The organism is Streptomyces sp. NPDC102278 (genome assembly GCF_044766345.1).
In the GTDB taxonomy this organism is placed as follows: Bacteria; Actinomycetota; Actinomycetes; order Streptomycetales; family Streptomycetaceae; genus Streptomyces.
Map to the genome: position 1 here is coordinate 229,107 of NZ_JBIWLV010000008.1, position 57,671 is coordinate 286,777.

45 protein-coding genes, 2 tRNA genes and 1 riboswitch (2 of these 48 cut by a window edge) are annotated in these 57,671 nt (G+C 72.2%); of the genes, 27 read left to right on the forward strand and 20 right to left on the reverse strand.

Going from position 1 to position 57,671, the window contains the following annotated elements; translation table 11 throughout:
* The 5 genes from pth to ACIRO3_RS21140 all read right to left on the reverse strand — a co-directional run.
* On the reverse strand, positions 1–258 hold the 5' portion of the coding sequence (gene pth, locus ACIRO3_RS21120) for an aminoacyl-tRNA hydrolase (protein ID WP_366000089.1). Its footprint begins 333 nt before the window's first position; the window shows 258 of its 591 coding nt (coding positions 1–258); it begins with the start codon at positions 256–258; its stop codon lies beyond the left edge, outside the window.
* A gap of 91 nt (positions 259–349) precedes the next feature.
* A complete protein-coding gene (locus tag ACIRO3_RS21125) occupies positions 350–931 on the reverse strand; it encodes a 50S ribosomal protein L25/general stress protein Ctc (protein WP_404138904.1) in 582 nt (193 codons plus the stop codon).
* Between the two features lie 192 nt (positions 932–1,123).
* Complete coding sequence (locus ACIRO3_RS21130; RefSeq protein ID WP_053679484.1) at positions 1,124–2,101, reverse strand: ribose-phosphate diphosphokinase; 978 nt, start codon at positions 2,099–2,101, stop codon at positions 1,124–1,126.
* Between the two features lie 134 nt (positions 2,102–2,235).
* Positions 2,236–3,681 carry a bifunctional UDP-N-acetylglucosamine diphosphorylase/glucosamine-1-phosphate N-acetyltransferase GlmU gene (glmU, locus tag ACIRO3_RS21135; RefSeq protein WP_366000088.1) on the reverse strand — a complete coding sequence of 482 codons (1,446 nt, stop codon included), beginning with the start codon at positions 3,679–3,681 and terminating at the stop codon, positions 2,236–2,238.
* A gap of 108 nt (positions 3,682–3,789) precedes the next feature.
* Positions 3,790–3,861, reverse strand: a tRNA-Gln gene (locus tag ACIRO3_RS21140).
* Positions 3,862–4,066: 205 nt separating this feature from the next.
* On the opposite strand from ACIRO3_RS21140, the gene ACIRO3_RS21145 reads away from it, so the two are divergent.
* A complete protein-coding gene (locus ACIRO3_RS21145; protein ID WP_366149146.1) occupies positions 4,067–5,326 on the forward strand; it encodes a histidine kinase in 1,260 nt (419 codons plus the stop codon).
* 70 nt (positions 5,327–5,396) lie between these two features.
* On the opposite strand, the gene ACIRO3_RS21150 is transcribed toward ACIRO3_RS21145, so the two are convergent.
* Together ACIRO3_RS21150 and ACIRO3_RS21155 are read right to left on the reverse strand one after the other, a co-directional pair.
* Positions 5,397–5,915 carry an SUKH-3 domain-containing protein gene (locus tag ACIRO3_RS21150; protein ID WP_361782853.1) on the reverse strand — a complete coding sequence of 173 codons (519 nt, stop codon included), beginning with the start codon at positions 5,913–5,915 and terminating at the stop codon, positions 5,397–5,399.
* Positions 5,916–5,920: 5 nt separating this feature from the next.
* Positions 5,921–6,451 (reverse strand): YwqJ-related putative deaminase, encoded by a 531-nt coding sequence (locus tag ACIRO3_RS21155; RefSeq protein WP_404138908.1) that lies wholly within the window; start codon positions 6,449–6,451, stop codon positions 5,921–5,923.
* A gap of 241 nt (positions 6,452–6,692) precedes the next feature.
* On the opposite strand from ACIRO3_RS21155, the gene ACIRO3_RS21160 reads away from it, so the two are divergent.
* The 3 genes from ACIRO3_RS21160 to ACIRO3_RS21170 all read left to right on the forward strand — a co-directional run bounded on the left by ACIRO3_RS21160 (position 6,693) and on the right by ACIRO3_RS21170 (position 11,299).
* Positions 6,693–7,688, forward strand: coding sequence for an SMI1/KNR4 family protein (locus ACIRO3_RS21160; RefSeq protein WP_267826079.1), 996 nt, complete (start codon positions 6,693–6,695; stop codon positions 7,686–7,688).
* 7 nt (positions 7,689–7,695) lie between these two features.
* Entirely contained in the window at positions 7,696–10,278 is a 2,583-nt protein-coding gene (locus ACIRO3_RS21165) for an SUKH-4 family immunity protein (protein WP_404138911.1), read from the forward strand.
* Between the two features lie 136 nt (positions 10,279–10,414).
* The gene (locus ACIRO3_RS21170) at positions 10,415–11,299 is read left to right on the forward strand and encodes a cellulose-binding protein (RefSeq protein WP_404138914.1); all 885 of its coding nucleotides are present in this window, start codon (positions 10,415–10,417) and stop codon (positions 11,297–11,299) included.
* Positions 11,300–11,910: 611 nt separating this feature from the next.
* On the opposite strand, the gene ACIRO3_RS21175 is transcribed toward ACIRO3_RS21170, so the two are convergent.
* The gene (locus ACIRO3_RS21175; protein ID WP_404138917.1) at positions 11,911–12,771 is read right to left on the reverse strand and encodes an alpha/beta fold hydrolase; all 861 of its coding nucleotides are present in this window, start codon (positions 12,769–12,771) and stop codon (positions 11,911–11,913) included.
* Positions 12,772–12,852: 81 nt separating this feature from the next.
* On the opposite strand from ACIRO3_RS21175, the gene ACIRO3_RS21180 reads away from it, so the two are divergent.
* Positions 12,853–13,410: an ABATE domain-containing protein gene (locus ACIRO3_RS21180; RefSeq protein ID WP_404138919.1), complete on the forward strand. Its 558-nt coding sequence runs from the start codon at positions 12,853–12,855 to the stop codon at positions 13,408–13,410.
* Here the strand turns inward: ACIRO3_RS21180 and ACIRO3_RS21185 are convergent.
* Together ACIRO3_RS21185 and ACIRO3_RS21190 are read right to left on the reverse strand one after the other, a co-directional pair.
* Entirely contained in the window at positions 13,389–14,246 is an 858-nt protein-coding gene (locus tag ACIRO3_RS21185) for a hypothetical protein (protein WP_404138921.1), read from the reverse strand. The genes ACIRO3_RS21180 and ACIRO3_RS21185 overlap by 22 nt on opposite strands.
* A gap of 71 nt (positions 14,247–14,317) precedes the next feature.
* Positions 14,318–15,934, reverse strand: coding sequence for an MFS transporter (locus ACIRO3_RS21190; RefSeq protein ID WP_404138923.1), 1,617 nt, complete (start codon positions 15,932–15,934; stop codon positions 14,318–14,320).
* Between the two features lie 473 nt (positions 15,935–16,407).
* On the opposite strand from ACIRO3_RS21190, the gene ACIRO3_RS21195 reads away from it, so the two are divergent.
* The 5 genes from ACIRO3_RS21195 to ACIRO3_RS21215 all read left to right on the forward strand — a co-directional run bounded on the left by ACIRO3_RS21195 (position 16,408) and on the right by ACIRO3_RS21215 (position 25,995).
* On the forward strand, positions 16,408–17,184 hold the full coding sequence (locus ACIRO3_RS21195; RefSeq protein WP_404138925.1) for an ABC transporter ATP-binding protein: 777 nt from the start codon (positions 16,408–16,410) through the stop codon (positions 17,182–17,184).
* Positions 17,181–19,757: an ABC transporter permease gene (locus ACIRO3_RS21200; RefSeq protein ID WP_404138928.1), complete on the forward strand. Its 2,577-nt coding sequence runs from the start codon at positions 17,181–17,183 to the stop codon at positions 19,755–19,757. The genes ACIRO3_RS21195 and ACIRO3_RS21200 overlap by 4 nt, the downstream gene beginning before the upstream one ends.
* Positions 19,758–19,998: 241 nt before the next feature.
* A complete protein-coding gene (mfd, locus tag ACIRO3_RS21205; RefSeq protein ID WP_366148994.1) occupies positions 19,999–23,532 on the forward strand; it encodes a transcription-repair coupling factor in 3,534 nt (1,177 codons plus the stop codon).
* A gap of 310 nt (positions 23,533–23,842) precedes the next feature.
* On the forward strand, positions 23,843–24,499 hold the full coding sequence (locus tag ACIRO3_RS21210) for a hypothetical protein (protein ID WP_404138931.1): 657 nt from the start codon (positions 23,843–23,845) through the stop codon (positions 24,497–24,499).
* The gene (locus ACIRO3_RS21215) at positions 24,496–25,995 is read left to right on the forward strand and encodes a protein kinase (RefSeq protein ID WP_404138934.1); all 1,500 of its coding nucleotides are present in this window, start codon (positions 24,496–24,498) and stop codon (positions 25,993–25,995) included. The genes ACIRO3_RS21210 and ACIRO3_RS21215 overlap by 4 nt, the downstream gene beginning before the upstream one ends.
* A 20-nt stretch (positions 25,996–26,015) precedes the next feature.
* Here ACIRO3_RS21215 and ACIRO3_RS21220 read toward each other — a convergent pair whose 3' ends face one another.
* Positions 26,016–28,469, reverse strand: a complete 2,454-nt coding sequence (locus tag ACIRO3_RS21220) for a YfhO family protein (RefSeq protein WP_404138937.1) — start codon at positions 28,467–28,469, stop codon at positions 26,016–26,018.
* 192 nt (positions 28,470–28,661) lie between these two features.
* Between ACIRO3_RS21220 and ACIRO3_RS21225 the strand changes: the two genes are divergently transcribed.
* Both ACIRO3_RS21225 and ACIRO3_RS21230 read left to right on the forward strand, forming a co-directional pair.
* Positions 28,662–29,291, forward strand: a complete 630-nt coding sequence (locus tag ACIRO3_RS21225) for a SurA N-terminal domain-containing protein (RefSeq protein WP_361780010.1) — start codon at positions 28,662–28,664, stop codon at positions 29,289–29,291.
* A 28-nt stretch (positions 29,292–29,319) separates the two neighbouring features.
* Positions 29,320–30,306 (forward strand): nucleoside triphosphate pyrophosphohydrolase, encoded by a 987-nt coding sequence (locus tag ACIRO3_RS21230; RefSeq protein ID WP_404138940.1) that lies wholly within the window; start codon positions 29,320–29,322, stop codon positions 30,304–30,306.
* Positions 30,307–30,319: 13 nt separating this feature from the next.
* Here the strand turns inward: ACIRO3_RS21230 and ACIRO3_RS21235 are convergent, their stop codons facing one another.
* Positions 30,320–31,516: a globin domain-containing protein gene (locus tag ACIRO3_RS21235; protein ID WP_404138942.1), complete on the reverse strand. Its 1,197-nt coding sequence runs from the start codon at positions 31,514–31,516 to the stop codon at positions 30,320–30,322.
* 121 nt (positions 31,517–31,637) lie between these two features.
* On the opposite strand from ACIRO3_RS21235, the gene ACIRO3_RS21240 reads away from it, so the two are divergent.
* The 9 genes from ACIRO3_RS21240 (at position 31,638) to ACIRO3_RS21280 (ending at position 42,371) form a co-directional block, all read left to right on the forward strand.
* Positions 31,638–32,915, forward strand: a complete 1,278-nt coding sequence (locus ACIRO3_RS21240) for a cytochrome P450 (protein ID WP_361780001.1) — start codon at positions 31,638–31,640, stop codon at positions 32,913–32,915.
* Positions 32,916–33,029: 114 nt separating this feature from the next.
* Positions 33,030–34,040 (forward strand): transglycosylase family protein, encoded by a 1,011-nt coding sequence (locus tag ACIRO3_RS21245; RefSeq protein WP_404138945.1) that lies wholly within the window; start codon positions 33,030–33,032, stop codon positions 34,038–34,040.
* Positions 34,041–34,317: 277 nt separating this feature from the next.
* A riboswitch (cyclic di-AMP (ydaO/yuaA leader) is annotated at positions 34,318–34,488 on the forward strand.
* A 3-nt stretch (positions 34,489–34,491) separates the two neighbouring features.
* Positions 34,492–35,211, forward strand: coding sequence for a transglycosylase family protein (locus ACIRO3_RS21250; protein ID WP_366149000.1), 720 nt, complete (start codon positions 34,492–34,494; stop codon positions 35,209–35,211).
* A gap of 274 nt (positions 35,212–35,485) precedes the next feature.
* The gene (gene eno, locus ACIRO3_RS21255) at positions 35,486–36,781 is read left to right on the forward strand and encodes a phosphopyruvate hydratase (RefSeq protein ID WP_361779993.1); all 1,296 of its coding nucleotides are present in this window, start codon (positions 35,486–35,488) and stop codon (positions 36,779–36,781) included.
* Between the two features lie 104 nt (positions 36,782–36,885).
* Complete coding sequence (locus ACIRO3_RS21260) at positions 36,886–37,374, forward strand: septum formation initiator family protein (protein WP_404138947.1); 489 nt, start codon at positions 36,886–36,888, stop codon at positions 37,372–37,374.
* A 57-nt stretch (positions 37,375–37,431) separates the two neighbouring features.
* Positions 37,432–37,971 carry a DUF501 domain-containing protein gene (locus tag ACIRO3_RS21265; protein WP_361779990.1) on the forward strand — a complete coding sequence of 180 codons (540 nt, stop codon included), beginning with the start codon at positions 37,432–37,434 and terminating at the stop codon, positions 37,969–37,971.
* Entirely contained in the window at positions 37,968–38,945 is a 978-nt protein-coding gene (locus ACIRO3_RS21270; RefSeq protein ID WP_404138949.1) for an exopolyphosphatase, read from the forward strand. Before ACIRO3_RS21265 ends, ACIRO3_RS21270 begins: the two co-directional genes overlap by 4 nt.
* Before the next feature lie 494 nt (positions 38,946–39,439).
* A complete protein-coding gene (locus ACIRO3_RS21275; protein WP_361779984.1) occupies positions 39,440–40,825 on the forward strand; it encodes an NAD(P)/FAD-dependent oxidoreductase in 1,386 nt (461 codons plus the stop codon).
* Positions 40,826–40,982: 157 nt separating this feature from the next.
* Positions 40,983–42,371 (forward strand): class I SAM-dependent methyltransferase, encoded by a 1,389-nt coding sequence (locus tag ACIRO3_RS21280; protein WP_404138952.1) that lies wholly within the window; start codon positions 40,983–40,985, stop codon positions 42,369–42,371.
* 90 nt (positions 42,372–42,461) lie between these two features.
* On the opposite strand, the gene ACIRO3_RS21285 is transcribed toward ACIRO3_RS21280, so the two are convergent.
* The gene (locus tag ACIRO3_RS21285; RefSeq protein ID WP_361779978.1) at positions 42,462–45,014 is read right to left on the reverse strand and encodes an FtsX-like permease family protein; all 2,553 of its coding nucleotides are present in this window, start codon (positions 45,012–45,014) and stop codon (positions 42,462–42,464) included.
* Positions 45,015–45,069: 55 nt separating this feature from the next.
* Positions 45,070–45,843, reverse strand: coding sequence for an ABC transporter ATP-binding protein (locus ACIRO3_RS21290; protein WP_361779976.1), 774 nt, complete (start codon positions 45,841–45,843; stop codon positions 45,070–45,072).
* A gap of 457 nt (positions 45,844–46,300) precedes the next feature.
* On the opposite strand from ACIRO3_RS21290, the gene ACIRO3_RS21295 reads away from it, so the two are divergent.
* Positions 46,301–46,382: transfer RNA gene (locus tag ACIRO3_RS21295), tRNA-Leu, on the forward strand.
* Positions 46,383–47,069: 687 nt separating this feature from the next.
* Complete coding sequence (locus ACIRO3_RS21300; protein ID WP_404138957.1) at positions 47,070–47,924, forward strand: Bax inhibitor-1/YccA family protein; 855 nt, start codon at positions 47,070–47,072, stop codon at positions 47,922–47,924.
* A gap of 149 nt (positions 47,925–48,073) precedes the next feature.
* On the opposite strand, the gene ACIRO3_RS21305 is transcribed toward ACIRO3_RS21300, so the two are convergent.
* Complete coding sequence (locus tag ACIRO3_RS21305) at positions 48,074–48,304, reverse strand: DUF4287 domain-containing protein (RefSeq protein ID WP_361779970.1); 231 nt, start codon at positions 48,302–48,304, stop codon at positions 48,074–48,076.
* A 98-nt stretch (positions 48,305–48,402) separates the two neighbouring features.
* Here ACIRO3_RS21305 and ACIRO3_RS21310 point away from each other — a divergent pair, with 98 nt between their 5' ends.
* Positions 48,403–48,774: a hypothetical protein gene (locus tag ACIRO3_RS21310; protein WP_404138960.1), complete on the forward strand. Its 372-nt coding sequence runs from the start codon at positions 48,403–48,405 to the stop codon at positions 48,772–48,774.
* Here the strand turns inward: ACIRO3_RS21310 and ACIRO3_RS21315 are convergent.
* The 3 genes from ACIRO3_RS21315 to ACIRO3_RS21325 all read right to left on the reverse strand — a co-directional run bounded on the left by ACIRO3_RS21315 (position 48,758) and on the right by ACIRO3_RS21325 (position 52,766).
* Positions 48,758–49,564 (reverse strand): hypothetical protein, encoded by an 807-nt coding sequence (locus tag ACIRO3_RS21315; RefSeq protein ID WP_361780061.1) that lies wholly within the window; start codon positions 49,562–49,564, stop codon positions 48,758–48,760. The genes ACIRO3_RS21310 and ACIRO3_RS21315 overlap by 17 nt on opposite strands.
* Before the next feature lie 754 nt (positions 49,565–50,318).
* Positions 50,319–51,539: an acetyl-CoA C-acetyltransferase gene (locus ACIRO3_RS21320; protein WP_404138963.1), complete on the reverse strand. Its 1,221-nt coding sequence runs from the start codon at positions 51,537–51,539 to the stop codon at positions 50,319–50,321.
* A gap of 177 nt (positions 51,540–51,716) precedes the next feature.
* Positions 51,717–52,766 carry an SGNH/GDSL hydrolase family protein gene (locus ACIRO3_RS21325; RefSeq protein ID WP_404138965.1) on the reverse strand — a complete coding sequence of 350 codons (1,050 nt, stop codon included), beginning with the start codon at positions 52,764–52,766 and terminating at the stop codon, positions 51,717–51,719.
* Positions 52,767–52,900: 134 nt separating this feature from the next.
* On the opposite strand from ACIRO3_RS21325, the gene ACIRO3_RS21330 reads away from it, so the two are divergent.
* Complete coding sequence (locus ACIRO3_RS21330; RefSeq protein WP_361780058.1) at positions 52,901–54,283, forward strand: cystathionine beta-synthase; 1,383 nt, start codon at positions 52,901–52,903, stop codon at positions 54,281–54,283.
* A 391-nt stretch (positions 54,284–54,674) separates the two neighbouring features.
* On the opposite strand, the gene ACIRO3_RS21335 is transcribed toward ACIRO3_RS21330, so the two are convergent.
* Positions 54,675–55,046 carry a hypothetical protein gene (locus ACIRO3_RS21335; RefSeq protein ID WP_404138967.1) on the reverse strand — a complete coding sequence of 124 codons (372 nt, stop codon included), beginning with the start codon at positions 55,044–55,046 and terminating at the stop codon, positions 54,675–54,677.
* Between the two features lie 145 nt (positions 55,047–55,191).
* Here ACIRO3_RS21335 and ACIRO3_RS21340 point away from each other — a divergent pair, with 145 nt between their 5' ends.
* Complete coding sequence (locus tag ACIRO3_RS21340; protein ID WP_361779956.1) at positions 55,192–56,037, forward strand: MurR/RpiR family transcriptional regulator; 846 nt, start codon at positions 55,192–55,194, stop codon at positions 56,035–56,037.
* Positions 56,038–56,069: 32 nt separating this feature from the next.
* Here the strand turns inward: ACIRO3_RS21340 and ACIRO3_RS21345 are convergent, their stop codons facing one another.
* The gene (locus ACIRO3_RS21345) at positions 56,070–57,224 is read right to left on the reverse strand and encodes an FAD-dependent oxidoreductase (protein ID WP_404138970.1); all 1,155 of its coding nucleotides are present in this window, start codon (positions 57,222–57,224) and stop codon (positions 56,070–56,072) included.
* Between the two features lie 107 nt (positions 57,225–57,331).
* On the opposite strand from ACIRO3_RS21345, the gene ACIRO3_RS21350 reads away from it, so the two are divergent.
* On the forward strand, positions 57,332–57,671 hold the 5' portion of the coding sequence (locus tag ACIRO3_RS21350; protein WP_404138973.1) for a TetR family transcriptional regulator. Its footprint extends 233 nt past the window's final position; the window shows 340 of its 573 coding nt (coding positions 1–340); its start codon is at positions 57,332–57,334; the stop codon falls past the right edge of the window.

Sequence of the window (57,671 nt, forward strand, 5' to 3'; positions counted from 1 at the left end):
CAGCGCCGTCACCGGCCCGCCCGACAGGTTCATGAACGACATCGGCTTGGCCAGCACCACCCGACGGTTCGCCGGGCCGGGCGGGCCGATCCGGCCCTCGACCACCTGCGCCCGCGCCTTGTGTGCCTTGAACTTGCCGCGCATCCGCTCGGCCAACAGGTCCACGACCATGAACCCGATGTTGTGACGGTTGCCCGCGTACTCCGCCCCGGGGTTCCCGAGACCGACGATCAGCCAGGGCGCCGCGTCGTCCGACATCAAAAAGCTCCTTAACGAAGACGACCGCCGTCCCGCTCCAGTGGAGCCGGACGGCGGTCGTTCAGCAAGTGCCGAGAGGGGAGGGCGAGGCTCAGGCCTCGGTGCCCTCGGCATCGGCGGCCGGCTCCTCGGCCTGCGGGGCGACGACCTGGAGGACGGCGATGTCGCCGTCGACGGCCAGGGTGGTGCCCTTCGGGAGGACCAGGTCCTTGGCGTGGATGGTGGCGCCGGCCTCGAGGCCCGCGATCGAGACGGTGACCTCGGTCGGGATGTGGGTGGCCTCGGCCTCGACGGAGATGGTGTTCTGGAGGGTCTCCAGCATGTTGCCGCCGGCGGCCAGCTCGCCCTCGGTGACGATCGCGACGTCGACGGTGACCTTCTCGCCCTTCTTGACGATCAGGAAGTCGACGTGGGAGATCGAGCGCTTCAGGGGGTGCTTCTGCACGGCCTTCGGGATGACCAGCTCGGTGCCGGCGTCGCCGAGGTCCAGGGACAGCAGGACGTTCGGGGTACGCAGCGCCAGCTGAAGGGCGTGGGCGTCGACGTTGACGTGCTTCGGGGCGGTGCCGTGACCGTAGATGACGGCGGGGGTCAGGGCGTCGCGACGGGCCTGACGGGCAGAGCCCTTGCCGAAGGTGTCACGGAGCTGGGCGGAAAGCTTGACCTCGGACATGCTCACTCCTCGTGGGGTGACGGAAATGGACGACAGTCACCCGGCCGGAACGGCCTGCTACGAAGAGCGCGTCGATAACGGAGCGCCGACACCCGTGTGAACAGGTACGGCCTCCCTCGCCGAGCAACTCGTGGAGTCTACCCGGCCGGGAGGCCGTACCCAAAAGGATCTACCGCGCAGCGGCGGGAGCGCCTACTGCTGCTCCTCGAACAGGCTGGTGACCGAGCCGTCCTCGAAGACCTCGCGCACCGCGCGCGCGATCATCGGGGCGATCGACAGCACCGTGATCTTGTCGAGCTCCAGGTCCGACGGGTCGGGCAGGGTGTTCGTGAACACGAACTCGCTGACCTTGGAGTTCTTCAGACGGTCGGCCGCGGGGCCGGACAGGATGCCGTGCGTGGCCGTCACGATGACGTCCTCCGCGCCGTGCGCGAACAGCGCGTCGGCCGCGGCGCAGATGGTGCCACCCGTGTCGATCATGTCGTCGACCAGGACGCAGACGCGGCCCTTGACCTCACCGACGACCTCGTGGACGGTCACCTGGTTGGCGACGTCCTTGTCGCGGCGCTTGTGCACGATGGCCAGCGGCGCGTCCAGACGGTCGCACCAGCGGTCGGCCACGCGCACGCGACCGGCGTCCGGGGAGACGATCGTCAGCTTGGTGCGGTCCACCTTGGCGCCGACGTAGTCCGCGAGGACGGTGAGGGCGGAGAGGTGGTCGACCGGGCCGTCGAAGAAGCCCTGGATCTGGTCGGTGTGCAGGTCGACGGTCAGGATGCGGTCGGCACCCGCCGTCTTCAGCAGGTCCGCGACCAGGCGCGCCGAGATCGGCTCGCGACCCTTGTGCTTCTTGTCCTGGCGGGCGTACCCGTAGGACGGGACGATCACGGTGATGGAGCGAGCGGACGCGCGCTTCAGCGCGTCGATCATGATCAGCTGCTCCATGATCCACTTGTTGATCGGAGCCGTGTGGCTCTGGATCAGGAAGCAGTCCGCGCCACGAGCCGACTCCTGGAAGCGGACGTAGATCTCACCGTTCGCGAAGTCGAAAGCCTTGGTCGGCACGAGGCCGACACCCAACTGGTGTGCGACCTCCTCGGCCAGCTCGGGGTGGGCGCGGCCGGAGAAGAGCATCAGCTTCTTCTCGCCGGTCGTCTTGATCCCGGTCACAGCACTGTCTCCTCAGACGTGTGGAAAGCTGCTCGCCCCCGTGCGCGTCCGTCCCGCACACGGTGAGCCAGCCGAATTGCGTGCACCTATCACGGTACGCCGTCCAGGGCGCACCTGTTTCCGGTCAGTTCACCTCAACGGCTGTCGGAGTCCTCCGGGGCCGCCGACTGGGCCGCCGTCGCCGACGCGCTCCCCGGACGCTTGCGGGCCACCCAACCCTCGATATTCCGCTGCTGGCCACGGGCCACGGCCAGCGCGCCGGCCGGGACGTCCTTCGTGATCACCGAACCGGCCGCCGTGTAGGCGCCGTCCCCGATGGTGATGGGCGCCACAAACATGTTGTCCGAGCCCGTCTTGCAGTGTGAACCGATGGTCGTGTGGTGCTTGTTCTCGCCGTCGTAGTTCACGAACACGCTGGCCGCGCCGATGTTCGTGTACTCGCCGATGGTCGCGTCGCCCACGTAGGAGAGGTGCGGCACCTTGGTGCCCTCGCCGATGGTCGCGTTCTTCATCTCGACGTAGGTGCCGGCCTTGGCCTTCAGGCCGAGGTTCGTCCCCGGACGCAGGTACGCGAACGGGCCGACGGACGCCGACTCGCCGATCACGGCCGTGTCCGCCACCGTGTTGTCGACGCGTGCCCGGGGGCCGACGCGGGTGTCCTTCAGGCGGGTGTTGGGGCCGACCTCGGCGCCCTCCGCGACGTGCGTGTTCCCCAGGAGCTGCGTACCCGGGTGGATCACCGCGTCCTGCCCGAAGGTGACGGTCACGTCCACCAGGGTGCTCGCCGGGTCGACCACGGTCACGCCGGCCAGCATCGCGTTCTCCAGCAGCCGGGCGTTCAGCAGGGCGCGCGCCTGGGCGAGTTGCACCCGGTTGTTGATCCCGAGGATCTGACGGTGGTCGGCGCCGACCGCGGCGCCGACGCGGTGGCCGGCCTCGCGCAGGATGCCGAGCACGTCGGTGAGGTACTCCTCGCCCTGGCTGTTGTCCGTGCGGACCTTGCCCAGCGCGTCGCTCAGCAGGGCCCCGTCGAAGGCGAAGACACCCGAGTTGATCTCGCGGATCGCGCGCTGCGCGGCGGTGGCGTCCTTGTGCTCGACGATCGCCGTGACGGCGCCGTCGGCGCCGCGGATGATGCGGCCGTATCCGGTCGAGTCGGGCACCTCGGCGGTCAGCACGGTGACGGCGTTGCCGTCGGCCTCGTGCGTGGCGGTGAGTTCGGCGAGGGTCTCGCCGGTCAGCAGCGGGGTGTCGCCGCAGACGACGACCACGGTGCCGGTCGGTTCGCCGCCGAGTTCTTCGAGGGCCATCCGGACGGCGTGGCCGGTGCCGTTCTGCTCGTACTGGACGGCCGTGCGGACATCGGCGTCGATGTCGGCGAGGTGCGCGGTGACCTGCTCGCGCGCGTGGCCGACGACGACCACGAGGTGCGCGGGGTCGAGCTCGCGCGAGGCGGCGACGACGTGACCGACGAGCGAACGCCCGCTGATCTCGTGCAGAACCTTCGGTGTGGCCGACTTCATGCGGGTGCCTTCACCCGCTGCGAGTACGACGACGGCTGCCGGGCGGGTTGCGCTCACGGGGGTGCCCTTCGGCTTCGGGGGTGGACCCGTGAAGGATAGCCGGGGGCCGGGGGGCGAAAACGAAGCCGGGTCCCGACCGGAGGTCAGGACCCGCATGTGTGAAAGCTCCCCCGCCAGGACTCGAACCCGGACATAAGGCACCAAAAGCCTCAGTGCTGCCAATTACACCACAGGGGATTGAGCGTGACGGGACCGGACATTACTCCCTGGTGGTCGCGTCGACGGGATCTACTATGCCGCACCACCACCCCTCATCGCGACGGAATGGAACGGCGCCTTGCTGTACGCGCGTCGCGCGGCGCGCGAGAGGGGTCGTCACCCGCCTCCGGCCGCGGGAATTTCGCTCGCTTGCCCACCGGGGCCCCTGCGTAGGCTGGACGGCATGACCAGTACGGGGGAAGAGCGGGACGGGATGGGGCGCGACGGCCCCTGGTGGTGGGAGAGACGGCGGAGCGCCGCGCTGGACGTGGGACTCGGTGTGGTGTCCGCCGCCGAGTGCGCCGTCGAAGGGGTGCCCTTCGCCCGCGAGGCCGGCGTGCCCGTCGTCCTCGGGGTGCTGTTGGGGATCGTGGTGGGGGCCACGCTGGTGCTGCGGCGCAGATGGCCCATCGCCGTGGTGCTCGTCGCGATCGCCGTGACGCCCGCCGCGATGGGGTTCCTCCTCGCGGTGGTGGGCCTGTACACGCTGGCCTCCTCCGACGTGCCCCGGCGGATCACCGCCACGCTCGCGTCGATGTCGCTGGCCGGGACGTTCGTCGTGATGTACATGCGCACGCGCGGCGACGTGGAGGCCGACGGGACGCTCGTGATCGTGCTGTCCGTGTTCGTGGCGGTGGCGCTGACCGTGCCGCCGGTGCTGCTCGGGCTGTACATCGGGGCGCGCCGCCGGCTGATGGAGAGCCTCCACGAGCGCGCGGACTCGCTGGAGCGGGAACTGTCGCTGCTGGCGGACCGGGCGGAGGAGCGGGCCGAGTGGGCCCGTACGGAGGAGCGGACGCGGATCGCGCGGGAGATGCACGACGTGGTCGCCCACCGGGTGTCGCTGATGGTGGTGCACGCGGCGGCCCTGCAGGCGGTCGCCGCGAAGGACCCGGTGAAGGCCGCGAGGAACGCGGCTCTGGTGGGTGACATGGGGCGGCAGGCGCTGACGGAACTGCGCGAGATGCTGGGCGTGCTGCGGGCCGAGTCACCGAAGCCGGCCAGCGCCTCCCTGGTGCCGGTGGCGCTGGTGGGGATCTTCGAGGACGGGCCGTCGATCGGCGAGCTGGAGGCGTTGGTCGGGCAGTCCCGCACGGCGGGGATGGTCGTCGAGCTGGACGTGCGGGGCGAGTGTCCCGGCTATCCGGCGGAGGTCGAACAGACCGCGTACCGGGTGGTGCAGGAGGCGTTGACCAACTGCCACAAGCACGCGCCGGGCGCGAAGGTCGTCGTACGGCTGGCGCACCGGGACGGTGAGCTGGCCATGCAGGTGGAGAACGGCGCCTGTGACGGCAAGTCCGCCGAACCGGGGTTGCCGAGCGGCGGCAACGGGCTGGTGGGGATGCGGGAGCGGGTGCTCGGACTGGGCGGGGTGTTCGTCTCGGGACCCACGGACGACGGCGGCTTCAAGGTGTCGGCGGTGCTGCCGCGGGAGCGGCGGTAGCAGACGGCCCTCCCCACACGCGGCCACCCGGAGGCCGGGGGAGCGCGCGGCCCCCGGCCCCCGACCGGGGTCAGCCCGTGGTGAGACGCGCCGGCTGGAGGCCGGTGAGGAGCAGGGCCAGGGCTTCGTCGAGGCTCGCGCCGAGGAACCAGTCGCCCGTGTGGTCGATGCCGTACACGCGGCCCTCGCGGTCGATCGCGAGGTGCGAGCCGCCGTCGGCCTCGGCGCCGAGCGGGCTGAGCTCGGTGGACAGGGCGCGGCCGAGGTCGGAGAAGGTGCGGGCCAGGTGGAGGCCGGTGAGCGGATCCAGGCGGACGCGGGCGGGAGCTATCTGACGGCCGGGCCCGGGGCCGGCCACGGTCAGGCCGCCGAACTCGGCCCAGGCCTCGACGGCGGCCGGGAAGACGGTGTGCCGGTGCCCCGCGGGAGTGGTGTGGTCGCGCAGGGCGTCGGCCCAGTACTCGGCCTGCTTGATGTCCCAGCGGCCGGGCTCCCAACCGGCGGTGCGCAGCGCCGAGTCCACCGGCCCGGGGAACCGGGTGGCCGAGGAGCGGTCGTAGGAGGCGGACGAGGGGGACGAGGTGCTCATGGCGGCTACTCGGAGTGGGTGAGGTCGACGGAACGTACGCCGAAGTGGGCGAGGAGGGCGTCGCAGGAGCGGCACGGCGGCGCGTAGCTGCCGTGCAGCGGGTCGCCGTCCTCGCGGATGCGGCGGGCGGTGATCCTGGCGTGTTTGAGGGAGCGGCGCGCCTCGCCGGCCGTCAGCGGTTTGCGGGAGGCGCGTTTGCTGCGGGCCCCTTCGACGCCGGCGAGGTGACGGGAGAGCAGCATCGCTTCCGGACATCGGCCGGTGAACCGTTCCCGCTGTCCGCTGGTGAGGGTGTCGAGGAAGTCCTGGACGAGCGGGTGCAGCGCGGGTGGCTGGTCGGCCTTCCCGGCGGTGCCGGTGAGGGTTTCACCGCGTACGGAGAGGGCGGCGGCGACGGTGGGGAGGATGCCGTCGCGCCGGAAGCGGAGCACGGGGACGGTGGGGCCGTCGGTGCTGCTCCAGCGCAGGCGGGGGTCGCCGGCGGGGCCGGCGTCCGTCGGTTCCGTCCGGTCTGCGCGTGTTGCCGTGTTCTGCATGCTGCGTGTTCCCTCCCGTGGCGGCGGTGCGGGCCGCTGTCGCGCACGCCCCCGTGCTGCGGGGACAGCCTGTCAAATGTCCCCTGTGGTGGGGAAGCGGGGTCGAATATTCGTATCAATTCGGCTCTTCCCGCCCCACGTGAGGGGGCGTTGCCGGCATGCTGCTTCGGCTGCGGGTGAGCCCCTTGCCGGAGCACATAGGCTGTGGTGAACCAGCCAGATCCAGCAGGGGGCTACCGCCATGACGACAGGTCGGCTCGGGCAGCAGGCCGCGCCACCCAACGCCGCTTACTCGGGGCAGGTCGTGCATTTCCCGGACCCGGTCCGGGCCGCTCGGCATCCCCACGGAGTACGGATCAGCGGGGACGGGCATCCCGATTTCTCGCCCTACGCGCGCGCCGCGGTGGAGATCGCAGAGCCGCCGGAGGGCTTCGGCGTCGACGAGCTGCGCCTGACGGACTACGTGTCCGCCAACGCGGCGATGCGGGAGGCGGGCCACGAGCTGTGGGACACCGTCGGCCCGGTGGCGACCCCGCACGGCTGGACCTGGCACCACGTGGCCGGATCGCGCCGCATGGAACTGGTCCCGGTCGAGGTGAAGGCGCTGCTGCGGCACCACGCGGGCCTGGCGACGGCGCCCGTGGACCACGAGAAGCGCGGCACGCGCCCCCTGCAGGAAGTGCGCCCGGCGCACCTGGGGCTGCCGAAGACGGTGGTGTCGGTGTCCGAACAGCAGGTGCAGGGAGTCGAGGAGGACCTCGGCTACCGCCTGCCGGAGGCGTACCGGTCGTTCCTGAAGGCCGCGGGCGGCTGCGCGCCGGTGGGCGCGGGCCTGGACGTGGACCTCGGGGTCCTGGTCGACCAGCCGTTCTTCACGGTCCGCGAGGAGGCGGCGGTCAACGACCTCGTCTACGTCAACAAGTGCCTGCGGGACCACCTGACGAAGGACTACCTGTGCGTGGCCTTCGCGCAGGGCGGTCTGCTCGCGGTGAAGGTGAAGGGCGAGGGGATCGGCTCCGTGTGGTTCTCCCCGTACGACGACGCGCGCGACCGGGACGGCTGGTCGGTGCAGGAGCGCGTGGAGCGGCTGTTGCTGCCGTGCGGTGCCGATTTCGACGCCTTTCTCGAACGCTTGGCGGGGAACCCGCCGGAGCTGGAGACGGTGGCCGGTCTGATGGTGGACGGCGGATTCGCGCGTTCGGTTCCGGTGGCGGGTTCCGCGCCGGTGGAGGGGTGACGGCGCGATGGTGACCTTCGCACAGGCGCAGGAGCGCGCCGAGGAGTGGATCAACGGGGACGTGCCCGCGTACCAGCACCGTGAGGTGCGGGTGCGGGAGTTCGGGCTGGGCTTCGTGGTGTGGGCCGAGGACCGGGCGGCCGGCCCGGTGTCCGGTGGCGGCCGGCAGCGGCTGGTCATCGCGCGGGACAGCGGTGAGGTGACGCTGTGGCCGGGGCTGCCGGTGGGTGAGGTGATCCGGCGCTACGAGGAGGAGTACGGGGCCGCGGCCGCGCCGGCGGGGTCGGAGGCTTCGGTTCCGCCGCCGCGGATCGACTCGGAGCAGACCTCGTTCATGCTGAGTCCGCCCGAGTGGCTGCAGGAGGCGGCGGACCGGGCGGGGATCCCGGGAGGTGCGCGGGACTCGGCGTCGGCGTCGGCCTCGGCCTCGGCCTCGGCGTCTGCGTCGTCTGCGTCGTCCGCGGCGTTGTCCGGTGCGGGCTCGGGGGCGGGTTCGGGGGCGGGTTCGGGTGCGGCTTTCGATTCCGGTTCGGGTTCCGGTTCGGGTTCCGGTTCGGGCGTCGGGCCGGTGGAACCCGTGGCTCCGGTCGGGGGTCCTTCCGCTCCCGCTACCCCGGTGCCCGGCCCGGCCGATGCCCCGGGCGACGCCGTGCCGCTGCGGCGCGGCGGCGAGATCCCGTACGAGCCGACCGCCAACGACGGGGTCCCGGTCGGGGCCACGCCGTGGGCCGGGACCGATGTGAACTCCGGCGCGGACGAGGGCTCCGTACCCCTGCCGGCGACGGTGTTCGCGCCGCCACTGTCCGGTTCGGACCTGGAGGACGCGCCGTCCGCGGCCGCCCCGGATGCGCAGACGCAGCTCATGGCCGGCGGCAGCCGACTGCCGCGGACCGCGGTCGTGCCCGCGCTGGGGAACGGCCCGGACGCGGGCGACATCGCCGACGCGCCGACGAGCAAGGCCCAGCTCCCCCGGCCGGCGTCGGGCGCGGCCGTGAGCCCGCCCGGGCCGCCCGGCGCGCCCGGGGCCTCCGCCGCGGGTCAGCCGCCCGTACCGCCGCGACCGCCGGGTGTGCCCGGTGGCGGGGTCGACCACGCCGCGACGATGCTCGCGGGGCCGTCGGTCGTGCAGCCGCCCCGGCCGCCGGGTGCGCCCGGTGCGCCGCAGCCGCCCGGTCCGCCCGGTCCGCCCGGAGCCCCCGGTGTGCCGGGTGTTCCGGGGAGTGGCCTCGACCATGCCGCGACGATGCTCGCGGGCCCGGGTGTGGGGCAGGGTGCGCCCGGCGCGCCGCAGCCGCCCGGTCCGCCCGGGGCTCCGGGTGCGCCCGGTGGTGCCGGTGCCTCCGGTTCCCCCGGTGCTTCCGGTTCTTCCGGCGGTGCCGGTGCTTCCGGTGGCGGGATCGATCACGCCGCGACGATGTTGGCGGGGCCGTCGGTCGTGCAGCCGCCCCGGCCGCCCGGCGCGCCCGGGGCTCCCGGTACGCCCGGGGGCGGGACGCCGCACCACGCCGCGACGATGCTCGCCGGCCCTGGCGTACCCCAGCCGCCCGGCCCTCCCGGCGCTCCGGCCGCGCCGGCGCCGCACGCCGTGCCGCCGGCGCCGGCCGCGTCCGGCGTGCCCACCGTCGGCCCCGGCTACCAGGCCGTGCTGCGCTACCGCGCGCCCGACGGCTCCGAGCAGCAGCTGATCCGCCGCTCGGCTCCCGGCACCCCGCACCCCGAGTGGCAGATCCTGCACGAACTGCGCGCGATGAACGTGCCGCCGCAGCAGGTGCTGGAACTGCACACGGAGTTGGGGTCCTGCGAGCTGCCCGGCGGCTACTGCGCGCGGATGATCCGCGAGACCTGGCCGCAGGTCCGGATCACGAGCGTGGCCCCGTACGGGACGGATCACGCGAGCCGTCAGCAGGGCATGCGGCACCTGATCACCCACCAGAGCGAACTCCACCAGGTCGCGGACGGTCCGGCGCGCCCCGCGCCGGTACGGGCGCCGCTGCCGCAGGTCCCGCTCCAGCCTGCGATCCCGTTGGACGCGATCGCGCAGGAGTTGGCCGGGGCGTTCGGCCCGCAGGGCGTGTTCCGCTTCGACCAGCGGGCCGTGTCCCGGCAGGGCGTGCCGGAGATCGTGGCGCAGACCCTGATGTGGTCGGGCCTGCCGGTGGACTTCGGTCCGTTCTTCTGGGCGCAGGCCGTGCCCGGCCAACCCGTGCCGACGCTGGCCGAGTTGGCGGCGCAACGCCAGGTGCAGCCGGCGTCGGACGCGGGTTCGTACCTCGTCGTCGGCAGCGACTTCGGCAAGGCGCTCTGCGTGCAGTACGGGACGGCCCACATCGTGGCGGTCCCGGTGGAGGCCGGGCCGGGCGGTGCGCCGGTACCGCCGCAGTTCGTCAACTCCAGCCTGCCGCAGTTCGCGCGGTCGCTGGCGATGCTGGGGCACATGTGGCGGTTGCGGCAGCACCTGACGCCGGAGCAGGCGGGCCGCTGGACGGTCGATTTCCAGACGAACCTGGCGGGCCTCGACAGCGCGGCGCTGGCGTCGCCGGAGAGCTGGTGGTCGGTGCTGTTGGAACAGATGTGGGACGGACTCCTCTGACCCGATGGTCGGTGTGAATGGCCGGGCCGGAACCCTCGAACGGGGTTCCGGCCCGGCCATTCCGGCTTCTGCCCGCAAATGACGCATCCTTGACAGGAATCCCCGCGAGAGAGGCGCTTCCAGGATGAGTGCACCCATGTCACCTCACGGTCCCCAGGGTTTGGCGACCGTGCGCGGCCGCGGTTACCGGCCGGAAGAGGTGGACCGGTACCTCGTACGCCTCTCGGGCAGCCGGGACGAGGCCTGGGAGCGAGTGGCGCGGTTGACCGTCCTGGCGAAGCAGATGGAGGCGGAGGCGGAGCGGCTGCGCGAGGCGGTCGCCTCGCTGGCCCCGCAGACCTACGACGAGCTGGGCGAGCGGGCCCGGCGGATCCTGCTGCTCGCGCAGGAGGAGGCGGACTGCGTACGCGCGGACGCGCGCGCCGACGTCTTCACCACCCAGGGCGCCGCCGAGGCACACGCGGACCGGGTGACCGAGCTGGCGCGGCAGGACGCGGAAGCGGTACGGGAGCAGACGGAGGTCCGGGCCCGACAAGGGCTGCTGCGGGCGCGCCGCGAGGCGGACGACGCCCGGGCCGAGGCCCGCGACGACGCGGCGGCCTGGCGGTCGGACGCGCACGCCTCCCTCGTCGAGACGCGCCGCCGGGCCGACGAACTGCTGGCGGAACGCGAACAGGAACAGGCCGACCGACGGGACGCGGCGGAACGCGAACTCGCGGCGCGCGAGGCCGAGCTGGAAGCCCGGCACGCCGAGCTGGAACGGCACGCCGAAGGACGGTTGGCGCAGGCGCGGCGGGCGTTCGCCGAAGCGGAGGGATCGGCGCGGCACGGGCAGGAGGACGCCGAGGCCCGGGCGTCGGAGGTGCTGGCGCAGGCGCGGGCACGGGAGGAACGGGCCGGGCGGGAGACGGAACGGATCCTGCGGGAGCACGGGGAGGCGCAGGACGAGATGCGGGCGCACATGAACCATGTGCGGGCGAGCCTGGCGGCGCTTACGGGGAGGGCGCCGGCGGGGCCGTAGCCCTGGCCGGGCGGTTGTTGTTGGTTGCTGCGGGTCCCGCCGGGTGGTTGCGGTGGGTTGCTGCGGGTCCCGCCGGGTGGTTGCGGTGGGTTGCTGCGGGTCCCGCCGGGTGGTTGCGGTTGGTTGCTGCGGGTCCCGGCTGCGCCGGGCGCCTCAAGTGCCGGCGGGGCTGGGTGGTGGGGGTGGGGCGGGGGGGGGGGGGGGGGGGCCGGGGGGGGGGGGGGGGGGGGGGGGGGGGGGGGGGGGGGCGGGTTGTTTTGTGGGGCGGGGGTCGCGCGCCACAAATCCCACTTCTACGTCCCGGCCGACACCCCACCCCGTCCCCGCCCCCGACCAGACCATCCACCCCCGGTGAGATCAGCCCCTCGGCCCATCCGGCCTCGCCGGCCGGTCCGGCCCAATCCAGCCTTGCCGGCCGGGCCGGCCAATCCCAGCCTCGCCGGCGTTTGAGGCGCGGGGTACGGGGCGGAGCCCCGAAAGCCCGACGGAGTCGGGGCCGCTTCGCGCGACGGCGCGGATCCGTACATCCAGCCTCGCCGGCGTTTGAGGCGCGGGGCGGAGCCCCGAAAGCCCGACGGAGTCGGGGGCGCTTCGCGCGACGGCGCGCCTCGTCAGAGGGTGGGGAGGAACGCTGCGATCAGGGGGGCGATGGTGGGGAGGTGGGTTTCGAGGGCGAAGTGGCCCGCGCCTTCGAGGACGTGGATCTGCGCGTGCGGCGCGTCCCGCAGGTACGCCTTGGCTCCCGCCGGGGTGAAGAAGGGGTCGCCCGCGCCCCAGACGATCAGGACCGGCAGTCGCGCCGATCGGAGCCACGCCTGCCAGTCGGGGTAGTGGGTGAAGTTGGACGCGTAGTCGAAGGCGAGGTCGGCCTGGGCGTCCGCGCGGCCGGGTTGGCCGAGGTGGTGGAGGTCCAGGGTCCAGGAGTCCGGGGAGATCAGCGAGGTGTCGGCGACCCCGGTCTCGTACTGGAAGCGGGTGCCCGCCTCGGTGAAGAGGCCGCGGACCTTCTCCTCGTCGCCGGGGACCTCGCGGCGCAGGCCGGCGAACTCCCGGGCGGCGTCCGAGAGTCCTTCCTCGTACGCGTTGCCGTTCTGCACGATGAGGCCCGTCACCCGCTCGGGTCGCCGCGTGGCGAGCCGCAGGCCGACCGGGGCGCCGAAGTCGAAGACGTACAGCGCGAAGCGGTCCAGGGCGAGGGCGTCGGTGAAGCCCTCGACGATGTCGGCGAGTCGGTCGAAGGAGTACGTGAACCCGCTCGGGGTCTCGGTCCGGCCGAAGCCGGGGTAGTCGGGGGCGATGAGCCGGTACGGGGTTCCGGCCAGGGCGTCCATGAGGCGGGTGAACTGGTGGGAGGAGGTCGGGAAGCCGTGCAGGAGCAGCAGGACGGGGGCGTCGGCCGGGCCGCTCTCGCGGTAGGCGACGGTGACGCCGTCCACGTCGACGGTGCGGTGCTGGATCCGGGCCACGGTCATCACATGCCTCCTGGGGTGCTGGTTCCATTAGTCTCGGGGAGCAGGGCTAATGGGTCAAGGGGATTGGGTAGCATTAGACGGGTGACTGTGAACTTTCCGCTCATCGGCGAGCACCTCGCGCTCGACCTGCTGAACACCCGCCCCGCCGACGGCGACCTGATCGCCGAACCCGAGGGCTTGGCCGGGTGGTTGGCCGAGGAGGTCGGGCGGCTGGGGCCGGTCGGCGGCGGGGTCGGGGAGGCCGAGGTGGTCGCGGTGGTCGCGGTGCGGGAGGCGGCGCGGGCCGCGTTGGCGGCCGTACGGGGCGGTGGGCGGCCGCCCGTCGGCGCGCTGCGGGTGCTGAACTCCGCCCTGGCGGGCGCCCCCGCCCACCGGGAGCTGACCTGGTCCGCCGGATCCGGGCTGGCGGCCGATCGTCGGCGGCCGGCCGCCGACCCGGCGGCGCGCCTCGCGGCGGAGCTCGCCGAGGCGGTGACGGACCTCCTCACCGGTCCCCGGGTGGGGGAGGTGCGCGAGTGCGAGGGGGCGGAGTGCGTGCTGCTGTTCCTGCCGGCGCACCCGCGCCGGCGGTGGTGCGTGGCGGGTGCGTGCGGGAACCGGGCCCGGGTGGCCCGTTACTACGCGCGGCGCCGGGCCTGATCGGGGCTTTCGGGTGCGGTCGCGGCGGGGCGCGGGTAGCGGTACGGGTCGCTCCTGAGGCCGTGTGAGGTCACCACCACCGTGAAGGTCGCGGCGGTCCCGTCCGGGAGGGGGGCCGTCAGGGTGGACGTCGTGGGGTCCAGGGTCGAGGGGACGGCCGTGTCGTCCACGCCCACCCGGGCCTCCTCGAAGCCGCCGCCCGACACGGTGAGGACGCCGTCGGCGAGGGCGACGTCGGTGATCACCGGGTTGGCCCGGGTGGCCATCTTGTTCACCAGGTAGGCGCCCGCCGGGGCGCCGGTCAGGGCCCAGATCTCCGTGGGGAGGCGGGGGAGCCCGCCGCCGACGTCCGAGAGGAAGAACAGGACGACGTAGAGCATCGTGACCGCGCTGAGGGCGACGTACTGGAGGTCCATCAGGTCGGTCCGCCCGCTGTCGTTCGCGATGAGGTCGCGCAGGGGCCGGCGGCCGCCGGGGGTCGGCTTCGGGGCGGGTTTGGCCAGGCTGCCGTTCTCCACGCGCACCCCGACGATGGTCTTCGCCGCGATGAGGGCCACGTACGGGCCGCCGAGCAGCGGCAGGTACACCGTGGTCAGCGAGGACAGCGGGCCGTGCTCGCCCTGGAACCAGTCGACGCCGCCGCCGGCCGTCAGCCCGTACGCGAGGATCGTGAGGAGCAGCCAGAGCAGGATCACCGTCCAGGCCAGGGCCAGGGTGGTGGAGGTGGAGAGCCGGCCGTCGCGCCCGGTGACGAAGCCGGGGTTGCGGCGCAGCCGCAGGGCGACGGGGCAGGTCAGGGCCGTCAGTAAGAGCAGGGCGAAGAGTGCGGAAGTCATGGTGTTCCCCCGGGTGGTGTCCGTGGGTAGACAGATAGCCCATTCGTTCGGGCCATGACAACCCGGGGGGTCTACTGCTGGTCGGGCAGGACCGGGAACCTGCGCGGCGCCACCAGGAGCAGTACCGCCAGCGCCGCGACGGCCGCGGCCGTCGCGCCGAGGAAGACGTGGTCCACCGCGGCGTCCACGGCCTCCCGCAGGTGGTCGGCGGCGGCCGGCGACAGGTGCTCCGGCCGGTCGAGGGCCTTCGACACGTCGTCCAGGTGGTCGGGCAGCCCCGGTACGGGGTCGTCCGCGAGCCGGGCGGCCAGGGTCGCGTTGGCGACGGCGCCCGTCAGGGCCGCCCCCACGCTCTGGCCGAGCTGCCGGGAGAACAACACGGAAGCCGTCGTGGTGCCCCGCTCCGCCCACCCGACGGTGGACTGCACCCCTACGATCAGCGGCAATTGGAACAGGCCGAGGGCGCCGCCCAGCAACAGCATGATCAGCGCGGGCTGCCACACCGAGCCGGGGTACGGGAGCAGTGTGAAGCCGAACAGGGCCACGGCGGCCATCCCCACGCCGAGGACGGCGCTGTCACGGAAGCCGACGCGCCGGTAGACGTGTTGGGAGAGGGCGGCGGTGAGCGGCCAGGTCAGGGTCATCGCCGAGGTGAGCAGCCCCGCGCCGACGGCTCCGAGGCCGAGCACGCTCTGGGCGTAGATCGGCAGGAACACCTGCGGGGCGACGATCAGCAGGCCGAGGGCGCCCATGGCGAGGTTGACGGCCGCGATGGTGCGGCGGCGCCAGACCCAGCCGGGCAGGATCGGTTCGGCGGCCCGGCGTTCCACCCGTACCACCACGGCGGCCAGGAGCGCGCTCGCGCCGAACAACCCCAGAGAGGGCGCCGACAGCCAGGGCCAGGCGACGCCGCCCTGCACCAGGGCGTAGAGCAGCAGTCCGCCGCAGGCGAAGACACCGAGGGCGCCCGCCCAGTCGACCGGGCCCCGGCGGCCGGGTGGTCGGACGGGTTCGACGAGGTGGCGGGCGATGAACCACAGGGCCACGGCGGCCGGCGGCACGTTGACCAGGAAGATCCACCGCCAGTCGGCGTAGGTGGCGATCAGCCCGCCGACGGCCGGTCCGGCCAGCGCGGACACGGCCCACACCGCGGACATCCGGGCCTGGATGCGGGGGCGTTCCCGGCCGGGGTAGAGGTCGGCGGCGAGGGTCTGGACGGTGCCCTGGAGGGCGCCGCCGCCCAGGCCCTGGATGATCCGGAAGGCGATGAGGGCCGGCATGTTCCAGGCGAGGGCGCAGAGCACGGAGCCCACGAGGAACAGGGCCGTCCCGAAGATCAGCACGGGCTTGCGGCCGTGGGTGTCGGAGAGCTTGCCGTAGACGGGGAGCGAGACGGTGGTGGCGAGGACGTAACCGGCGAAGATCCACGAGAAGACGGCGAAGCCGCCGAGGTCGCCGACGATCTGGGGGACGGCGGTGGACACGACGGCGGCGTCGAGGGCGACGAGGCTCATGGTCAGCATCAGCGAGACGACGACCACGGTCTTCGGTCGCCCGGGGGCGGGGGCCCCGGCCGCCGGGTCCTCGGTGGCGGAAACGATTCCCCCCGAGGGTCCGGCCGGCGGGACGCCCGCGCCGGCCGGCCCGGACGGCTCCTCCCCGAGGGGCGGTTCCGCTTTCTCCCCCATGCCCATCGAACTCCCTTCACCGTGCACGCATCCGCGGGGAACACCTTCTCACCGCGGGTGTTTCCGGCGGTATCCCTCACTTCGGGTCCATCGAAGGGTGCAGAACCCCTAGGGGTTCCTCAGCACAAGGACCCAGGGGCCTTTCGTCCCGCCGGAGGAGGTGGGCGGCCCCGGCGCGTCTTTAACTGGTTCACATGAGGCGGGGCCGTCGGGGGGTGGGGACAACCCCCGGACGGCTACGGCGACGGGCACCAGTGCGCCCGACGGCCCCCGCGCCGGAGACTTCACGACGGCGGCACACGGAGCACCGCGAGCCGACGCCGACGCCGACGCACACGCCGACGCCGACGCCGACGCCGACGCGGACGCGGACGCACACGCCGAAGCCGAAGCCGAGCGGACGCACGCACCGACGCACCGAAGCACGCACGCACGCCAACGAACGAACGAGGGGAAACACCGTGACAACGGCTATGACCGAAACCAGGCACGGGGGTACTGGAGGGCATGAAGCCGTCGCGGCCCGGGCACGCAAGGTCGTCAAGGCCTACGGCTCGGGAGAGACCCGTGTCGTCGCCCTCGACGCGGTGGACGTGGACATCCGTCGCGGGCAGTTCACCGCGATCATGGGCCCGTCCGGCTCCGGCAAGTCCACGCTGATGCACTGCCTCGCGGGCCTGGACACGGTGACGAGCGGTGAGATCTTCCTCGACGACACCGAGATCACCGGCCTCAAGGACAAGAAGCTCACCCAGCTCCGCCGGGACCGGATCGGCTTCATCTTCCAGGCGTTCAACCTGCTGCCGACGCTGAACGCCCTGGAGAACATCACGCTCCCGATGGACATCGCGGGCCGCAAGCCCGACGCGCAGTGGCTCGACCGGGTCGTCGAGACGGTGGGCCTCGCGGGTCGCCTCAAGCACCGCCCCACCGAACTCTCCGGCGGCCAGCAGCAGCGCGTGGCCGTCGCCCGCGCCCTCGCCGCCCGCCCGCAGATCATCTTCGGCGACGAACCCACCGGAAACCTGGACTCCCGGGCCGGCGCCGAAGTCCTCGGCTTCCTCCGCCAGTCGGTGGACCAGCTCGGCCAGACCATCGTGATGGTCACCCACGACCCGGTCGCCGCCTCCTACGCGGACCGCGTCATCTTCCTCGCCGACGGCCGGATCGTGGACGAGATGCTCAACCCGTCCGCCGACCAGGTCCTCGACCGGATGAAGGACTTCGACGCACGCGGGCGGACCTCGTGACCGTCATGAAGACCGCGCGACGCAACTTCGTCGCGCACAAGGGAAGAATGGCGCTCTCCGCCATCGCCGTCCTGTTGTCCGTGGCCTTCGTCTGCGGCACGCTGGTGTTCACCGACACCATGAACACCACCTTCGACAAGCTGTTCGCGGTCACCAACTCCGATGTCACGGTCAGCCCCAAGGAGGCCGCCGACGGCGAGGAGAACCCCGGCAGCGGCAAGCCGCAGACGCTGAACGGCTCCGTCGTCGACCGCGTCGAGAAGGCCCGGGGCGTGAAGTCCGCCGAGGGCGGCGTCCTGTCGATGTCCGTCACCGTCGTCGACACCGCCAACAAGAACCTGGGTTCGACCACCGGCGCCCCGACCATCGCGGGCAACTGGAGCGACAACGAACTCAAGTCGATGAAGATCACCTCCGGCAACGCCCCGCGCGGACCGACCGAGTTGATGATCGACGCCGACACCGCCGAGAAGCACCACCTGAAGCTCGGTGACGAGATCCGCACCATCGCCGTCACCGGCGACAACCGGGCGAAGATCAGCGGTATCGCCGCCTTCACCGTCACCAACCCGGGCGCGACCCTCGTGTACTTCGACACGGCCACCGCCCAGACGTTCCTGCTCGGCTCGGCTGACGCCTACACCCACGTCAACGTCACCGCGAAGGACGGGGTGAGCGACGAGCAGCTCAAGCAGAACGTCGCCGCCGCCGTCGGCGCCGACACGTACAAGCTCCAGACCGCCAAGGAAGCCGCGGACGCCAACCGCAAGGACGTGGGCTCCTTCCTCGACGTCATGAAGTACGTGATGCTCGGCTTCGCCGGGATCGCCTTCCTCGTCGGCATCTTCCTCATCTTCAACACCTTCTCCATGCTGGTCGCCCAGCGCACCCGCGAGATCGGCCTGATGCGCGCCATCGGCGCCGACCGCAGGCAGATCAACCGGTCCGTCCTCGTCGAGGCCTTCCTGCTCGGCGTCGTCGGGTCCGTACTCGGCGTCGCCGCCGGAGTGGGCCTGGCCGTCGGCCTCATGAAGCTCATGGGTCAGATGGGCATGGACCTGTCCACCGACGACCTGACGATCGCCTGGACCACCCCGGTCCTCGGACTGGTCCTCGGCGTCGCCGTCACCGTCGTCGCCGCCTACATCCCGGGCCGTCGCGCCGGGAAGGTCTCCCCGATGGCCGCCCTGCGCGACGCGGGCACCCCGGGCGACAAGAAGGCCGGCCGGATCCGGGCCGCCCTCGGCCTGGTCCTCACCGGGGTCGGCGGCGCGGCCCTCTACCTCGCCGGCGTCGCCGAGGAGGCCGCACCGGGCTCGTTGTGGCTGGGTCTGGGCGTGGTCCTCACCCTCATCGGCTTCATCGTGATCGGCCCGCTCCTCGCGGGTGTCGTGGTCAGGGCGCTGTCCGCCCCGGTGCTGCGGCCCTTCGGATCGGTCGGCCGGCTCGCCGAGCGCAACGCGCTGCGCAACCCGCGCCGCACCGGCGCCACCGCCGCCGCGCTGATGATCGGCCTGGCCCTGGTGGCCTGCCTGTCGGTGGTCGGGTCCTCGATGGTGGCCTCGGCCACCGACGAGCTCGACAAGTCGGTCGGCGCGGACTACATCGTCAACTCCATGACCGGCCAGCCGGTCATGCCGCAGGCCGAGCAGGCGATGCGCGCCAACAAGAACCTCGACCACGTCACCGCCTACCGCGAGGTGCCCGCCAAGATCACGGCCCCCGACGGTTCCACGGTCACCGAGGGCCTGGGCGCCACCGACCCGTCGTACGCCGAGGACATCCGCCGCAAGATGCGGGCCGGGGAGCACGCCGACGCGTACGGTCCGAACGCGATGGCGGTCGGTTCGCTCTACGCCGACGAGCACGGGATCAGGCTCGGTGACACGCTGACGGTCGCCTTCACCGGCGGCAAGACCGTCAAGCTGAAGGTCGCCGCGATCACCAGCGACGAGGGCAACCTCGACAAGGGCATGATGTACGTCTCCACCGCCGTCGCCAAGGCCAACGTCCCGGCCGACCGGATGCCGCGCCCCTTCATGCTGCTGGCCACCGCCAAGGCCGGTCAGGCCGACACCGCGTACGCCGAGGTCAAGGCGGGGCTCGCCGAGTACCCGCAGTACAAGGTGCTCAACCAGGCCGACTACAAGCAGGCGCTCAAGGACCAGGTCGGCCAACTGCTGAACATGGTCTACGGGCTCCTCGCCCTCGCGATCATCGTCGCGGTCCTGGGAGTCGTGAACACCCTGGCCCTGTCGGTGGTCGAGCGGACCCGCGAGATCGGCCTGATGCGCGCCATCGGCCTCTCCCGCCGCCAGCTGCGCCGCATGATCCGCCTGGAGTCGGTGGTCATCGCCCTCTTCGGCGCCCTCCTGGGCCTCGGCCTGGGCATGGGCTGGGGCGCGACCGCGCAGCAACTCCTCGCCCTCCAGGGCCTGAAGGTCCTGGAGATCCCCTGGCCGACCATCCTCGGGGTGTTCGCCGCATCGGCCCTGGTGGGCCTGTTCGCCGCACTGGTACCGGCCTTCCGGGCGGGGCGGATGAACGTACTGAACGCGATCGCCACCGACTAGGCCCCCAGGGTCCGGCTCATCAGGCGGTTGCCACGGGGGTACGCCGGCCCTGGTCGTCCAGTCGGACGACCAGGGCCGGCGTCGTGCCGCGGGCGGCCCACCCGGGCGCCGGCCGTCACCCTCCGTGACGACGGCAATCCCCCGCGCGGTCGGGGGAGACCCGTCGTAGGGTGGGAACCCCCGGCCCGTTCACGTGTCGGGCCCTTCGCGTTGCCCCTCCACCGGACGGAAAGCCCTGCTCATGAGTCTGTACGGACTGCTCGACGCCGTCACCCGGGACCCCGCCCTCGCCGAGGCGGTCGCGGCGGCCGGGGACGGCAACCGGATGCACGTGGACCTGGTCGGCCCGGCGGCCGCCCGGCCCTTCACGATCGCCGCGCTGGCCCGGCGGACCGGGCGGACCGTGCTGGCGGTGACCGCCACCGGGCGGGAGGCCGAGGACCTGGCCGCCACGCTGCGTTCCCTGCTCCCGCCGGACGAGGTGGCCGAGTACCCGTCCTGGGAGACGCTGCCCCACGAGCGGCTCTCCCCCCGCAGCGACACCGTGGGCCGTCGGCTCGCGGTGCTGCGCCGACTGACGCACCCGAGCAAGGACGACCCGGCCACCGGCCCCGTGTCCGTGGTGGTCGCGCCGATCCGCTCCGTGCTCCAGCCGCAGGTCAAGGGGCTGGGGGAGCTGGTTCCGGTCAGTCTGCGGCAGGGGCAGGCCGTCGATCTGGGCGAGGTCACGCAGGCGCTGGCCGCCGCCGCGTACGCGCGGGTCGAGCTGGTGGAGAAGCGCGGCGAGTTCGCCGTGCGCGGGGGCATCCTCGACGTGTTCCCGCCCACCGAGGAACACCCGCTGCGCGTGGAGTTCTGGGGCGACGACGTCGAGGAGATCCGCTACTTCAAGGTCGCCGACCAGCGTTCCCTGGAGATCGCCGACCACGGGCTGTGGGCCCCGCCCTGCCGTGAACTGCTGCTGACCGACGAGGTGCGGGAGCGGGCCGCCGCGCTGGCCCGGGAGCACCCGGAGCTCGGGGAACTGCTGAACAAGATCGCCGAGGGGATCGCGGTCGAGGGCATGGAGTCCCTCGCCCCGGTCCTGGTCGACGACATGGAACTGCTGATCGACGTCCTGCCGGCCGGGTCGATGGCCGTCGTGTGCGACCCGGAGCGGGTGCGGACCCGGGCCGCCGACCTCGTCGCCACCAGCCAGGAGTTCCTGATGGCCTCCTGGGCGGCCACCGCCGGCGGCGGTCAGGCCCCGATCGACGTCGGCGCGGCCTCGCTGCGGGGCATCGCGGACGTCCGCGAGCACGCCCGGGCACTCGACATGATGTGGTGGTCGGTCTCCCCGTTCGCCGCCGACGAGAGCGCCGACGGGGCCGACACCCTCAAGCTCGGGATGCACGGCCCGGAGGCGTACCGGGGCGACACCGCCCGCGCGCTCGCCGACACGAAGGCGTGGATCGCCGACGGCTGGCACACCGTGTTCCTCACCGAGGGACACGGCCCGGCGGCCCGCACCGTCGAGGTGCTCGGCGGCGAGGGCATCGCGGCCCGCCTGGAGGCGGACCTCGCCACCCTGGAGCCGGGCATCGTGCACGTGACGTGCGGCTCCCTCGACAACGGCTTCGTCGACCCGGCGCTCAGGCTGGCCGTGCTCACCGAGACCGACCTGACCGGGCAGCGCACCGCCAGCAAGGACCTGGGTCGGATGCCGACCCGGCGCCGCAAGTCGATCGACCCCCTCACCCTGGAGGTCGGCGACTACATCGTGCACGAGCAGCACGGCGTGGGCCGCTACATCGAGATGGTGCAGCGCACGGTGCAGGGCGCCACCCGCGAGTACCTGCTGGTCGAGTACGCGCCCGCCAAGCGCGGCCAGCCCGGCGACCGGCTCTACATCCCCACGGACCAGCTGGAGCAGGTCACCAAGTACGTCGGTGGCGAGGCCCCGACCCTGCACCGGCTCGGCGGCGCCGACTGGACCAAGACCAAGGCGCGCGCGAAGAAGGCGGTCAAGGAGATCGCCGCCGACCTGATCAGGCTCTACAGCGCGCGGATGGCGGCCCCCGGCCACACCTTCGGCCCGGACACCCCCTGGCAGCGGGAACTGGAGGACGCCTTCCCGTACGCGGAGACGCCCGACCAGCTCACCACCATCGCCGAGGTCAAGGAGGACATGGAGAAGTCCGTCCCCATGGACCGGCTGATCTGCGGCGACGTCGGCTACGGCAAGACGGAGATCGCCGTGCGGGCGGCCTTCAAGGCGGTACAGGACGGCAAGCAGGTCGCCGTCCTCGTGCCCACCACGCTGCTGGTGCAGCAGCACTTCGGCACCTTCTCCGAGCGCTACAGCCAGTTCCCGGTCAAGGTGAAGGCGCTGTCGCGCTTCCAGAACGAGACCGAGTCGAAGGCCACGCTGGAGGGGCTGCGCGAGGGCTCGGTGGACATCGTCATCGGCACGCACCGGCTGTTCTCGCAGGAGACGAAGTTCAAGGACCTGGGCCTGGTCATCGTCGACGAGGAGCAGCGGTTCGGCGTCGAGCACAAGGAGCAGCTGAAGAAGCTCCGCGCCAACGTGGACGTGCTGACCATGTCCGCGACCCCGATCCCGCGCACCCTGGAGATGGCGGTGACCGGCATCCGCGAGATGTCGACGATCACCACCCCGCCGGAGGAGCGCCACCCGGTGCTCACCTTCGTCGGCCCGTACGAGGAGAAGCAGATCGGCGCGGCCGTCCGCCGCGAGCTGCTGCGCGAGGGCCAGTGCTTCTACATCCACAACCGGGTCGAGTCCATCGACCGGGCCGCCGCGAAGCTGCGCGAGATCGTGCCCGAGGCGCGGATCGCGACGGCGCACGGGCAGATGTCGGAACAGGCGCTGGAACAGGTCGTGGTGGACTTCTGGGAGAAGAAGTTCGACGTCCTCGTCTCGACCACGATCGTCGAGTCCGGCATCGACATCTCCAACGCCAACACCCTGATCGTGGAGCGCGGCGACAACTTCGGGCTCTCCCAACTGCACCAGCTGCGCGGGCGCGTGGGCCGGGGCCGCGAGCGCGGGTACGCGTACTTCCTGTACCCGCCGGAGAAGCCGCTGACGGAGACGGCGCACGAGCGGCTCGCGACGATCGCCCAGCACACCGAGATGGGCGCCGGCATGTACGTGGCCATGAAGGACCTGGAGATCCGCGGCGCGGGCAACCTGCTCGGCGGCGAGCAGTCCGGCCACATCGCGGGCGTCGGCTTCGACCTGTACATCCGGATGGTCGGCGAGGCCGTGGCCGACTACCGGGCCGCCGTCGAGGGCGGGCCGCAGGAGGAGCCGCCGCTGGAGGTCAAGATCGAGCTGCCGGTCGACGCGCACGTCCCGCACGACTACGCGCCCGGCGAGCGGCTGCGCCTGCAGGCCTACCGGTCGATCGCCTCGGCGAACTCCGAGGCCGACGTCAAGGCCGTGCGGGAGGAGCTCACCGACCGCTACGGCAAGCTGCCGGAGCCGGTGGAGAACCTGCTGCTGGTGGCGGGGCTGCGGATGCTCGCCCGTGCCTGCGGGGTCGGCGACATCACCCTCCAGGGGCCCAACATCCGCTTCGGGCCAGTGGAGTTGAGGGAGTCGCAGGAGCTGCGGCTCAAGCGGCTCTACCCGGGGGCGGTGCTCAAGCCGGCCGCCTCGCAGGTGCTCATCCCGCGGCCGAAGACGGCGAAGGTCGGCGGAAAGCCGTTGGTCGGCCGGGAACTGCTGGCCTGGACCGGGGAGTTCCTCACCACGATCCTCGGCTCGTGACCGACGCGGGCTCGTGACCGACGCGGGCTCGTGACCGACGCGGGCTCGTGACCGACGCGGGCGCGGGGCCGGCGCACTCGTCGGCCCCGCGCCCGTGTCGGCGGGCTACTAGCGTCCCCTTTGTGACGCCACGCGCGTTCCGCGCGCTTCGCCCGCCGGCGGCCGGCTCCGGCGGACGACGGCCGGCGGGACGTCGTGCTGCGACCCTGCAACGGTTGCGCTCATCCCCTCACTGACTTCCGACAAGGCTGTATACGCTCAGACCCGGAACTCATCTTTTCTTTATCCGTACGGCCCGTCAGGAGCAGCGATGCACGGCCCCGGCTTCCCGCCGCAGCATGGCCACCCCGGCCCCCCTCCCAGCGACGGGAGCGTGGTGACGCTGCGCGTGCTGTTCGCCGTGCTGCCCCTGCTGACCTGCGGTTTCCTCGCGTGGGGCACGATGCTGCGCCTGGCGTTGGTCACGCGCAAGCCGCGGGACTGGACGCTGCTCGTCCTCAGCTGCGTGCTCCTCGTCGTGTGGGTGGTCTTCATCGGCCTCGACAAGACCCCGGACACCAGCGGCTGGCAGAGCGACTTCGGCGCCGTCGGCACCCTGCTGACCGGTCTCGCGGTCACCGTGTACTACCTCGTGGCGGACATCCGGCACCACGAGAACCGCAACGCCGCCTCGGCGCAGGGCCCGTGGTACCCGGCGCCCGCGCCGTACACGGCGCCGCAGCCGCCCCGGCCCGGGCAGGGCTACGGCTACCCGCAGGGCCAGACCCCGACGCCGACCCCGCCCCCGAGTCGGCCGGCCGTCCCGCCGCAGGTGACGCCGCCGCCGCGGCTCGGGCAGGTCCGCGCCGAACTCGACGAGCTGAGCGAACTCCTGCGCAACCGGCCGTCGCAGCCGAACCGGCCCCCGCAGCCGGGCGGCCCGTACCAGGACCCGAACCCGACCGCGACCCAGGACCCCCACCAGTGACGGACCGGCTCATCGGCGACCGCTACCAGCTCGCCACCATCCTGGGCCAGGGCGGCATGGGACAGGTCTGGACGGCCTACGACCGTCGGTTGGACCGGCGGGTCGCCGTCAAACTGCTGCGCCCCGACAAGGTCGCCGGCCCCGGCACCGTCGCCGAGGAACTGCGCCGCCGCTTCGTGCGCGAATGCCGGGTCACGGCCCAGGTCGACCACCCCGGGCTGGTCACCGTGCACGACGCGGGCAACGACGGCGACGAGCTGTACCTGGTCATGGGGTACGTCGAGGGCTCCGACCTGTCCGACCACCTCGCGGCACACAACCCGTACCCCTGGCAGTGGGCCGTCGCGGTGGTCGCGCAACTGTGCTCGGTGCTGTCGGCCGTCCACGCGGTGCCGATCGTGCACCGTGACCTCAAGCCCCGCAACGTGATGATCCGCCCCGACGGCACGGTCCTCGTCCTCGACCTCGGTGTCGCCTCGGTGATGGACACCGACACCACCCGCCTCACCAGCACCGGGACTCCGATCGGCAGCCCCGCCTACATGGCCCCCGAACAGGCCATGGGCGGTGCCGTCGGCCCGTACACCGACCTCTACGCCCTCGGCGTGCTGCTCTACGAACTCCTCAGCGGCAACGTGCCCTTCGCCGGCTCCACCGCCCTCGGCGTCCTGCACCGGCACCTGTACGAACCCCCCGTGCCGGTGCGCCGGCTGCGCCCCGAGGTGCCGCACGCCCTGGAGGCCGTGCTCCTGCACCTCCTCGCGAAGGACCCGCAGGACCGTCCCGGCTCCGCGCAGGAGGTGTACGAGGCCCTCACCCCGCTGCTGCCCAAGCACGGGGTCCCCACCGGGCACCTCGACCCGACCCGCCCGTTCCTGCGCCCGCAGGCCCCCTGGCCGGACCGCCCGACCGTGCCGGCGCGCCCGGACACGCCGCCCGCCCCGCCCCGTCCGGACATCCCGGGCGCCGTCGACGAGGCCCGCACCCTCCTGGACCAGGGGCAGCTCACCCAGGCCGTGGACATCCTCGGCGGCATCCTCCCGGCGGCCGCCGCCGAGCACGGGGACCACTCGCCGGTGGTCCGCTCCCTGCGCAAGCAGTACGCGGCCACGCTGATGGACGACGGCCAGTACCGGCGCGCCCTGCCCGAACTGCGGCGCCTCGTGGACGAGTTCCCGCCCGGCGACGCACAGGCGCTGCGCTTTCGCCACGACGCCGCCCAGTGCCTGGAACAACTCGGCGAACCGGCGGCGGCCCTCGCCGAATACCGCTCCCTGCTGCCGCTGTTCGAGAACCACTACGCCAACCCGGACCCCGGCCTGCCCCTGGAGGTCCGTCGTCGGATAGCGCACCTGCTGCTCTCCCTCGGGGACCGGCCGGGGGCCCACGACACCCTGGTCCGCCTCCTCTTCGACGCGGACCGCGTGCACGGCCCGGGCCACCCCCTCCCGGTGGAGATCCGCCGCACCCTCCAGTGGCTGGGCCAGGTCCGCTGACCCCCGCGCCCGGCCCCGGCTCACACCCGGAGGTCCGAGGCCCGCGCCCGAGGGGAACGCGTACCGGACGGGACCGACGGACGCGGCCGGGAGCGCGGCGCCCCACCGTTCCCGCGGCGGAACCGGCCGAGCGGCACGAGCCGCACGAGCAGGACCAGGGCGGCGATCACCGCGACCGCCGTGCCCGGGACCAGACCCGGCGGGCGGAACGTACAGGCCACCGAGCGGGTGCCGGGGCTCACCGGGAAGGCGACCAGACCCAGGTGGGCGCCCGCCGGACGGCCGTCGCAGGTCCAGCCCGCGATCGCCGGCGCCGACAGCACCACCGTGCCGCTCGTGCCCGGCCGCAGGGTGGCCCGTACCCCCGACGCGTCGACGCGCGGCGCGGTCGGCGCGGAGGCCCGCAGCGCGGCCACCGCGGTGTCCAGCCGGGCCCGGTCCAGACAGGCGAGCTCCCACCGGGCGGGCACCGGTCCGTCGAAGACCAACCGCGAGGCGGGCCCGTGCGCGACGCCCATCGGCTGGAGCGCGGCCCGGTTGCGCGGCGGACGGGCGTTCAGCCGGAACGCCGGGCCGTCGGCGAGGCGGGCGGCGCCGTTGTACTCCGGGGCCCACAGGAAGGCCTCGGTGCCCGCGCGGCAGAGGCCCGGCGCGAGCGGCGCCTCGTAGACCCGTGCGCCCAGCAGGAGTTCCTGGTTGGCGAAGGGGGAGGGGCCGTAGGCGAGCGGGGGGCCCGGCGGGCGGACGGTGACCAGCGGCGCGGCCGTCGCCCGGCCGATCGTGCCGTCGGGCCGGAGCCGGGCACCGACCGCGAAGACGGCGTCGGTCACCGGGTTGTCGAGGCTCTGGACGTTGCGGCCCCGCGAGGTCCAGCCCGCCCCGAGGGCCACCATCGTGCGGGTGAACACGTCCGGGGTGTGGCTGCTGTAGTACGCGCCGCCCTCACCGCCCAGCAGCAGCGGATCGTTGCCCGTCAGGGCCGGCCGGCCCGCGTCGGTACGGTACGCGGGCCAGCCCCCGGCGCCCGCCAACGCCTCGGCGCGTGCCGCGTGCGCGGGCCCCCACGAGGGGTAGTCGTCCAGCCCGCCGAGCTTGCCCAGGTGGCCGTACGCGATGGTCGCCGCGGCCTGACCGACCAGGACCGCGACCAGCAGTCCGGCCGCCGGGAGCACGAGGCGCCGGCCGCGCAGCGCCCACCACGCGCAGCCGGCCACCGCCAGCCCGCCGCCGAACAGGGCGTACCCCCAGCCGGTCGCCGTCGAGCTGCCCGCCGCCCCGAGCGCGGCCAGGCAGAGCACCCCGGCCCCGCCGGCCAGCGCCCGCACCCCCGGCAGACCGGCCGCGAGCCCGGCCCAGGCGGCGATGACCACGATCCCGGCGAGCACGAAGGTCTGCCGGTACGGGCTGCCGTTCGGGGTCGCGAAGGCGTGCCAGGCCAGATGGGTCGGCGCCCACTGGAGGGACAGCAACACCGCCAACACCAGTCCCGTCCACCACAGCCGTGCCCGCGCCGGCACCGCCCGGTGGAACGGCAGCGCCGCCACCAGCAGCAGGGTCCCGGTGCCCACGAAGAGGGCGGGGGAGGAGAAGGAGTACGTGGCGGGCAGCAGCCGCGCCAGCAGGTCCCCGGTCGCCACCGGCGCGAACTCCCGGGACCACCCCGGGTACGCCTGCTTCGAGCTGAGGAACAGCGGGGCCAGCACCGGCGCGGCCAGGGCGACGCCCAGCACGGTCGCCGTCGCGGCCCGCCCGAGCACCCGCACCCGCCCGAGCAGGGGCCGTCCGCCGGCCACCACGTCCCGTTCCTGCGCCAGCCGCACCACGAGCACCAGCGCCGCGCCCAGGGTCGCCATGTACGCGGTGTAGAAGTTCGCCGTCCAGCACAGGGCCACGACCAGCGCCGCCGCCCCGGGCCGTCGGCCGCGCAGCGCCCATTCACCCGTCAGACACAGGAGCGGGAAGGCGATCAGCCCGTCCAGCCACATCGGGTTGTACGCGGCCTCGATCACCGACCAGCCGCACAGCGCGTACGAGGCCCCGAGCAGCCCCGCCGCCCACCACGGCCCGGACCGCTGCGTGCGCAACAGCCAGACCATCGCGGCGGCGGCGGCCGCCGTCTTGAGCACGGTGATCACGTACACGGCGAGGTCTATGTCCTCGCGCGGGAAGACCCCGACGAGCACGGCGAACGGGCTCGTCAGGTACGTCCCGAAGTCCGGCAGGAAACTCGTCCCGTACCCGGACTGCCAGTTGAGGAGCAGACCGCCCTCGGCGCGCCCGTGCAGCAGGTCCCACAGATGGGCGTGGAAGGGCACGAACTGGTTGCCGAGGTCGTTGACGCCGCGGTGGCGGGGCCCGTACGGGAAGACGCGCGCCAGCGCGTCCCCGGCACACACGGCCACCGTCGTGATCAGGGCGGCGAGCGCCGAGCCGAACAGGCTGTGGCGCCGCGGGGAACTGTGCGGTGTCGACATGGTGGCCCGACCCTGGCAGACGCGGAGGACGCCGGGATGGCGCCGGGATGACCGGCGCGCCAACAGTGGCGCACCCCAACACGCTCGGAATCGTTGGTCGAACCAGTGGCTCGGATCACCTTGACTGCATAACATCGATCACCGCACGGCCCTTGTGCACCGACGCACAATCTCCCGGCCCTGGAGGCTCCTTTGCACCGTCGCACTGCGCTCTCCGTCTCCGCCGTCCTGCTCGCGGCGGCTCCCCTGCTGTCCGCCTGCTCGAACGAGACCCGTCCCGGCACGGCGGCCGTGGTCGGCGGCGAACGGATCACCACCTCAGCGCTCCAGGCCCAGGTGAACGACGTACGCGCCGCCCAGAACCGATCCACGACCCCCACGCCGGCCGAGCTCGTGGAGAGCTCCCCGCGACTGGAGCGGACGAAGCTGCGCGGGCTGATCAACAGCCGGATCCTCGACAAGATGGCCGAGGACGCCGGGATCACCGTCACCACGAAGGAGATCGAGGACCAGCGCAAGCAGTTCGCCGACAGCAGCGGCGGCCCGCAGAAGTTCCAGGCCGCCATCCTGCAGGAGGCCGTGACGGCCCCCGGCCAGATCGACCGCTTCGTCAAGGACCAGTTGCTCCTGTCGAAGCTCATGGACAAGTACGGCAAGGACAAGCTCTCCGCCCCCGCGGCGGCGGCCGCCAAGAAGCTCGGCGTCGAGGTGAACCCGCGCTACGGCAGCTGGGACGCCGAGGGGATCCGGCTCGGTGACGGCACCACCCCGTGGATCACCCAGCGGACCCGTCCCGAGCAGGCCGCACCCGCCGGGACCTGAGCCGCCCGTGCGGAGGTAGGTTCGGGGGGTGACTGAGCACGCGTCCCCCGAGCCCGCCGAGCCCACCGGCCGCATCGTCCTGCTGACCACCAGCCACCGGGTCGCCCCCGGCCTGCTGTCCTGGTCGGCGTGGCAGACCCTGCACGCCGCGGACCGGGTGCTGTGCGCCGACCCCGGCCACCCGCAGCTGCCGTACCTGCGCGAGGCCGGAGTCGAGGTGGCCCACGTGGTCCCCGACGCCCACGAACTCGTCGAGGCCTGCGCCGGCGGCGCCACCGTCGTCGTCCTGCCGAGCGGCGAGGGCGACCAGCGGCTCACCGACGGCCTGGCCCGGCTGGCCGGCTCCGGCCGGGTCGCGATGCCGGACCTGGAACTGCTGCCCGGGTCCTACGACCTGCCCGGCGCGCGGCTCCTCGACCTCGTGCAGGTGATGGACCGGGTGCGGCGGGAATGCCCCTGGACCTCGGCGCAGACCCACGAGGCCCTGGTGAAGTACGCGATGGAGGAGGCGTACGAGCTGGTCGAGGCGATCGAGGCAGGGGACCGGGAGGAACTGCGCGAGGAGTTGGGCGACGTACTGCTCCAGGTCTTCTTCCACGCGCGGATCGCGCAGGAGCACGCCGACGAGCCGTTCTCCATCGACGACGTGGCCGGGGACCTGGTCGACAAGCTGATCCGGCGGCACCCGCACGTCTTCGGCGACGCCCGGGCCGAGACGCCCGAGGACGTCAAGGCGCACTGGCAGGCCACCAAGGCGGTCGAGAAGCGGCGCGCGTCGGTCACGGACGGGGTCCCGGTCGCCCAGCCCGGCCTCGCGCTCGCCGCCAAGCTCGCCGGCCGGGCCCGCACGGGCGGGATCGCGGTGGAACTGCCCCGGGGCGAGGGCGTCGGCTACGAGTTGCTGGAACTGGCCGCGCGCGCCGAGGCGCAGGGCGTCGACCCCGAGACCGCGCTGCGCGCGGCGGCCCGCGTCTACCGGGACGCGATCCGGGCGGCGGAGGGCGCCGACGCCTGACCCGCGCCCGGGCCTACAGCGGGGCGCGCCCCGAGGGGTTGTGCCAGTGCGGGGCCGGCGGACTCAGGAACCACTCCCCGAAGCCCACCGGGCGGGCCCACCCGGAGCCGCCGGCGGGGATCGCGTCGTGGAAGATCCGGTCGGGCCGGGCGCCGAGTTCCCCCAGGAGGTACGCGGTCTCGTCGATGAACTGCGCCGGCCCGCTGAGGTAGACGTCCTGGTCCCGCCACAGGCCGCGGTGGCCGAGCGCGGTCGCCAGCCGGTCGGTGGCCTGGTTGCGGTGGCGTCCCGGCGCGGGCGTGATGTAGGTGACGGCGAGCCGGCGGTGGGCGGCGGCGTACGCGTCGATGAACGGCCGGTCGTAGAGGTGCGCGGCGTCCCGGGCGACGACGAAGAGCCGCACGTCCTGGTCGGGAGGGTGTTCCGCGAGGTCCTCCAGCATGGCCCGGATCGGGGCCCAACCGGTGCCCGCGGCGATGAAACTGACCGGGCGGTCCTCGCGGCGCAGCGTGAGCCGGCCGCCCGGCGCCCCCAGCCGCAGCGTCTCCCCGGGCCGTGCCTCGCGGACCAGCACGTGGGAGAGCCTGCCCTCCTCGATCCGGCTGACGTGCAGGTCGACGGTGCCGTCGGGGCGGGGCGCGTTGCCGAGGGAGTAGGTGCGCCAGGTGGTCGGGACACGGGCGCTGCTCACGCTCACGTACTGGCCGGGGAGATAGGGGAGCGGGAGGTCGGGCCGCAGGGTCAGCACGGCGACGTCCTGCCCGTACTGGAGGTGGCGGACGATCTCGGCGTCCCACCAGGCCGGGTCGGTGCTCTCGGCGGCGCCGGCCGTCATCGCGTCGGCGATCACCTGGTATGCCTCGGCCCAGGCCTTCTCCACGTCGGGCGTCCAGGTCTGGCCGGAGGTCTCGGCGAGGGCGGCGAGCAGGCTGGCGCCGACGGCCGCGTAGTGCTCGGGGCCGACCCGGAACTTGCGGTGGTCGCGGCCGAGGTCGCGGAGGTAGGGGACGAGGGTCTCGTCCTCCAGGTGGGTGACCACGTGGGTGAGGGCGGCGAAGAGCCGGTCCCGCTGCCGTTCCATGTCCGCCGGTGAGGAGGGGAAGAGCGGGCGGACCTCGGGGTGGTGCCAGAAGAGGTGGGAGTAGAAGTACTTGACGGCGTGCTCGGCCCGTCTCTCCACCACCGCGAAACTGCTCTTCAAGATCCTCACGTCCACAAGAGCGAAAGTAGGAACGGCGGACCGTGCGGGGTCAAGCCTCGGCGGATCTACGGACAGCCGCGACGAAGCACCCATATGGGATGGCTCGTGGAGGTCGGGATACGGTCAGCGGGTGCATGAGCCGACCCCCGCGGAACCCGCCGACGAGACCTCCTCCCCCCAGGGCCCGACCCTGTTCGACTGGGAGTTCGCCACCGACCCCTACCCGGCCTACGCCTGGCTGCGCGAGCACTCCCCGGTGCACCGCACCAAGCTCCCGAGCGGCGTGGAGGCCTGGCTGGTGACCCGGTACGCCGATGCCCGCCAGGCCCTCGCCGACCAGCGCCTCAGCAAGAACCCGGCGCACCACGCGGAGCCGGCGCACGCCAAGGGCAAGACCGGCATCCCGGGGGAGCGCAAGGCGGAGCTGATGACGCACCTGCTGAACATCGACCCGCCGGACCACACCCGGCTGCGGCGGCTGGTGTCGAAGGCGTTCACCCCGCGGCGGGTGGCGGAGTTCGCCCCGCGCGTCCAGGAGCTCACCGACCACCTCATCGACGGGTTCGCCGGGAAGGGGGAGGCCGACCTCATCCACGAGTTCGCCTTCCCGCTCCCCATCTACGCCATCTGCGAGATGCTCGGCGTACCGCGCGAGGACCAGGACGACTTCCGCGACTGGGCCGGGATGATGATCCGGCACGGCGGCGGACCGCGCGGCGGGGTCGCCCGTTCCGTGAAGCGGATGCGGACCTATCTCGGGGAACTCATCCACCGCAAACGGGACGACCTGGGCAACGACCTGATCTCGGATCTGATCCGGGCCGGCGACCACGGTGATCACCTGACGGAGGCCGAGGCCACCGCGATGGCCTTCATCCTGCTCTTCGCCGGCTTCGAGACGACCGTGAACCTCATCGGCAACGGCGTCCACTCCCTCTTCATGAACCCGGAGCAGCGCGAGCGCCTCCAGGTCTCCCTCGCCGCCGGCGAACGCGGGCTGCTGGAGACCGGCGTCGAGGAGCTGTTGCGCTACGACGGACCGGTGGAACTGGCGACCTGGCGGTTCGCCACCGAACCGCTTGTGCTCGGCGGCCGGGACATCGCGGCCGGCGACCCGGTGCTGGTGGTCCTCGCGGCCGCGGACCGCGACCCCGCAAGGTTCGCAGAACCGGACACTCTGGACCTGTCCCGGAGTGACAATCAGCACCTCGGATACGGACACGGGATCCACTACTGCCTCGGTGCGCCGCTCGCGCGACTGGAGGGACAGACGGCGCTCGCGAGTTTGCTGATGCGTCTGCCGGATCTGGAACTCGCTGTTCCACCTGCGGACCTGCGCTGGCGGGGCGGACTCATCATGCGTGGCCTGCGCACCCTTCCGGTCCGCTTCACACCCCGAAACGATTGAGGCGCGATCGGGGCCGCCCTGACCGCGAGTCAGTTTCCGATCAAACTTGTTACTTGTATGCCAAGGCCGCTAGGTTCTGCCGTTACCCCGCCGTTATGCGAAAGGTACAGCCTCATGCGTTCCGGGAACGGCCGCCACAGACGCCCCAAGCAGATACCCGCACTCGTCGTCACCGCCGGAGTCGCCGGTTCCGCGCTGGCCCTGCCGCTGCTCGCGGCAACCAACGCGAGCGCCGCCGACGCCGGCACGTGGGACACGGTCGCCGAGTGCGAGAGCGGCGGATCCTGGAGCGCCAACTACGGCAGCGGCGCGTACGGGGGGCTCCAGTTCACCCAGGAGCAGTGGAACGAGGCCGGCGGGCTCGACTACGCGACGCGCCCCGACCTCGCCAGCCGCTCCCAGCAGATCGCCGTGGCCGAACAGGTGCTGGCCTCGCAGGGCCCCCAGGCGTGGCCGCTGTGCGCGTCCTCGGCCGGCCTGACGCGCCAGGGACCGTCGGCCGCGGTGGACCCGGGCCGGATCGAGGCCCCCGCGCCGGTCGCGCCCAGCCCCTCCCGCCCCGACTCCTCGGTGCCGAAGACCGGTTCCACGCCGGCCACCGACTTCGGGGTGCCGACGCCCACCGCGCCCACCCCGACGCTGCCCGGTCCGTCCGGCACGCCGTCGTTCACGCTGCCCGACGTGCCGCTGGGTCCCAACACCGGACTGCCCGTCATGCCGGACCCGGACCCGACCCTTCCCACCGGCCCGGCCAACCAGCCGCCCGTCGCCCCGACCACCCCGGGCGGCACGACCACCCCGACGGTCCCCTCGGACCCCGCCAAGGACCCGAACCCGGCCGACCCCTCCGCCACGCCCTCGGCACCGACGGGCACCCCGACCGACTCCGCGGCGGACGGCGGCGGCAAGCACCGCGGCCCGGCGGCGGACGAGACCCTCGGGGCCGTCCCCAACACCGCGCCGGAGCCCGTGTACACGGTGCAGGCGGGCGACAGCCTGACCGCCATCGCGGATGCCAAGGGGCTCAAGGGCGGCTGGACCACGCTCTACGAGGCCAACGAGCAGGTCATCGGAGGGGACGCGGACCTCATCAAGCCCGGACAGAACCTGGATCTAACCAAGTAATAGGGGCAGTTCGGGCACCCATTAAGATCCGAATGTCCGGTTTCGGCAAGTGAGACATGCGTCTCTTCCGCCCAACTGGCGTGTCTCGTATCGAAGCTGTCGCAAACCCCGCCCTCACCTGCGCAAACGCCCCGAAGCGGAACGCAAGTAGGGCCCTTTCCCCCCGATGTTGCTCGTTGAACATCGGGGGGAGACCTGTCTACCTTCTGAATCGCTCGTCACCGCGAGCCTCTTCGACCGCATCGCCGAATCCTGCCGGCGGACGGAGAGAACAGTCGTCGCGCAAGCGCCGAAGGCAGGAGCGGGGGAACCAAGGTAGGCGCCGGGACGGGCCGTCGGAAGACGGCCGCGAACCGGCTGGGGGTTAAGACGCACGCCAGTCGTGCGGCCGGGCAACTCACTCGCCCGAACCCGACAGCTCACCTCGTAGGCGTCGGTGAGGAGAAATTCCATGCTGCTTTCCGGCAAGGGCAAGCACCGTCGCGCCTCCAAGGCCGCCCGCATCGTCACGCTCGCCGGTGTCGCCGGTGTCGCCGTCGCGGCGCCCCTGATGGCCGCGGGCTCCGCGTCCGCCGCCACCGCTTCCGAGTGGGACAAGGTCGCCTCCTGCGAGTCCGGTGGCAACTGGTCCATCAACACGGGCAACGGCTACTACGGTGGCCTGCAGTTCTCGTCCGGCACCTGGGCCGCCTACGGCGGCAAGGCGTACGCCTCGCAGGCCAACCAGGCCTCCAAGTCGCAGCAGATAGCCATCGCCGAGAAGGTCCTCAAGGGCCAGGGCAAGGGCGCCTGGCCGTCCTGTGGCGTGGGCCTGTCCAACTCCTCGTACAGCGGCGGCGGCTCGGCCGAGACCCCCAAGCCGAAGAAGCAGCAGGCCGCTCCCAAGAAGCAGCAGGCCGCGCCGAAGACGGAGACCAAGCGCTCCGAGGGCTCCACCACCACGCGCTCCGAGCGTTCCACGGCCACCCCGGCCCCGCAGAAGGCCCCGAAGACCACCGCCGCCCCGAAGATCGGCAACGGCTCGTACGAGGTCAAGGCGGGCGACACCCTGGGCACCATCGCCGACGCGAACGGCGTCAAGGGCGGTTGGCAGAAGCTGCACGAGCTGAACAAGGACATCGTCCCGGACGCCGACCTGATCTACCCCGGGCAGAAGCTGAACCTCAGCTGAACCCCCCGATGACACCGCGTCAGTCCTGACGCATCCCTGCCCGGCGCGTACCCCTCCACGCGCCGGGCGGTGGCGTGTCCGGGCCCGGTCGGGCCCCGAACCCGCCAAGGATCAAGGGTCGTATGTCCTGGAAGAAAGGTATTCGGGCCCTTTTTCGTCCCAGGACCCGGGCGGTCGGCCGGCCGAGTGGCCGGAGCCGGTTAGGCTCTAGTCGGCAAGGCCATCCCACGGCCTGACCCGCCACCGCACACCCAGCGTCACATCCCAGAAGGAGATGCTCGTGCCGTCCATCGACGTCGTCGTAGCCCGGGAAATCCTGGACTCCCGAGGCAACCCCACGGTCGAGGTCGAGGTTGGCCTCGACGATGGCAGCACCGGTCGTGCTGCAGTCCCGTCCGGCGCCTCCACCGGTGCATTCGAGGCCATCGAGCTCCGTGACGGTGACCCCAACCGTTACTTCGGCAAGGGTGTCGAGAAGGCCGTCCTCGCCGTCATCGAGCAGATCGGCCCGGAGCTCGTCGGCTACGACGCCACCGAGCAGCGCCTGATCGACCAGGCCATGTTCGACCTGGACGCCACCGACAACAAGGGCTCCCTCGGCGCCAACGCCATCCTCGGCGTGTCCCTCGCCGTCGCGCACGCCGCGTCCGAGGCCTCGGACCTCCCGCTCTTCCGCTACCTCGGCGGCCCGAACGCGCACCTGCTGCCCGTTCCGATGATGAACATCCTCAACGGTGGGTCGCACGCCGACTCCAACGTGGACATCCAGGAGTTCATGATCGCCCCGATCGGCGCGGAGTCCTTCTCCGAGGCGCTGCGCTGGGGTGCCGAGGTCTACCACACCCTCAAGAAGGTCCTGCACACCAAGGGCCTCTCCACCGGCCTGGGCGACGAGGGCGGCTTCGCCCCGAACCTGGAGTCGAACCGCGCCGCGCTGGACCTCATCGTCGAGGCCATCAAGCAGGCCGGCTACGTCCCCGGCAAGGACATCGCGCTCGCGCTCGACGTCGCCGCGTCCGAGTTCTACAAGGACGGCAAGTACGAGTTCGAGGGCCAGTCCCGCTCGGCCGCCGAGATGACCGAGTACTACGAGGAGCTCGTCTCCGCGTACCCGATGGTCTCCATCGAGGACCCGCTGTACGAGGACGACTGGGCCGGCTGGAAGACCCTCACCGACAAGCTGGGCTCCAAGGTCCAGATCGTCGGCGACGACCTCTTCGTCACCAACCCCGAGCGCCTGGCCCGCGGCATCGAGGAGGGCTCCGCGAACGCCCTTCTCGTCAAGGTCAACCAGATCGGTTCGCTGACCGAGACCCTCGACGCCGTCGAGATGGCCCAGCGCAACGGCTTCAAGTGCATGATGTCGCACCGCTCCGGCGAGACCGAGGACGTCACCATCGCCGACCTCGCCGTCGCCGTGAACTGCGGCCAGATCAAGACCGGTGCCCCGGCCCGCTCGGACCGCGTCGCCAAGTACAACCAGCTGCTGCGCATCGAGGAGATCCTCGACGACGCCGCGGTGTACGCGGGTCGCTCCGCCTTCCCGCGGTTTCGCCCCGCGAACCAGTAGGAACGGCGAGGGCTAATCACGCCCCGGCCTCCGTACGTCCCCGCACTCGGTCCCGTACCGTGTGCGGGGACGTATTGCGTAGCGCACTCAGGGGAGGCGGGACCATGGCCGGGAACCGGGATCGGTTCTCCACCTTCTCGACCGCGACCAGACTCAAGGCACTCGGCGAACGGACCGCGGCGCACGTCTACCGCTCCCAGTCGCGCCGCCAGGTCCGCCGCAGCCGGCTCACCGGCCGGGCCGCGCTCCTGGTGCTCGTGCTCTGTACCCTGGTCGTCGCCCTCGCGTATCCCATGCGCCAGTACGTGTCCCAGCGCTCCGAGATCGCGCAGCAACAGCGGGACGCCACCGACGCGCGCGAACGGCTGGAGAAGCTCCGCGACGAGAAGGCCCGTTGGCAGGACCCCGCCTACGCGGAACAGCAGGCGCGCAAGCACCTGCACTTCCTGCGCCCGGGGGAGATCGGCTACATCATGAACGACCCCGGCACCGAGGCGAAGGAAGACCGCCGCACCGGGCAGGCCAGCTCCGACCGGCCCTGGTACTCGAACGTCTGGGACGGCGTCGACAAGGCCGACCGCCCCGGCGACTGACCCGACACGCCACGCCCGCGACACACCCGCACACGAACGAAGAGACTCATCCCAGGCATGCAGACGCCCCCGCCCCAGACCGACCGCACCGAGCCGACCGCCGCGGACATCGAGGCGTTCCAGCAGCAACTCGGCCGCCCGCCGCGCGGGCTGCGCGCCATCGCGCACCGTTGCCCCTGCGGGCAGCCGGACGTCGTCGAGACCGCGCCCCGCCTCCCCGACGGCACCCCCTTCCCGACGCTGTTCTACCTGACCTGCCCGCGCGCCGCCGGTGCCATCGGCACGCTGGAGGCCAACGGCGTGATGAAGGAGATGCAGGCCCGGCTCGCCGAGGACCCGGAGCTGGCCGCCGCCTACCGGGCCGCGCACGAGGACTACATCACCCGCCGCGACGCCATCGAGGTGCTCCAGGGCTTCCCGAGTGCCGGCGGCATGCCGGACCGGGTCAAGTGCCTGCACGTACTGGTGGGCCACTCGTTGGCCGCCGGCCCCGGCGTCAACCCCTTCGGCGACGAGGCCCTGGCGATGCTGCCCGAGTGGTGGGCCAAGGGCCCCTGCGTCACCCCGTGCGGGGAGAAGAAGGACGCGGACGCGTGAGCTCCACACGGGTCGCGGGCATCGACTGCGGGACGAACTCCATCCGCCTCCTCGTCGCGGACTGCGACCCGGCCACGGGCGGGTTCGTCGAGCTGGACCGCCGGATGACGATCGTCCGGCTGGGCCAGGGCGTGGACAAGACCGGCCGGCTGGCCCCGGAGGCGCTGGAGCGCACCTTCGCCGCGTGCCGCGAGTACGCCGCGGTCATCAAGGAACTCGGCGCCGAGCGGGTCCGTTTCGTGGCCACCTCGGCCTCGCGGGACGCCGAGAACCGGGACGAGTTCGTCCGGGGCGTCCTGGACATCCTGGGCGTGGAACCCGAGGTGATCACCGGCGACCAGGAGGCCGAGTTCTCCTTCACCGGCGCCACCAAGGAACTCGCGGGCCGCACCGACATGGAGCGGCCGTTCCTGGTCGTCGACATCGGCGGCGGCTCCACCGAGTTCGTCGTGGGCTCCGAGCACGTCCGGGCGGCCCGCTCGGTGGACGTCGGCTGCGTGCGGATGACGGAACGCCACCTGGTGGTGGACGGGACCGTCACCGACCCGCCGACCGAGCGGCAGATCGCCGCCATACGGTCCGACATCGAGGCGGCCCTGGACCTGGCCGCCGAGACCGTGCCGCTGACCGAGGCCCGCACCCTGGTCGGCCTGGCCGGCTCGGTGACCACCGTCGCCGCGATCGCGCTGGGGCTGGCGGAGTACGACTCGGCCGCCATCCACCACTCCCGGATCCCCTACGAGACGGTGCGCGAGATCAGCGAGCGGATGCTGACGGCCACGCACGCCGAACGCGCCGCGATCCCGGTCATGCACCCGGGCCGGGTCGACGTGATCGGCGCCGGCGCCCTGGTCCTGCTGGCGATCATGGAGCGGGTCGGGGCCGCGGAGGTCGTGGTCTCCGAACACGACATCCTCGACGGCATCGCGATCAAGACGGCGGAAGAGGTCGAGGCCGACATGCACCGGTCCTGACCCGTGAATCGTTCGAAGGCGGCGCCCCGGTCGGTCGACCGGAGCGCCGCCTTCGTCGTCGGAAGCCCGCCGCGACCCCGCCAACGGGTTGCTCCATCCGGCCGAGGCCCTTCGAAAGGCAGCTTCGGGGGTCGGAAGTCCCTCCCTCCCCACCAAGTTCGTGAAGTTCTTCACAAGGAAAAAAGGTCGGTGGGGTCACGGTGGGGGTCGTTCGGGGCGTTCCGGGGGTCCACGGGCCCGTTTCATACGAGTGTTCGTGCGAATCGCGGACGACGGCGAGGGGTGTCGGTAGGTACCCACGAACCCGGTGGTCCACTCCGCTTGAAGGCCTTCAGGCCAGTTCAGGACTGGTGTACAACGTCTCCCGTTACACCGTGGTTCCCGTTTCCCGCCATGACCTGGGTCACGTGGGCGGCGCAGTGTAGCAGAGGGCGGGCAGCACCTTGTGAAGGGGCTCACGAGCACCACTCCTGAGGGTGCTGGATACTCGTTCCATGAGCACCACGGAGCGTCCCAGGATCCTCGTTGTAGGAGGTGGGTACGTAGGCCTGTACGCAGCCAAGCGCATCATGAAGAAGATGCGCTACGGCGAGGCGACCGTCACGGTCGTCGACCCGCGCTCGTACATGACCTACCAGCCCTTCCTCCCTGAAGTGGCCGCAGGCAGCATCTCGCCTCGGCACGTCGTCGTCCCGCTGCGACGCGTGCTGCCCAAGGCAGAGGTCCTCACCGGCCGGGTCACGACCATCGACCAGGACCGCAAGGTCGCCGTCGTCACGCCGCTGGTCGGCGAGGCGTACGAGCTGCCCTTCGACTACCTGGTGATCGCGCTCGGCGCCGTCTCCCGCACCTTCCCGATCCCCGGCCTCGCCGAACAGGGCATCGGCATGAAGGGCGTCGAGGAGGGCATCGGTCTGCGCAACCACGTGTTGGAGCAGCTCGACAAGGCCGAGTCCACGACGGACGAGAACGTCCGCCGCAAGGCCCTCACCTTCGTCTTCGTCGGCGGCGGCTTCGCCGGCGCGGAGACCATCGGCGAGGTCGAGGACATGGCCCGCGACGCCGTGAAGTACTACACCACCATCAAGCGCGAGGACATGCGCTTCGTGCTGGTGGACGCGGCCGACAAGATCCTTCCCGAGGTCGGGCCGAAGCTCGGCACCTGGGGCAAGGAGCACCTCGAGTCCCGCGGCATCGAGATCTACCTGAACACCTCCATGGACTCCTGCGTGGACGGCCACGTGGTGCTGAAGAACGGCCTCGAGGTCGACTCCAACACCATCGTGTGGACCGCCGGCGTGAAGCCCAACCCGGCGCTCGCCCGCTTCGGTCTTCCGCTGGGTCCGCGCGGCCACGTGGACGCCGAGCCGACCCTCCAGGTCAAGGGCACGGACTACATCTGGACCGCGGGCGACAACGCCCAGGTCCCCGACGTGGCCGCCCGCAAGGCCGGCGTCGAGAACGCCTGGTGCCCGCCGAACGCCCAGCACGCGCTGCGCCAGGCCAAGGTCCTCGGCGACAACGTCATCTCGGGCATGCGGGGCTTCCCGCAGTCCGAGTACTCGCACTCCAACAAGGGTGCGGTGGCGGGCCTCGGCCTCCACAAGGGCGTCGCGATGATCGTCATGGGCAAGATGAAGATCAAGCTCAAGGGCCGGCTCGCCTGGTACATGCACCGTGGCTACCACGGCATGGCCATGCCGACCTGGAACCGCAAGATCCGCGTCTTCGCCGACTGGACCCTCGCGATGTTCCTCAAGCGCGAGGTCGTCTCCCTCGGAGCCCTGGAGACCCCGCGCGAGGAGTTCTACGAGGCCGCCAAGCCGGCGCCGGCCCCGGCCTCCACCGCGGCCCCGGCCGCCAAGGCCAAGGCCTCCTGACCCGGCGCGCTCCGGCAGGATCCTGAGCACGACCCAGCACGTCCCCGAAGGGGCTGCCCGCCATCCGTGGTGCGGGCGGCCCCTTCGGTGTTCCCCCGGATTGTCCGGCGCCGGAAATGGGTAGGTCGTTCGGTCGAAACTTCTGGAGGTGCCCACCATGACCGACGCCGCGCCGCGGCTGGCCGCTCTTGCCGAGACCCTGCTGGGCACGCCCCTGCCCGTCCGCGTACGAGCCTGGGACGGGAGCGAGGCCGGTCCGCCGTCCGGACCCATTCTGGTACTGGCCAACCGGCGCGCCCTGCGCCGTGTGCTGTGGAAACCCGGGGAGCTCGGACTGGCCCGCGCATGGGTCGCCGGCGACCTCACCGTCGACGGAGACCTCTTCGAGCTGCTGGACCGGGTCGCCGGCCTGCTCTGGGAGGCGGACCCCGCACCCGCCCGCCCCGCGGTGGAGCCGCTCGTCGGCCTCGGCAAGCTCGCCGCACTGCGCCCCCACCTGCTCGCCCGGGCAGCCGCCGCCTCCGGTTCGGCCGCCCTGCTGCGCGACCCCGAGGCCCGGGCCGCGGTACGCGAACTCGTCGCCCTGGCCCGGCCGTGGCCGGCGCCCGCCCCGCCGCCCGAGGAAGCCGTCCGACGCTCCGGGGCCCGGCACACCAAGGGCCGCGACCGCGAGGCCATCAGCCACCACTACGACGTCGGCAACGAGTTCTACGAGCGGGTGCTCGGCCCCTCGATGGTGTATTCCTGCGCCTACTGGAGACCCGACGCCACCCTGGAGGAGGCCCAGCGGGACAAGCTCGACCTGGTCTGCCGCAAGCTGGCCCTGGAGCCCGGACAGCGGTTGCTCGACGTCGGTTGCGGCTGGGGCTCCATGGCCCTGCACGCGGCCCGTGAGTACGGCGCCCAGGTCACCGGCATCACCCTCTCGCGCGAGCAGGCCGCGTACGCCCGCAAGCGGGTCGCGGAGGACGGCCTGGCCGACCGGATCGAGATCCGGATCCAGGACTACCGGGACGTCAAGGACGGCCCCTACGACGCCATTTCCTCGATCGGGATGGCCGAACACGTCGGCGCCGAGCGCTACCGCGAGTACGCCCGCACCCTGTACGCGCTGCTGCGCCCCGGCGGGCGACTGCTGAACCACCAGATCGCCCGCCCGCCGGAGCCCGACGAAGAGGCCTACCGGATCGACGAGTTCATCGACGCCTACGTGTTCCCCGACGGGGAGCTCTCCCCGATCGGCGGCACCGTGGGCGAACTGGAACGCGCCGGCTTCGAGGTGCGCGACGTCGAGGCGCTGCGCGAGCACTACGCACTCACCCTGCGGGCCTGGGTCGCGCGGCTGGAGGACCACTGGGACGAGGCCGTGCGCCTGACCTCGCCCGGCCGGGCGCGGGTGTGGCGGCTGTACATGGCGGCCTCCGCGCTCGGCTTCGAACACAACCGGCTGGGGGTCAACCAGGTCCTCGCCGTCCGGCCCGGACCGAGGTCCGAGTCGGGACTGCCGCTGCGCGCCCGGGAATGGGGCGCACCGCAGGCCCGGTGAGGACGGGGAGGACGGCGAAGGGCCCCGCGACGGCGAACGTCGCGGGGCCCTTCACGATGTGGCCCGCCAAGGCCTCGGAGCGCGGCCGGACTACTCGGTCTTGATGGCGGTCAGCATGTTCAACCGGGCGGCGCTGCGGGCCGGCCACATGGCCGCCAGCACGCCCACCACGCCGGCGAGCAGCAGGAAGATGCCGATCCGGTCCCACGGCAGGACCAGCGCGTAGTCGGGCACCGACTCGGTGAGGGTGGAGCCGACCGCCCAGGCGAGGAAGACGCCGATGGCGACACCGAGGACCGCGCCGAAGAGCGAGATGACCACGGCCTCCAGGCGGATCATGTTCTTGACCCGGCTGCGGTCGAGGCCGATCGCCCGCAGCATGCCGATCTCCTGCGTCCGCTCGAAGACGGACATGGCCAGGGTGTTGACCACGCCGAGCACCGAGACGATCAGCGCCATGCCGAGCAGGCCGTACATGACGTTCAGAGCGGTGTTGATCATGCCGCCCATCTCGTTGCGCATGTCCTGCCGGGTGGCGATGGAGAGGGCCGGGTTGTTGCCGAGGGCGTCGAGGACGGCCTTCTCGCCGGCCTTCGACTCGCCGCCGGTGGCGTTGACGTAGACCTCGGGGATGTACGGCTTCTCGGTGTGGGGGGCGAGGATCTTCTCGTCGAGGACGTAGGGGGAGAGCAGGCCCTCCATGTCCTTGTAGATCGCGCCGACCTTCAGCGAGCCCTTCTTGCCGTCGTCGTACATGACCTGGAGGGTGGAGCCGACCTTCAGGCCGCCCTCCTTCGCCGTCTTCTCGGCGACCGCCACCTGGCCCTGGGCGAGGCTGCCCAGCGAGCCGCCGACCACGTCGATGTTGAGCAGCTCGCCGATGGCCGTCGGGTTGACGCCGGAAGCCGCCTTGAAGTCCTCACCGATCTTCAGCATGTCGGCCCGCTGCGGGGAGACCGCCTTGATGCCGGGCGCCTTGGCCAGGGCCTCGGCGACGGACGTGTCGAGGCTGCCGCCGCCCATGGCCATCGAGACCTTGTAGTCGGCCTTGAGCTTGTCGGTGCTCATCCGGTCCACGGCCTTGCCCATGGTGATGCCGAGCACGGACAGGGTGGTGACGAGGGTGAGGCCGATGGCGAGGGAGGCGGCGGTGACGGCGGTGCGGCGCGGGTTGCGCACGGCGTTCTGCGCGGCCAGCTTGCCCGGCACGCCGAAGACCTTCTCCAGCAGCGGTCGCACGGCGGCGATCAGCGGCCGGGAGAGCAGCGGGAGCAGCACGATGAGGCCGATGAGGATGAAGAACGCGCCGCCGCCGATGAGGTAGCGGCCGTTCTCACCGCTGACGGACACGCCGCCCAGGGTCATCGCGAAGCCGACGAGGCTCAGGACGCTGCCGCTGATGTTGCGCAGCAGCAGCGACTTCGCGTCGGCCGGCAGGTGGGCGCTGCCCATCGCGGCGACCGGGGGGATCCGGCCGGTGCGCCACGCGGGGAACACGGCGGCCACCGTGGTGACGAACACGCCGATGACGAGGGCCGCGATGATCGTCGCCGGCGCGATGACCAGGTCACCGGCCGGGATCTTGGCGCCGATGGAGTCCATCAGGGACCGCATGCCGATCGCCAGGCCGATACCGGTGAGCAGGCCGATCGCGGAGGAGATCACACCCACGACCAGGGCCTCGCTCAGGACCGAGCGCACGACCTGACCGCGCTTGGCGCCGACGGCGCGCAGCAGGGCCAGTTCCTTGGTGCGCTGGGCGACCAGCATGGTGAAGGTGTTGTAGATCAGGAAGATGCCGACGAAGAGGGAGATGCCGGCGAACACGAGCAGCATGGTGCTCATGCCGCTCATCTGGGCCTTGATGTCCTTGGCCTGCTCCTTGGCGAGCTCGGCGCCGGTCTGGGCCCGGGTGTTCTTGTCGTCGAGCAGCGGCTCGATGTCGGCCAGCAACCGGTCGGAGGAGGCGCCCGCGGCCGCGCTCACGGACAGCTCGTCGAAGAACCCCGGCTTGAGGTAGAGCTGCTGGGCGGTGGCGGTGTCGAAGAGGACGAGGCTGCCGCCCGCGTTGACCTGGCCGTCCTCGGTGGTGAAGACGCCGCCGAGGACGTACTCCTTCACCGGGCCGTTGGTGGCGACGCGGACCTTGTCCCCGACCTTGTACTTGCCCGTGCTCGCCGTCTCCTTGTCGAGGGCGATCTGGTTCGCGGTGGTCGGACCGGAGCCCTCGACGAACGTGTACGAGGGGTCCTGACCGCCCTTCGCCGGGGCGAAGTTGGAGCCGCGGTTGGCCCAGCCGTCGCCGATGAGCCTGCCGTTCTCGTCGCCCACGCCGGCGAAGCCGGAGACCCGGGCGGAGACGGTGTCGACGCCCTTGACGGCCCTGACCTTGTCGACGGTCTGCCGGCTGATGCCGGGGTCGCCCTCGCGGACACCGTCCTCGTTGCGTCCCGCGCCCCACGAGGTCACGGAGACGGCGACTTTGTCGTAACTCTTGGCGGACTGGCCCGAGAGGGCCTTGCCGAGGGTGTCGGTGAACACGAGGGTGCCGGAGACGAAGGCGACGCCGAGGGTGACGGCGAGCACCGTCATCAGCAGTCTGGCCTTGTGCGCGAGCACATTGCGCAGGGCGGTACGGAACATGGTGGAGGATCCAGGATGTCGGGGGCCGGCGGAGGACGTGCGGAGGGGCGGTCCCTCAGCTGGTACGGCCCTTGGCGTCGAAGGCCTTCATGCGGTCGAGCACCCCGTCGGCGGACGGGTTGATCATCTCGTCGACGATCCGGCCGTCGGCGAGGAAGATGACGCGGTCCGCGTAGGAGGCGGCGACCGGGTCGTGGGTGACCATGACGACGGTCTGGCCCAGCTCGCGGACCGAGTTGCGCAGGAAGCCGAGGACCTCGGCGCCGGAGCGCGAGTCCAGGTTTCCGGTCGGCTCGTCACCGAAGATGATCTCGGGGCGGGAGGCCAGGGCGCGGGCGACCGCCACGCGCTGCTGCTGGCCGCCGGAGAGCTGGGTCGGGCGGTGCCCGAGCCGGTCGGAGAGGCCGACCATGGAGATCACGGAGTCCAGCCACTGCTTGTCGGGCTTGCGGCCCGCGATGTCCATGGGGAGCGTGATGTTCTCCAGGGCGGTCAGCGTCGGCAGCAGGTTGAACGCCTGGAAGATGAAGCCGATCTTGTCGCGGCGCAGCTGGGTCAACTGCTTGTCCTTGAGGGAGCCCAGCTCTACGTCGCCTATCCGCACGGAGCCGGCGGAGAAGGTGTCCAGACCGGCGACGCAGTGCATCAGCGTGGACTTGCCGGAGCCGGAGGGGCCCATGATCGCGGTGAACTGGCCGGCGGCGAAGTCGACGGACACGTTGTCCAGCGCGACCACCTGGGTCTCGCCCTGGCCGTACACCTTGGAGAGCTGGGTGGCGCGGGCGGCCACGGCCTGGGTGGTGTGCGGGGCGTAGTTCACGGTGGTCACGGGGGCTCCTGTCGAGCATGGGTGCTGCGGTGTGGCGGGACCCTTCCATCCTCGCCGCGCACCACCCCGCTCCGGATCAGCCGAGGTGCCCGTTCACTGGCCCACTGGAGTCTGATCGCCGGCGTGCTCGTCTCCTCCTCTGGTATGACAGGGGCGGTCGGGGAACGGCCGATCCGTCGGCGTTCCGTCGGCGTTCCGACGGTCGTGCGGGGCCGCGGGGAGGTCCGGGGTGGCGGCCGGGTGGCGGCCGGGTGGCGTGCGGCGGCGAAATCCCGTCATTCCCATCGCGGGGGTGATCGCCGTCGGGAAGGTGCCGACAACGCCTTATCGGGCCTGACGGCCCCTCAAGCGCCAATAAAATCAGACAACATCGGGCAGAAGCCCAGGTCGGGACAGGGGCGTTCCGGATAGGCTCGACGCAGCGTTGAAGGCTTTTCCACGGGGGCCGCCACGCCCTGCCCGGATGGTGGAATGCAGACACGGCGAGCTTAAACCTCGCTGGCCCTCGGGCCGTGCCGGTTCAAGTCCGGCTTCGGGCACGACCACGCTCTGTGCGGACGGGAAACACGCGAACGGCGGGAGTGCCCTGGGGGGCGCCCCCGCCGTCGTGCTTGCGGGGCGAGGCCCCCGACCGACCGGCGGCCGACGCCACACGTCCCTCGACGCGTCCCTCGACCCTCGACGCCCGTGCCGCCGAAGCCCCGCCCCCTCGCCCGCAGGCCCGGGGCCCCTGTTCAACGAACCCTGACGCGCCGCAGGTTGGCTGCCCCCGGTCGCGCCGACGCGGGGCCCGCGACGAACGTCCTTGAGCCCGGGGCGTGTCGGGCGCATGCGAGCGGGTGGGGCGGCGGCCGGGGAAATGGTCCTTTCGGGAGTGCGGGAATGCCGTGCGATTCGAAGGAGGTCGATTCCCCGGAGTTTGGCGGCCCGGATATCGGGCGATACGCGGGTCGCGCGGAAAGGACGCGTCGGCCCGGCGCGCCGGCCGCCGCGGAAGGGCGTTGCCGACGCCTCGGAAGGGCGTGAGTGCCGGTCCGGAGGGCGCCGGAGGCCTTGCGGCCGTATGCTCCGACCTCCTGGTCGTCCTTGCGCGGGCCAGGGTCCCGCTTGCCCTATTTGGGCTCCTGTGAGAGGGGGAAAGATCCTCCTCCAGCAGTAGGGTGATTCCTTTGCGAGCGCATTACTCTTGTTGCTAAGGCCGCGCACGGTGGCCATGGAGGAGTGAGATGAGGAGCAGTAACCCGGTCTTCTCGCGACGGGGGTTCAGCCGCGACAACGGCGGCTACGCGGGCTTCGACGCGCAGCAGGCGCAGGCCGGGACCGCGACCAACCCGTACGCGACGAACCCCTACGCCACGGACCCCGCCACGGGGATGCCGCAGGCACCGGCGCGCGCCGGTGCGATGACCATCGACGACGTCGTGAGCCGTACGGCCATGACGCTCGGCGTGCTCACGCTCACCGCGACCGTCGCCTGGCTCGCCCTGCCGGTCGACGCGGCCAACCTGAACAAGTCGTACGGGATCGCCGTCGTCGCGATGCTCATCGCGTTCGGCCTGGCGCTCGTCCAATCCTTCAAGCGCAAGGCCTCGCCGGCGATCATCCTCGCCTACGCGGCCTTCGAGGGTGTCTTCCTCGGTGTCATCAGCGCCGCGGTCAGCACCTACATCAGTTCCGGCGTGGTCATCCAGGCCGTGCTCGGCACGCTCTGCGTGTTCGCCGGCGTGCTGTTCGCGTACAAGATGCGCTGGATCCGCGTCACCCGCCGTTTCTACGGCTTCGTGATGGCGGCCGCCATGGGCTTCATGCTGCTCATGGTCGTCAACCTGCTCTTCTCGATCTTCGCGGGCGGCAACGGCCTGGGCTTCCGCAGCGGCGGCCTCGGCATCCTGTTCGGCGTCATCGGCATCATCCTCGGCGCCTGCTTCCTCGCCCTCGACTTCAAGCAGGTCGAGGACGGCGTGACGTACGGCGCCCCGCGCGAGGAGGCGTGGCTGGCGGCCTTCGGCCTCACCACGACCCTGGTCTGGATCTACCTGGAGATGCTGCGGCTCTTCTCGATCCTCTCCGGCGACGACTAGTCGTACCGGTCACACGCCGGGCGGACGCCCCCACACATCAGGAAGGCCCCGCGAGCACGCCGCTCGCGGGGCCTTCCCGTGTCTCGTGAGGGATGGCAGGGTCGTCGGTCGTCGGTGGACTCGGGACGGGGCGGGGACCGGGACAGCGGCTAGCCCAGTCTGCGGGCGGCCCTGCGCAGGTCGTACTCGTGGATGATCGCCTTGGCCTGGCCGTACGACAGTTCGTGCGCGCCGCGCAGCCAGCTGACCTTCTCCTCGAACCGGACGAGGGAGGGGCCCTCGTCCACGGCGCGGAGCCAGTCGGAGAGTTCACGACCGGTGGTCAGGGGAATTCTGTCGATCATGTTGCGGTGTGTCTGCTCGGAGAACTCTACGGACATGGGCGCCTCCGGAGGTATCGCCGTGTTCTCTTCACGACACCGTGCCTCAGCGTTCGCTCGTTGGCAATGGTGCCCGGGCGGCGCGTAAGGTCGGCGGGGTGCTCGATACCTCGCCCCTGACCCTCGTGGTCGAACGTTTCGCCGACCGGCTGCGGGCCGCACCGCAGAGCCGCCTCCAGCGCGGCGCCGCCGCCGAGGCACTGGAACTGGCCCGCGAGTTGGCCGTACGGGCCCAGCGGCTGGAGTCCGCCGCAAGCGCCGAGGGAGCGGGGGCGGCTCCGGCGCGCGTCGTCCCGGACGCGGGCATCTTCGTCGTCGGGGACCAGGTGGCGGTCGCCGGACTGGACCTCGTGGAAGCGCTGCGGGCCATCGCCTGCGAAGCCGCCCCCGACGACGCGAAGGCCCCGTCCGAGGTGTTGGACGAGGCCGTGCGACTGGTGGAGCAGGCGGAGATCAGAGCGATGCGATGACGCGGTCCGCGAGGATGTAGACGTTGCTGTCGGGGTCCTCGGAGTCACCGCAGGAGAAGGTCAGCGCGTAGGCACCGGAGATTCCCGAGCCGCCCAGCAGGACCGGCGCGGTGCCCGAACGCAGGGCCTCGGAGAGACGCTCGGCGGTCTCCCGGTGCCCCGGGGTCATGCAGAGCGTGGTGCCGTCCGTGAAGACGTACACGTCCAGGGTGCCCAGCGGGCCCGGGCGGACGTCCGCGAGGGCCGTACGGGCCTCCGCGAGCTCCTCCAGGCGGTTCACCGTGCGCTCGTGGTCCGCGCCCGGGTGGGAGGCCTGTACGGGCACGAAGTCGGGGTGCGAGGGGTGGCGTCGGCGGGCCGCCGCCAGCTCGGGGGAGTCCTCGGGGTACTCGTCGAGGATCTCGTCGCCCAGGAGCGGCTCCAGGCCCACCATGTCCGCCTGCCGGGGCAGGAAGACCGGGCTCTCCTCGCCGAGCCCCGGCAGACCGCCGAGCAGCGAGGGGGCGTCGGCGGCGTCACGGGCCTCCTGGGCGGCCCAGAAGGCACGCGCCTCGGCCAGCTCGCGCTCGCGCTCCTCGGCGAGTGCTTCGGCCACGGCGGCTCGTATCTCCGACGCGGGGGACTCCACGGCGCTGCGGGCGTGCGGGACGGCCGCACCGCGCGGGTGCGCCGGAACGACGAGCTCACCGCGCAGGGCCGTGACCTGCTTTCGCAGTCCGTGTACGGCGTGCAGCGCAGCGGCGCCCACGGCCGTGGCAGCGGCCGTGGTCAGCAGCAGGGCAAGAGACATGGCGCTCACTGACTAACTCCCGGTTGATTCGGTCCCCCGACTTCCTACATCAGCTTGACCTCTGCTGGGAATGGCAGGCAGTGCATTACGTCATGAATTGGACAGGTCTTTGGGCCTTAGGGTCTCCGGTCGGTACGGCCTGACCTGCATAAATGCCAAACCCCCAGGACAAAGGTCACATCCTGGGGGAGATTCGGTCACAGCTCGGCCGCGACGGGATTGGATTCGGCGTCAGTGCGGGACGCGGGAGCCGGCTGAAATCCTTACGGCGCCTGGGCGCCGGGCTTGATCAGATATGCGGCGGGCCGCATGGGGAGCCCGCGGGCCGTCGCGCAGCGTTCCGACACCACTACGCCACGGCCCCGACCGTTTTCAGCTCCCGGCCCGCTCGCGGTAACGAGGGGACCCGTCCTCGTGCCTCGGGCGGGCCCCTACCCGCCGCTCCGGCTCAGCTCAGCCGCTCGTGCTGTCGGTCGCGCCGAGCCTCGCCACCGCTGCGGGCAGGTCCCCGTCCTCGTGCCTCGGACGGGCCCCTACCCGCCGCTCCGGCTCAGCTCAGCCGCTCGCGCTGTCGGTCGCGCCGAGCCTCGCCACCGCTGCGGGCAGGTCCCCGTCCTCGTGCCTCGGGCGGGCCCCTACCCGTCGCTCCGGCTCAGCTCAGCCGCTCGTGCTGTCGGTCGCGCCGAGCCTCGCCACCGCTGCGGGCAGGTCCCCGTCCTCGTGCCTCGGACGGGCCCCTACCCGCCGCTCCGGCTCAGCTCAGCCGCTCGATGACCATGGCCATGCCCTGGCCGCCGCCCACGCACATCGTCTCCAGGCCGAACTGCTTGTCGTGGAACTGCAGGCTGTTGATCAGGGTGCCGGTGATGCGGGCACCGGTCATCCCGAACGGGTGACCGACGGCGATGGCTCCGCCGTTGACGTTCAGCTTCTCCAGCGGGATCTCCAGGTCCCGGTAGGAGGGGATGACCTGGGCCGCGAACGCCTCGTTGATCTCGAACAGGTCGATGTCGTCCACCGTCAGGCCGGCCCGCTTCAGGGCCTGCTTCGACGCCTCGACCGGGCCCAGGCCCATGATCTCGGGGGAGAGGCCGGTGACACCGGTGGAGACGATCCGGGCCAGCGGGGTCAGGCCCAGCTCGCGCGCCTTCGTGTCACTCATGATCACCAGCGCCGCGGCGCCGTCGTTCAGCGGACAGCAGTTCGCCGCCGTGACCAGCCCGTCCGGGCGGAAGACGGGCTTCAGGCCCTGGACGCCCTCCAGGGTGACCCCGGCGCGCGGCCCGTCGTCGGTGGAGACGACCGTGCCGTCCGGGGTGGTGACCGGGGTGATCTCGCGGGCCCAGAAGCCGTTCTTGACGGCTTCCTCGGCCAGGTTCTGGGAGCGGACGCCGAACTCGTCCATGTCCGCGCGGGTCACGCCCTTGGCGCGGGCCAGGTTCTCGGCGGTCTGACCCATCGCGATGTACGCGTCGGGGACCAGGCCGTCCTCGCGCGGGTCGTGCCAGGACGCGCCCTCGCTCTGCGCGACGGCCGCGGTACGGGCCTCGGCGTCCGAGAAGAACGGGTTGTGCGTCTCCGGCATGCCGTCCGAGGAGCCCTTGACGGACCGGGAGACCATCTCGACGCCCGCCGAGATGAACACGTCGCCCTCGCCGGCCTTGATGGCGTGCAGGGCCATGCGGGAGGTCTGGAGCGAGGAGGCGCAGTACCGGGTGATCGTCGTGCCGGGCAGGTAGTCCATGCCCATCTGCACGGCCACGATGCGACCCAGGTTGTGGCCCTGCTCGCCGCCGGGGAGGCCGCAGCCGAGCATCAGGTCGTCGATCTCGCGCGGGTCCAGCCCGGGGACCTGGGCCAGCGCGGCCTGGATCACCGTGGCGGTCAGGTCGTCCGGGCGGACGTCCTTGAGGGACCCCTTGAAGGCACGCCCGATGGGCGAGCGGGCGGTGGAAACGATGACGGCTTCGGGCATCGGGGCTCCAAGGGGGTGCGTTGCGGCTCGTGTCGGACCGCATGTGAAGTTACCGGCCCGTACGGTCGAGGTCACCGGCCTCGGCATGTGATGAGGGCCGCACTGCGCGCACGGCGGGTCGCGCGGGCCGGATCCGGGCGCCGTGCACCCCGGGCCCCGGGGCGGCCGGAGGGCCGGCTACGCGCCCGACCGGCTGCCGGAGAGGCCCGCCGGGGCCTCCCCCTCGCCGGGCTGGCCGATGTCCGGGGCCGTCGGCATCCGCCGCCGGCGCCGGTGCTTGAGCAGGGCCCAGGGGCCCCGGGCCGCCGTGACCTCCGTACCGGCCTCGCCGGCCGCCGCGGACGCCGCCTTCGCCACCGGCAGCATGTCCTCGTCGCGGGAGACGTCCAGGCGGTCGGACTCGGGCCACAGGGCCAGCGCCGCGCACAGCGTCGGCAGGACGGCCATCGCGGCGGTCGCGTACCCCTCCGCCGACGGGTGGTAGGAGTCCGGGCCGAACATCTCGCGCGGGTTCGCCGCGAACTCGGGGCCCAGCAGGTCCCCCATCGAGACCGTACGGGCGCCCAGGGCGAGGACGCCGATCGTCTGCGCGGCGGCCAGCTGGCGCGAGACCCGCCGGGCCAGCATGCGCAGCGGCTGGTAGACGGGCTCGATCGTGCCCAGGTCCGGACAGGTGCCGACGACGACCTCGGAGCCCGCCAGGCGCAGCCGACGGACGGCCGCGGTGAGCAGCCGGACCGACTGGGTGGGGGGCATCCGGCGCGTCACGTCGTTCGCGCCGATCATGATCACGCAGACGTCCGGGGCGGGCGCGCCGGCGTCCACTCCGTCGAGGAGGAGGCCCACCTGCCGGTCGAGGTCGTCGGACATCGCCCCCGACAGAGCCACGTTGCGCAGCTCCACCGGCCGCTCCGCCACCGAGGCCAACCCCGACGCCAGCAGGGCGCCCGGGGTCTGCCGGGCCCGCCGCACCCCCAGCCCGGCCGCCGTGGAGTCGCCCAGCATGCCCATCCGCAGCGGCCCCGGACTCAGCTCGGGGCCGCCGAACTCACTCCCGTACAGGCCGTCCGCGCGCGGCGGATCGGGCAGCCCGGTGCCCACCGTCCGCTTCGCGAACTGCACTTCCGCCAACACCAAACCCACCGCGGCGGCCCCGACGAGCCCGAGCCCGCCCCCGCCGTACGCCGCGCCCGCCGCGATCCGGCGGGCCGTCCTCGCCCTGGACACCCTTCGAGCCACCTCGCTTCCGTGCCTGGCCTCGAAGACCTACCTGCCCCGTAGTGCCGGTCGGTCAATCCCTTTCCGCATACTCTGGCCGGACCTCCCGGAGAACCCGTGGAGTCCCCTCCTTGGAGAACATGGTGCAATTCCACGACTCGATGATCAGCCTCGTCGGCAACACCCCGCTGGTGAAGCTCAACCGTGTGACCGAAGGGCTTCAGGCGACCGTCCTGGCCAAGGTCGAGTACTTCAACCCCGGCGGTTCGGTCAAGGACCGCATCGCGGTCCGGATGATCGAGGCCGCCGAGCAGAGCGGTGCCCTCAAGCCCGGTGGCACCATCGTGGAGCCGACCAGCGGCAACACCGGTGTAGGACTCGCCATCGTGGCCCAGCAGAAGGGTTACAAGTGCATCTTCGTCTGTCCTGACAAGGTCTCGATGGACAAGATCAACGTGATGCGCGCGTACGGCGCCGAGGTCGTGGTCTGCCCGACCGCCGTCGACCCCGAGCACCCGGACTCGTACTACAACGTGTCCGACCGCCTCGCTCGCGAGCCCGGCGCCTGGAAGCCCGACCAGTACAGCAACGCGAACAACCCCCGTTCGCACTACGAGACCACCGGTCCCGAGCTGTGGGACCAGACGGACGGGAAGATCACCCACTTCGTCGCGGGCGTCGGCACCGGCGGCACGATCTCCGGCACCGGCAACTACCTCAAGGAGGTCAGCGGCGGGAAGGTCAAGGTCATCGGCGCCGACCCCGAGGGTTCGGTCTACTCCGGCGGATCCGGCCGCCCGTACCTCGTCGAGGGCGTCGGCGAGGACTTCTGGCCGACCGCCTACGACCCGAACGTGACCGACGAGATCATCGCGGTGTCCGACAAGGACTCCTTCCAGATGACCCGCCGCCTCGCCAAGGAAGAGGGCCTGCTCGTCGGCGGCTCCTGCGGCATGGCCGTCGTCGCCGCGCTGCGTGCCGCCGAGGGCCTCGGTCCGGACGACGTCGTCGTCGTCCTGCTGCCCGACAGCGGCCGCGGCTACCTCAGCAAGATCTTCAGCGACGAGTGGATGGCCGGACACGGCTTCCTGGAGGAGGCCGGCCCCTCCGCGCGCATCGGCGAGGTCCTCAAGGACAAGGAGGGCGGCATCCCCTCCCTCGTCCACATGCACCCCGAGGAGACCGTCGGCGAGGCCATCGAGGTCCTGCGCGAGTACGGCGTCTCGCAGATGCCGATCGTCAAGCCGGGCGCCGGCCACCCCGACGTGATGGCCGCCGAGGTCATCGGCTCCGTCGTCGAGAAGGAACTCCTGGCGGCGCTGTTCGCCCAGCGGGCCAACCTCGGGGACCCGCTGGAGAAGCACATGAGCGCGCCCCTGCCGCAGGTCGGATCCGGCGAACCGGTGTCCGAGCTGATGGCCGTCCTCGGTGAGGCCGACGCGGCGATCGTGCTGGTCGAGGGCAAGCCCACCGGCGTCGTCAGCCGCCAGGACCTGCTGGCGTTCCTCGCCAAGGGCGCGAAGTAGGCCCGACGCGCAAACGGTACGGGCCCGACACGCGACGGCAGCACCGGCTTAACACGGCCCCGGCACAGTGGTGGTTGTCGGCGAGAACGCGCAGCGCTCCTCGCCGGCCCACCGACTGGTGTCGGCGTGGCTCCGGAGCGGCTCCCGGACCGTGACGACGCCATGGACGCGGACGGCCCTGACCCGGCCCGTGTCCATCGCGGGGACCGCCGTCGTCCCGCCCCCGGGTAACCGGGGTGCGGCGGTCCCCGCGCTTACGCTCGCTCTTCTTGAGGGCTCGGTTCGCCTCCGGGGCGCTTGCGGCCCGACTCGCAGGCTCCACGTGCTCATACCGCTCGTTCCTCGCGGTCTTCCGCGCGAGGAGCCTGTTCCCCGGGCGCGCCCCTTCGGCTCACTCGCCCCTGCGGGCGCGGAGGGGGCGCAGGGACTTGGTCGCGTGGACGAAGTTCACCGCCACGATGCCCGCCAACGCCACCAGCAGGCCCTTGAACCCGGTCTGGACGGCGGCGATCGCGGAGAGCGGGATCGCCAGCACCAGCGTGATGATGGCGAAGCCGAAGCGTTCCCCGAAGTTGCTGTCCGGGGACGCCGCGCGGTGATCGCCCCGGGCGGCCGCCAGGCGTTCCTCGGCCAGCCGCCGGCGGAGCTGGACGTCCACCTTCTCGACGAACGAGTCCACCAGCGCGGACTCGTACTCGCTCCCCAGCTCCCGCCGCGCGTCCAGCGTCGCGTCGAGTTCCTTCTTCAGCTCTTGGCGTTCCATGCCCTCAGGCTAGGGACCGCCGGGCGCCCCGGCACTGGGGCTGTCCCCCGTCTCGCGGAGCGGCCGGCGGCTTGCCGTCCTGCATAACCGCATGCAGAGTGCTCGGTGACTGAATATTCACCGGGACGGGGACGGAGGCGACGGGATGAGCGACAGCCCGGCCGCGCGGCTGCAGAAGCTCTTCGAGGGGCACCGGCTGACGCCGACTCAGCGGCGGATCGCGCACTGCATGGTGCGCGGGGCGGCGGAGGTGCCGTTCCTGTCGAGCGTCGAGCTCGCGGAACTGGCCGGGGTGAGCCAACCGTCCGTGACCCGCTTCGCGGTGGCCCTCGGCTTCGACGGGTACCCGGCGCTGCGCCGCCACCTGCGCGAGGTGGCGCCGCCCGTCGGGCAGGGCGAGGCCGGGAGCGCGGACGCGTACAACGAGTACCAGCAGGCGGTGCAGGGCGAGATCGAGAACCTGCGCCGGTTGTCGGCGATGCTCGCGGATCCCGGGCCGGTCGTCGAGGCGGGGCGGCTGCTGGCGGGCTCCACCCCGTTGCCGGTGCTCGGCCTGCGGGCCGCGTCCTCGCAGGCGCGCGGGTTCGCGTACTTCGCCGCCAAGGTCCACCCCGACGTACGGCTGCTCGACGAGGGCGGCTCCATGCTCGCCGACCGGATCGACGCGGCCGTGGCCGCCGGGGCGTCGGCGCTGCTGTGCTTCGCGCTGCCCCGGCATCCGCGGGAGGTGGCGGAGGCGCTCGAACACGGGCGGGCGGCCGGGTTGACCGTGGTGACCGTCGCCGATTCGGCGTTCGCCCCGGTGGCCCGCCACAGCGACCTGCTGATCCCGGCGCCCGTCGGCACCGGGCTGGCCTTCGACACGGCGTGCGCGCCGATGCTGCTGGGCCGGGTGCTGTTGGAGGCGATGGCGGACGCCCTCCCGGACGCCCAGGCGCGACTGGAGGCCTTCGACGCCCGGGCCGCGGCGCGCGGGCTGTTCGTGGAGTAGCGCGCGGACCGGGGCGGGGGCGGGGCCGCGGCTCAGCGGTAGTCGAGCTCGGCGAGTTCGGTGGCGAGACGGTTGCGCAGCGCCGGGACGCGGCCCAGGACGGGCAGCGCGGTGTTGCGTACGGCGCGCAGGACCGGGTTGCGGGTGGTCGCGATGCGGGTCATCCGGTCGGTGAAGGCCACCACGCGCAGGGCGACGGGGCGGCGCGTCGCCTCGTACGCGTCCAGCCTGCCGTTGGTCAGGGCCCGGCCGAGGGCGTGGGCGTCCTGGATGCCGGTGTTCATGCCCTGACCGCCGGCCGGGCTGTGCACGTGGGCGGCGTCCCCGGCGAGCACCATCCGTCCGGCGCGGTAGCGGTCGGCGACCCGGTGGTGGACGTGGAACCGGGAGGACCACAGGACCCCGGTGACACGGGCCTGACCGGGGGCGCGCTCGTCCAGGAGCGCCTGGACGAAGCCGAGTTCCGGTTCGGCGGGCGCCCGGTCCGCGGTGGCGACGATCCGGTAGCGGCGGCCGTCCTCGCCGGGCAGCGGGGCGACGACGGTGAGACCGGACGCGCCGAAGGTGAGCGAGACCTCCCGGGGGCCCGGCGCCCAGTCCCTGGTGACGTCGGCGAGGGCGAAGGACTCCTCGTACGAACTGCCGGTGAAACCGATCCCGGCCGCCTCGCGGACGACGCTGTGCATGCCGTCGGCGCCCACGACGCGGTCGGCGCGCAGGGTCTCGCCGGTCGCGGTGGTCAGGGTGACGCCCTGCCGGTCCTGGGTGAGGCCGGTGACCTCGTACGGGCGGTGGACCTCGCCGCCCAGCGCGCGCAGCCGGTCGAGCAGCACCGCCTCGGTCTCGTACTGCGGAACCATCAGCGCGTACGGGTGGGCGGTCCGCAGCCCGTCGAAGGGGATCGCGGTCAGGACGCGGGCGCCGTCGCGGATCCGGAACCGGGTGACGGGGACGCCGCGGCCGATCAGTTCGGCGGACAGCGCGCCGGAGGGGTCCAGCTCGTCGAGGACCTCCAGGGTGCGGGCGTGGACGACGGCGGCGCGGGAGGTGTTGGCCCCCTCGGCCTGCCGGTCGAGGAGCACGAAGTCGAGGCCGGCCCGGGCGAGGGTGACGGCGAGCGTGAGGCCGGTGGGGCCGGCTCCGACGATGGCGACCTCGGTGCGGGCGGGGAGCGCGGGACGGGTCACGGGGGTGCCTCCTCCAGGATGCCAACGAGTGTTGGCCAACGTCTGTTGACTTCAGGGTGCGCCTGCTTCGGTGGCATGTCAACGATCGTTGGCCTACATTCGTTGGCATGGCAGCACACGAGGTGGGGAGCAGGGGCGCGCAGACCAGGGCGGCGATCCTGCGGGCGGCGCGCGAACGGTTCGCCGCACAGGGGTACGAACGCACGACGATCCGGGCCGTCGCCGCCGACGCCGACATCGACCCGTCGATGGTCATGCGCTACTTCGGCAACAAGGAGAAGCTGTTCGACGCCGCGCTCGCCGTGGACCTGCGGTTGCCGGACCTCGGCGCGGTGGCGGAGGGGGACCTGCCGGGGGCGCTCGTGCGCCACTTCGTGGAGCGGTGGGAAGGGGACCCGTCCGACGACGCGCTCCTGGTGCTGCTGCGCTCGGCGGTCACGAACGAGC

Coding starts and splice junctions, on each gene's coding strand:
- ACIRO3_RS21145 (WP_366149146.1), top strand. CDS start 4,067: ATGACCAGTACGGGGGAAGAGCGGGACGGGATGGGGCGCGACGGCCCC.
- ACIRO3_RS21280 (WP_404138952.1), top strand. CDS start 40,983: ATGACCGACGCCGCGCCGCGGCTGGCCGCTCTTGCCGAGACCCTGCTG.
- ACIRO3_RS21250 (WP_366149000.1), top strand. CDS start 34,492: ATGCTGCTTTCCGGCAAGGGCAAGCACCGTCGCGCCTCCAAGGCCGCC.
- ACIRO3_RS21125 (WP_404138904.1), bottom strand. CDS start 931: ATGTCCGAGGTCAAGCTTTCCGCCCAGCTCCGTGACACCTTCGGCAAG.
- ACIRO3_RS21220 (WP_404138937.1), bottom strand. CDS start 28,469: ATGTCGACACCGCACAGTTCCCCGCGGCGCCACAGCCTGTTCGGCTCG.
- ACIRO3_RS21165 (WP_404138911.1), top strand. CDS start 7,696: ATGGTGACCTTCGCACAGGCGCAGGAGCGCGCCGAGGAGTGGATCAAC.
- ACIRO3_RS21155 (WP_404138908.1), bottom strand. CDS start 6,451: ATGCAGAACACGGCAACACGCGCAGACCGGACGGAACCGACGGACGCC.
- ACIRO3_RS21175 (WP_404138917.1), bottom strand. CDS start 12,771: ATGACCGTGGCCCGGATCCAGCACCGCACCGTCGACGTGGACGGCGTC.
- ACIRO3_RS21320 (WP_404138963.1), bottom strand. CDS start 51,539: ATGCCCGAAGCCGTCATCGTTTCCACCGCCCGCTCGCCCATCGGGCGT.
- mfd (WP_366148994.1), top strand. CDS start 19,999: ATGAGTCTGTACGGACTGCTCGACGCCGTCACCCGGGACCCCGCCCTC.
- ACIRO3_RS21265 (WP_361779990.1), top strand. CDS start 37,432: ATGCAGACGCCCCCGCCCCAGACCGACCGCACCGAGCCGACCGCCGCG.
- ACIRO3_RS21170 (WP_404138914.1), top strand. CDS start 10,415: ATGTCACCTCACGGTCCCCAGGGTTTGGCGACCGTGCGCGGCCGCGGT.
- ACIRO3_RS21245 (WP_404138945.1), top strand. CDS start 33,030: ATGCGTTCCGGGAACGGCCGCCACAGACGCCCCAAGCAGATACCCGCA.
- ACIRO3_RS21300 (WP_404138957.1), top strand. CDS start 47,070: ATGAGGAGCAGTAACCCGGTCTTCTCGCGACGGGGGTTCAGCCGCGAC.
- ACIRO3_RS21305 (WP_361779970.1), bottom strand. CDS start 48,304: ATGTCCGTAGAGTTCTCCGAGCAGACACACCGCAACATGATCGACAGA.
- ACIRO3_RS21340 (WP_361779956.1), top strand. CDS start 55,192: ATGAGCGACAGCCCGGCCGCGCGGCTGCAGAAGCTCTTCGAGGGGCAC.
- ACIRO3_RS21315 (WP_361780061.1), bottom strand. CDS start 49,564: ATGTCTCTTGCCCTGCTGCTGACCACGGCCGCTGCCACGGCCGTGGGC.
- ACIRO3_RS21260 (WP_404138947.1), top strand. CDS start 36,886: ATGGCCGGGAACCGGGATCGGTTCTCCACCTTCTCGACCGCGACCAGA.
- ACIRO3_RS21335 (WP_404138967.1), bottom strand. CDS start 55,046: ATGGAACGCCAAGAGCTGAAGAAGGAACTCGACGCGACGCTGGACGCG.
- ACIRO3_RS21285 (WP_361779978.1), bottom strand. CDS start 45,014: ATGTTCCGTACCGCCCTGCGCAATGTGCTCGCGCACAAGGCCAGACTG.
- ACIRO3_RS21195 (WP_404138925.1), top strand. CDS start 16,408: ATGACCGAAACCAGGCACGGGGGTACTGGAGGGCATGAAGCCGTCGCG.
- ACIRO3_RS21185 (WP_404138921.1), bottom strand. CDS start 14,246: ATGACTTCCGCACTCTTCGCCCTGCTCTTACTGACGGCCCTGACCTGC.
- eno (WP_361779993.1), top strand. CDS start 35,486: ATGCTCGTGCCGTCCATCGACGTCGTCGTAGCCCGGGAAATCCTGGAC.
- ACIRO3_RS21275 (WP_361779984.1), top strand. CDS start 39,440: ATGAGCACCACGGAGCGTCCCAGGATCCTCGTTGTAGGAGGTGGGTAC.
- ACIRO3_RS21190 (WP_404138923.1), bottom strand. CDS start 15,934: ATGGGGGAGAAAGCGGAACCGCCCCTCGGGGAGGAGCCGTCCGGGCCG.
- ACIRO3_RS21160 (WP_267826079.1), top strand. CDS start 6,693: ATGACGACAGGTCGGCTCGGGCAGCAGGCCGCGCCACCCAACGCCGCT.
- ACIRO3_RS21210 (WP_404138931.1), top strand. CDS start 23,843: ATGCACGGCCCCGGCTTCCCGCCGCAGCATGGCCACCCCGGCCCCCCT.
- ACIRO3_RS21150 (WP_361782853.1), bottom strand. CDS start 5,915: ATGAGCACCTCGTCCCCCTCGTCCGCCTCCTACGACCGCTCCTCGGCC.